Here is a 57671-nt window from a genome sequence, read left to right as displayed (position 1 = left end):
CTTCGCCTTCGGTCACCTCTGCCAGCTCACCGCTATCCACCACGCCTTTCACTCGCGTCACGCCTTCACCGAACCACTGCATCAGGTCGAGCGTATGGATTGCCTGGTTGATCAGCAGACTCCCGCCTTCTGTTGCCAGCCGACCGCGCCAGGGGCTTTGCGTGTAGTAAGCGCCCGCGCGTGACCATGTGAGTACTGCCCTGATACTGAGCATTTTCCCCAGCTGTCCATGGCCTAACTCCTGCCGAATACGCTGGCTGGTGGGGTTGAGCCGGTTCTGATAGCACACGCCGAGCAGGCTCTGAGCCAAATCGGCAGCACGGGTGATATCAATGAGTTCACGGGTGTTCATGCCCACCGGTTTTTCGCAAAAAACATGCTTCCCGGCGGCGAGTGCCGCCAGAATCATCTCTTTATGTTCGAAGTGGGGCGTACAGATGTGTACCACGTCGATGGCATCATCCAGCAGCATTTCCCGGTAATCCTGATAAAAACGGCATTGATAGTCTTTCGCCAGCGCCAGTCCTTTAACGCTGTCGATGTCGACCAGCGCTCGCAGCGCGACGTTGGGTATCTGGCGCAGGGCATTGACATGGCAGCCATGAATCGCCCCGCCGCCGATGATAGCGGTATTCAGGATAGTCATCTCCGGCGCCCCTTAACCCGCCGCGTTGGCGAGCATTTGAGCCTTCACGCAGAGCTCTGCAGCCTTGAAGGCGTGCGCCTGCGTCATGGCATTTTCAGTCCGATGGAGACAGTCGAGGATCAGTTCGCCAAAGAACGGGAATCCGACCTGGCCTGCTACCGGATAACGGAACTCCCCCTCTTTATTGACGAGATAAACCACATCCTGCTCGCCGCGGGTTAAATCGACGTATTTGCGGATTTCGATGTAGCCCTCGGTGCCGAGCAGCGTCAGTCGCCCGTCACCCCATGTGGACAGCCCGTCCGGGGTAAACCAGTCGCAGCGGAAGTAGCCGCTGGCGCCGTTTTCGCCTTTGAGCATTGCGTCGCCAAAATCTTCAAAGGCGGGGTACTGCGGGTGTTTAACGTTCCGGACCTGGCTTGCCATCACGGTTGCATCGCGGTTGCCGGTGTAAAAAAGGAACTGCTCAATCTGATGGCTGCCGATGTCACACAGGATGCCGCCGAAGTATCGCCGATCGTAAAACCAATCCGGCCTTCCTTCGCCTTCACGGTGTGGGCCTGTCCCCAGCGTTTGTACCACGTCGCCGATGGCACCTTGCTTTACCAGTTGACCGGCAAAGACAGCACTCTCAACATGCAGACGTTCGCTGTAGTAAACTGCGTATTTCTTACCGGTTTTTTCAACCATCGCTTTGGCATCTGCCAGCTGTTCAAGGGTGGTGAGCGGCGCTTTGTCGGTAAAGTAATCCTTCCCCGCCGCCATCGATTTCAGCCCCAGCGCACAGCGCTCAGAGGGGATGGCGGCGCCTGCCACCAGACGCACCTCGTTATCGGCGAGGATCGCCTCCAGCGAATCCGCCACTCTGGCCTGCGGATACTGCTGGATAAATTTATCCACTCTGGACGGATCGGGATCGTAAACCCATTTCAGCGTGGCGCCGGCCTCAATCAGCCCGTTACACATTCCATAAATATGCCCGTGGTCGAGCGCGGCAGCGGCAAAGACAAACTCACCTTCCCGGACAACGGGCTGAGGTTTGCCGACTGGCGCGTAGTTCATTCCGTCATGTTTATTCATCTTCAGATTCCTCGATCCAGATCTTTACCCAGGGGGATAGCGCCCACTTCGCTGAAGTTGGCCACGCTTGCGGATTTCTCATGAAAACGGGGGGCGAGGGTGTTAATCCCGCCGGTACGGTAAAACGGATCGTCACGTGGAATGGGGAGCGAGACCACGGTGCGGGTGATGGCAGATTTATAAATTGCGGTAATCAACTCCAGCGAGCGTTTTCCCTGTAATCCATCCACCAGCGGAGCCGTGCCGCGTTCAATACTCAGCAGCAGGTCGTTAATCTGCCCGGTATGCAGCGTCCACGCGAGTGCCGCTGTCTGCGCAAAAACAGCGTTGAGCTGTGCTTCCCGCTGCTGGTCGTGAGTTTCCTGAGGAAAACCGTTATCGGCACTCACGCTGGCACAGGCTTGCCAGGGGGCAGAGATGCGTGCGCGCTCGCCCTGGATGACGATCTTCTGATCTTCGCCGTGATGCACCACCGAGGCGGTAAGCTGCGTGAGTGCGCCGCTGGGATATTTGAATATTGCGGCGCTGAGGTCTTCCACTTCGGCATTGTCATGCGCCACGTTGGTCATCATCGCCACTACCTCGGATGGAACCCCGAGCATCCACTGAATAGCGTCGATATGGTGAACCGCATGATTGAGCGTGCAGCCGCCCCCCTCTTTTTCCCAGGTGCCACGCCACCACAGATCGTAATAGCAGTGGCCGCGCCACCAGAACGAATCCACCTGCGCATGGCAGATTTTGCCCGCGAGGCCGGAATCCAGCGCTGCTTTTAAGCGCCAGAAGGCATCGGTAAAGCGATTTTGCGCAATGATGGAGAGCGTTTTGCCGCTGGCCTGCTGAGCCGTAATCATCGCGTCGCACTCCTCAAGCGAGGCGGCCATCGGCTTTTCACACAGCACATGGCACCCGGCCTCCAGTGCATCAATGCTTATCTGTGCGTGGACATACGGTGGGGTGCAGACATCGACGATATCGACGTCTGGCTCGGATGCCAGCATCTGCTGATGGCTCTCATACACGCGGGCCTGCGTCAGGCCGTAGCGCGTTTTTTTCTCGTGCGCTTTTTCCGGGTAGATATCCACCAGCGCGACAATCCGGCAGCGCTGACCAAACTGCAAATAACCCTGAATATGGTTATGTGAGATATTGCCTGTACCTACAATGGCGATATTTAGCATCTGTCGTCTCCGGAGTTACCAGGTGCCTGAGGCATCAAGCGTCACGTTTATGGCCTCTTTAGCAACAGAGGTGCTGATGCGTTGCTGGAGCAGGCGCAAGTAGTGTTTCTCGTTGATCGGCAGTTCGACCCAGTCGTCAGTCCAGGTGGAAAGATGCATGGCATTGGAGAGCGTCAGGCCGTGGATCCCGTCCAGGCCCGGCGCAATCAGCGGTTCACCGCGCAGGATGGCGGCGCAGAAGTTTGCGGTAATGACATGATGTTCGCTGCATTCGGCGGCGACAGGAATGTCGACCTCCCAGCATTCAGGCTCCCCAAAACCGTTTTGCCAGCGGGCGTTAAACGCGGTTTCGGACTCACGTAGCCGCCAGTAGCGAAGCCGCCCCTCTTCGACGACCACTTTGCCGCGATCCCCGACGATCTCCAGGCGATTTGTCCCCGGCGTTTCTGCCACGGTAGTGATAAATACACCGGTAGCCCCATTGGCATACTCGGCATAGGCGGTGACCTCGTCTTCCACTTCAATGTCACGATGTTTGCCGAACTGGCAAAACGCGCGCAGGCGGACCGGCATGCCCACCAGCCACTGCCAGAGATCGAGCTGATGCGGATCCTGGTTGAGCAACACGCCGCCGCCTTCTCCTTTCCAGGTCGCGCGCCAGCCGCCGGAGTTGTAGTAGCTCTGCGAGCGGTACCAGTTGGTGATTATCCAGTTAGAGCGGCGGATCTCGCCCAGCTCGCCGCTGTCGATAAGGTCCTTAACCTTCCGGTAGAGCGGGTTTGGTCGCTGGTTGTACATGATGCCAAACACCACGTCGCACTCGCGCGCGCAGGCGTTCATCTCCTGCACCTGCGCCGTATAAACGCCTGCCGGTTTTTCACACAGGGTATGAATGCCGTTACGCATCGCCAGCATCGACAGGCGCGGATGTTCGTAATGGGGCGTGGCGACAATCACCGCGTCGATAAGCCCGCTCTGGATCATCTCCTGGGCATCACTGAACAGGGGAATGGCCCCTACCAGCTGGCGAATGGCCGGGTGTTTTTCCGGTGCATTGTCACAAACCGCCGTCAGGCAGGCGTCATTGACCGTACCCGCGAGTAAATAACGTGCGTGGACCGTACCGATATTACCTATACCAATAATGCCAAAACGTACCTTCTCCATGTCACACCTTAATTTCAGTTGAAAAGAAGTGATGACCGGAAAATAGGAAAGGCGAGGCGTAGCGACAATGTGTTTTTGTGAGAATACTCGCAAGGTGAATAAGTAATCTCCAGGCTTTCTGAAATTTGGTTTTAAAATCAAAAGGCTGTTTCTGCAAATATTTGCAAAAACTGATTGAGAGCGAGGTCACACTATGCCGGGCAGGTTAAAAATGGAGGAGATCGCGGCCCTCACGGGATATTCCGTTAGCACGGTGTCGAGGGTATTAAGCGGCAAGTCATATACCAGCGATAAAGCCCGGGATGCGATCGTTCGCACCGCACGAGAGCTGGGCGTGCTGGAGTCCATGGCCAGTGGACGGCTGTTGATTAACGGTATTGCCGTTTTTGCTCCGGAAAGAACCTTTCAGGGGCGCGGCGATATTTTTTATCTTGAGGTGACCAAAGGGATTGCTGAGGCCTGCTCGCCACACAATGTGTGGGTCAGCTGTTGCGGATTAGAAGAACAGCACGCCGATGTAAAATTATTTATGGAAAAGGCCAGCCAGAAGAACATCAACGCGATAATTATTATTGGTACTGATGATGCCACCATATTTAAACTGGCCAGCACGCTCAATAAACCCTGCGTCTTAATTAATTCCGTGGACCGGGAGCGGGTACTGGATTCGGTATCACCCGATCACCGGGCGATTGGCTTCACCGCCATGCAGTATCTCTTTGAACAGGGGCACCGGCGGGTCCTGACGCTGACCTGCCTTCGGCGAGATACGCTTTACGCTCGTCTGGATGGCATTAAAGAGGCGTATCGCCATTTTCACGTCGCCTTTGAGCCGCAGCGTGATTTACTCGTGACGGAGTGGTTTACCGCAGACGAAGCCGAGCGGGCGCTGGATGAGTGGCTGCTGAGTCATGACAGAGCGCAGTGGCCAGAGGTGATTTTCCCGAACAGCACCAGCATGACCGAAGGTGTGGTGAGGGCATTAACCCGCCACGGGCTGCGCGTCCCGGAAGACATCTCTCTGATTACCACCGATTTTGCCTGGAATTTAGCGCACCGGCTGGAAAAACCGGTCACGGGGGTCACGGTGCCCTGCCGCGAACTGGGGATTGAGGCCGTGCACCTGCTGCAGACCCGCCTTAACAGGCCGCAGGCACCGGTTTTTAACCTGCTGTTGCAGGGAAAAGTCATGAATTATGGGTCGGTCAGTAATGCCACGCGCCACGCGGCTCGCGTGGCGCTAGACCAGTAATCAGGCCAGCTGTGGCGGCAGGCAGACGCCGATACCCCCGATACCGCAGTAGCCGTACGGGTTTTTATGCAGGTACTGCTGGTGGTCGTCTTCCGCATAGTAGAACGGTTTGGCAGAGGCGATTTCCGTGGTGACCTCGCGGTTGTCACCGGCATCGTGCATCGCTTTCTGGAAGCGCTCAAGGCTTGCGCGGGCGGCCGTCTCCTGCTCAGGAGTGAGAGGGTAGATAGCCGAGCGGTACTGGGTGCCGTGGTCGTTACCCTGACGCATGCCCTGGGCCGGGTCGTGGTTTTCCCAGAACACCTGCAGAAGTTGCTCATAGCTAATGACGGCAGGGTCATACACCACGCGTACGGCTTCGGCATGACCGGTCTCGCCAGAGCACACTTCGCGATAGGTTGGGTTTGGCGTATACCCCCCCGTGTAACCCGCCGCGGTGCTGTAAACGCCGGGGAGTTGCCAGAAGAGACGTTCTACGCCCCAGAAGCAGCCCATGGCGAACAGGGCGATTTCCATTCCATCAGGAACGTTTGTCATTGAATGGCCATTCACGGCGTGTAAGGTCGCCACAGGCATAGGGGTGTTGCGTCCCGGTAATGCATCAGCTTGTGAAACAAGATGCTTTTTGTCGAATAAACTCACGATGGGGGCCTCCCGGGCTGCGATGTTTCGGTTAAGGTTGTCACGAAGCGTTTAATTGAACACAATAAATGCGCTGAATGAGTCTAGATTTAATCATAAGAAATATTTGGGTGTTACACCCGTTTTCAACCCGTGATGTGGGTTTTTGGCTAACAGGCCGTATTTTGCCGCGGAGCGGCACTTCATTTGCTTCCAGGGTGGAAAAAGGGATATTCAGGAGAAAACGTGACAAAAATCCGCCAGTTATGTTTGGTCAGTTTATTGCTGACAAGCGGGGTTGCCAGCGCGGCGAATGTCCGTTTGCAGGTTGAGGGGTTATCCGGGGCGCTGGAAAAAAACGTGCGTGCGCAGCTGTCGACCATCGAGAGCGACGAAGTGACGCCGGACCGGCGTTTTCGCGCGCGCGTGGATGATGCGATCCGCGAAGGGCTGAAAGCGCTGGGTTATTACGAACCCACCATTGATTTCGATCTCCGTCCGCCGCCAAAGAAGGGGCGACAGGTGCTTATTGCCCGCGTTTCACCGGGTGAGCCGGTGTTGATCGGCGGCACTAACGTCATTCTGCGCGGCGGCGCGCGTACGGACCGGGATTACCTGGATCTGCTCAGCACGCGGCCGAAAAACGGTACCGTGCTGAACCACGGTGACTACGACCATTTCAAAAAAGAGCTGACGAGCGTCTCCCTGCGTAAGGGTTATTTTGACAGCCAGTTCGACAAAAGCCAGCTGGGCATTGCGCTCGACAGGCACCAGGCCTTCTGGGATATCGATTATGACAGCGGCGAACGTTATCGTTTCGGCGATGTGACCTTCGAAGGCTCACAAATTCGTGAAGAGTATCTGCAAAACCTCGTGCCTTTCAAAAAGGGCGATTACTACCAGTCGCGTGATCTGGCGGAGCTGAACCGCCGCCTCTCCGCCACCGGGTGGTTTAACTCGGTGGTTGTCGCGCCGGAGTTTGATAAATCGCGCAAAACCAAGGTGTTGCCGCTGCATGGCGTTGTTTCGCCGCGCACCGAGAACACCATTGAGACCGGTGTTGGTTATTCGACCGACGTCGGTCCGCGCGTGAAAGCCACGTGGAAAAAGCCGTGGATGAACTCATACGGTCACAGCCTGACCACCAGCGCCAGTATCTCAGCGCCGGAACAGCAGCTCGATTTCAGCTACAAAATGCCGCTGCTGAAAAACCCGCTTGAACAGTATTACCTTGTTCAGGGCGGTTTTAAGCGTACCGACCTGAACGATACCGAGGCAGATTCCACCACGCTTGCGGTATCGCGATACTGGGACCTCTCCAGCGGCTGGCAGCGCGCCATTAACCTGCGCTGGAGTTTGGACCACTTTACCCAGGCCAACGTCACCAACACCACCATGCTGCTCTACCCGGGGGTGATGATCAGCCGTACCCGCTCGCGTGGCGGCCTGATGCCAACCTGGGGCGATTCCCAGCGTTACTCCATCGATTACTCCAACACCATGTGGGGTTCCGATGTGGATTTCTCGGTGATTCAGGCGCAAAACGTCTGGATCCGCACGCTGTATGACAAACACCGCTTCGTGATGCGCGGCAACCTCGGCTGGATTGAAACCGGCGACTTCGACAAAGTTCCGCCGGATCTGCGCTTCTTCGCCGGTGGCGACCGCAGTATTCGCGGTTACAAATACAAATCCATCGCGCCGAAAGATGATGACGGCAAGCTGATTGGTGCCTCCAAGCTGGCTACCGGCTCGCTGGAGTACCAGTACAACGTCAGCGGAAAATGGTGGGGCGCGATGTTTGTCGACGGCGGCGAAGCGGTAAGCGATATCCGCCGCAGCGACTTTAAAACCGGCGCGGGCGTGGGCGTACGCTGGCAGTCTCCCGTCGGGCCAATCAAGCTCGATTTCGCCGTGCCGGTGGGTGATAAAGAAGAACACGGTTTACAGTTTTACATCGGTCTGGGGCCTGAATTATGAGTTTATGGAAGAAGATAAGCCTCGGGGTGCTGATTTTTATCGTACTGCTGCTCGGTACGGTGGCGTTTCTGGTCGGAACGACGTCTGGCCTGCATCTGCTGTTTAACGCGGCTAACCGCTGGGTTCCCGGGCTGGAAATTGGCCAGGTGACAGGCGGCTGGCGCGATCTGCGTCTGAAAAACATCCGCTATGAGCAGCCTGGCGTGGCGGTAAACGCGGGGGAATTTCACCTCGCGGTGAAGCTGGGCTGCCTGCGGGACAGCAAGCTGTGCGTTAACGATCTATCGCTGAAAGACGTGAACGTGGCGATAGATTCGAAGAAAATGCCGAAATCGGCACCCGTTGAGGAAGAGGATAGCGGCCCGCTGAATCTCTCCACACCGTATCCGATTGCCCTCTATCGGGTGGCGCTGGATAACGTCAATGTCAAAATCGACGACACCACCGTCTCCGTCATGGATTTCACCTCCGGCCTGCGCTGGCAGGAGAAAAACCTCGCTCTGACGCCAACCTCCCTTCAGGGGCTGCTGATTGCGCTGCCGAAAGTGGCGGACGTGGCGCAGGAAGAAATTGTCGAGCCGAAGATCCAGAACCCGCAGCCGGAAGAGAAACCGCTGGGCGAAACGCTGAAAGATCTCTTCTCTAAACCTGTGCTGCCGGAGATGACGGACGTTCATCTGCCGCTGAACCTGAATATCGAAGAGTTTAAAGGCGAGCAGCTGCGTCTCACCGGCGATACCGATCTGACGGTCTTCAACATGCTGCTTAAAGTCAGCAGCATCGACGGCAACATGAAACTCGACGCGCTGGATATCGACACCAACCAGGGCTCGGTTAACGCGTCAGGGAATGCCCTGCTGCGCGACAACTGGCCGGTGGATATCACCCTGAACAGTTCGCTCAACATCGACCCGCTGAAAGGCGAAAAAGTGAAGGTCAAAGTGGGCGGGGCGCTGCGCGATAAACTGGATGTCGGCGTTAACCTCTCCGGCCCGGTGGATATGGATCTGCGCGCGCAAACGCAGCTGGCGGAAGCGGGGCTGCCGCTCAACCTTGAGGTTGTCAGTAAGCAGCTCTACTGGCCGTTCACCGGCGAAAAACAGTTCCAGGCCGATGACCTGAAGCTCAAGCTGAGCGGCAAAATGACGGATTACACCCTGTCGTTCCGCACGGCGGTGAAGGGGCAAGGTGTTCCGCCAGCGACGATTACGCTGGATGCTAAAGGCAACGAGCAGCAGGTGAATCTCGACAAACTGACCGTCGCGGCGCTGGAAGGCAAAACTGAACTCACCGCGCTGCTCGACTGGCAGCAGGCGATCAGCTGGCGCGGCGAGCTGAAGCTGACGGGGATCAACACGGCCAAAGAGGTGCCAGACTGGCCATCAAAACTGGACGGCCTGATCAAAACCCGCGGCAGCCTGTATGGCGGTACGTGGCAGATGGACGTGCCGGAAATCAAGCTTACCGGTAACGTGAAGCAGAATAAGGTCAACGTTGAAGGCTCGCTGAAGGGCAACAGCTATCTGCAGTGGGTGATCCCGGGTCTGCACGTGGCGCTGGGCCGTAACACGGCGGATATCAAAGGCGAGCTGGGGGTGAAAGATCTTAATCTCGATGCCACCATTGATGCGCCAAATCTGGATAACGCCCTGCCAGGGTTGGGCGGTACGGCGAAAGGGTTAGTGAAGGTGCGCGGCACGGTAGAGGCTCCGCAGCTGCTGGCCGATATCACCGCCAGCAACCTGCGCTGGCAGGCGCTGACCGTTGCGCGGGTTCGCGTCGAAGGGGATGTGAAATCCACCGATCAGATTGGCGGTAACCTGAACCTGCGCGTGGAGCGCATTTCTCAGCCCGACGTGAACATTAATCTGGTCACTCTGGATGCCAAAGGTAACGAAAAACAGCACGATCTCCAGCTTAAGGTGCAGGGCGAGCCGGTATCCGGTCAGCTTCATCTGACCGGAAGCTTTGATCGCAAACAGGCGCGCTGGAAAGGGACGCTGGACAATACCCGCTTCAACACCCCGGTAGGGCCGCTGGCGCTGTCCCGCTCTATCGCGCTGGACTACCGCAACGCCGAACAAAAGATCAGTATCGGACCGCACTGCTGGACCAACCCGAATGCGGAACTGTGCGTGCCGCAGACCATTGATGCGGGGGCTGAAGGGCGTGCGCAGATCAACCTTAATCGCTTCGACCTGGCGATGCTAAAACCGTTTATGCCGGACACGACTCAGGCCAGCGGCGTCTTTAGCGGGAAAGCCGATGTCGCGTGGGACACGACCAAAGAGGGGCTGCCGCAGGGTAGCGTGACGCTCTCTGGTCGTAACGTGAAGGTGATACAGGAGGTGAACGACGCACCGCTGCCGGTGGCGTTTGATACCCTCAACCTGAGTGCCGATCTGCATAACAACCGCGCGGAGCTGGGGTGGCTTATCCGTCTGACCAACAACGGTCAGTTTGACGGGCAGGTGCAGATTACCGATCCGCAAGGACGCCGTAATCTCGCCGGTAACGTTAATATCCGCAACTTCAACCTGGCGATGGCCAACCCGATTTTCTCACGTGGAGAAAAAGCAGAGGGGATGCTCAGCGCGAACCTGCGCCTGGCGGGCAATGCGCAAAGCCCGCAGCTGTTTGGCCAGATGCAGCTTAACGGCGTGGATATCGACGGCAACTTTATGCCGTTTGATATGCAGCCAAGCCAGATTGCGATGAACTTCAACGGCATGAGCTCGACCCTCGCCGGGGTGGTGCGTACCCAGCAGGGGCAAATCAACCTCAGCGGCGACGCCGACTGGAGCCAGCTTGATAACTGGCGGGCCCGTGTTGCGGCCAAAGGCAGCAAGGTGCGGATCACCGTACCGCCGATGGTACGTCTGGACGTATCCCCGGATATTGTCTTTGAAGCCACCCCAAGCCTCTTCACGCTGGACGGCAACGTGGACGTACCGTGGGCACGCATCGTGGTGCACGAGGTGCCTGAGAGCGCGGTGGGCGTCTCCAGTGACGAAGTCATGCTCAATGAAAATCTCAAACCCGTTGAGCAGAAGAGCGCCGGTATTCCGATCAACAGTAACCTCACCGTTCACGTCGGCAATAACGTGCGTCTGGATGCGTTTGGGCTGAAGGCGAGACTGACGGGGGATCTGAAAGTCGCGCAGGACAAGCAGGGTCTGGGTCTGAACGGCCAGATCAATATTCCTGAAGGGCGCTTCCATGCCTATGGTCAGGATCTGATTGTGCGTAAAGGTGAGCTGCTGTTCTCCGGCCCACCGGATCAGCCACTGCTCAATATCGAAGCGATTCGTAACCCGGAAGCCACCGAAAACGACGTTATTGCGGGTGTTCGCGTTACCGGCTCTGCTGATGAGCCGAAGGCGGAGATCTTCTCCGACCCGGCAATGTCGCAACAGGAAGCCCTGTCTTACCTGCTGCGTGGGCAAGGACTGGAGAGCGGCCAGAGCGACAGTGCAGCGATGACCTCGATGTTAGTAGGTCTGGGGGTTGCACAAAGTGGGCAGGTTGTGGGTAAAATCGGCGAGACGTTCGGCGTAAGCAATCTGGCACTGGACACCCAGGGCGTGGGTGACTCCTCGCAAGTGGTGGTCAGTGGCTATGTACTGCCGGGTCTGCAGGTAAAATATGGCGTGGGGATCTTTGACTCACTGGCAACACTCACGTTACGCTATCGCCTTATGCCTAAGCTATATCTGGAAGCAGTGTCCGGCGTAGACCAGGCACTTGATCTGCTCTATCAGTTTGAGTTTTAGCAATGCGAATATTTGTCTACGGCAGTTTACGAACCAAGCAAGGCAACAGTCACTGGATGACCAATGCCCTGCTGCTGGGGAATTACAATATCGAGAACTACCAGTTGTATAGCCTGGGCCACTATCCAGGCGCGGTTCCTGGGGAAGGAACAGTACAGGGTGAAGTTTATCGTATTGATAATGCTACTCTTGCCGAACTTGATGCCTTGCGCACCAGGGGCGGTGAATACGCTCGCCAGTTGATCCAGACGCCGTATGGAAGTGCGTGGATGTACGTCTACCAGCGTCCGGTCGAGGGGTTAAAGCGGATTGTAAGCGGTAACTGGTTAGACAGAGACCAGTACTGAAAAAAACAACGCCACCGTCAGGTGGCGTTGTTTTTTATGGGCTTAGCTCTCTTCTGTGCTTCGGCGTCGGGTCAAAAACAGCGGAACAAAAAGCATGATGTACGGAGCAACCAGCCATATCAGACACAGGGCGCGTGAAAAGCCGTAGTAGTTGATGCACCGCGTATTGCTTGAAATGACGGGAATAAAAAACAGTAAAAACAGCAAAATGGCATAATCGCTACGGTAGGGGATCCATAAATAAAACAAAAACCAGGCGAGCTGGAATGTCATGATGCAGAGATACTGCCATTTGCTGTCTTTACCGTAACAGTCAAACGCCTTTATGTAGCCCATCTTTATGCTGTGAAGAAAGAAACGTAGCATGTAAAACGCCCACAATCGCGACGGTCAGGAGTGTGCTGACCAGCAACTTAATTAAAAAATAGCTATGGGTGATATTAGTAGCACCTGAGCTCAGGGTATGCCGTTTACTCTACCCGCTGTACATTGCAACAAAAAGGGTAGACACACCTGTCTTCATACAGCCCTGAAGCAGACACGAAACGGGCATATTCGTCGGTAATTGTTTTAACGCAGCGTGTAGGGCAAATGCAGGCTATTAATAGCGTTAGATGATATCAAAGACCTATCTCGGTAAATATCAGGTCATCACTCTCATAATACCCTGCAAGCTCTTCAAACAGGTCGGCTCTGCCGGGGACAAAACCTGGGGTCACAAGCTCATATATTCTGCTGGTTCCTTGAGATGTTACCCGCTATACCGTATTTAGCGTGCCAGTATCGCGTCAGACGCAAGGTACAAAAAAGCCCCGACTCGCGGGGCCTTATTATTCAGCGGTAAGAATTACTTCTTCGCAGCGCGTTCGAAAGAGGAGATGATTTCCGCTTTCGCTGCTTCTGCGTTTTCCCAGCCGTCAACTTTAACCCACTTGCCTTTTTCGAGGTCTTTGTAGTGCTCGAAGAAGTGAGTGATCTGCGCTTTCAGCAGTTCTGGCAGGTCGTTCACATCTTTGATGTGATCGTACTCTTTGCTCAGTTTGGTGTGCGGAACAGCAACCAGTTTCGCATCTTCACCAGATTCGTCGGTCATTTTCAGCACGCCAACAGGACGGCAGCGAATGACTGCGCCTGGCTGCAGTGGGTATGGCGTTGGAACCAGTACGTCAACCGGGTCACCGTCCAGAGACAGGGTGTGGTTGATGTAACCATAGTTGCATGGATAGAACATGGCGGTAGACATGAAACGGTCTACAAACAGCGCACCGCTCTCTTTGTCCACTTCGTATTTGATAGGATCTGCGTTAGCCGGGATTTCGATAACTACGTAGATGTCTTCTGGCAGTTCTTTACCCGCAGGGACGTTGAGTAAGCTCATGTCTGTGTCCTTTAAAATGGATGGTAAACAAGTGGCAGGTATTATAGCCAACTGGCGCTGAAAGTCTCCGCCTGTTTTCGTCTTCTCTCCACGTTCTCCCCACTTTTCAGACCGATTCCATGACAGGAAAATCCATAAACTCAGCCGCTTTTTTAATGGTGAAATGAAAGCGATTACAAACTTGTGATTAACGTTTTATTCACTTTTCTGAAGTGTGATGTAACGCAATTCGTTACATATTTCATTGGCTATAGTCATTTCGCAGAACATCTTTTAACCAACAATAAACACCCCTACGAGGACGTTCATATGTGGAAGCGCTTACTTCTTGTCACAGCAGTTTCGGCAGCCATGTCGTCTATGGCGATGGCCGCCCCTTTAACCGTAGGTTTTTCCCAGGTCGGCTCTGAATCCGGCTGGCGAGCGGCAGAAACCAACGTTGCGAAAAGCGAGGCCCAGAAACGCGGTATCACCCTGAAAATCGCCGATGCGCAGCAAAAACAGGAAAACCAGATCAAAGCCGTGCGGTCATTTATCGCCCAGGGCGTTGATGCCATCTTTATTGCGCCGGTCGTGGCCACTGGCTGGGAGCCGGTCCTGAAGGAAGCGAAAGACGCTGAGATCCCGGTTGTTTTGCTCGATCGTTCCATTGATGTAAAAGACAAATCTCTCTATATGACCACCGTCACCGCCAACAACGTTCTCGAGGGCCAATTAATTGGTGACTGGCTGGTGAAACAGGTGGATGGCAAGCCGTGTAACGTCGTTGAGTTGCAGGGGACCGTCGGGGCGAGCGTGGCCATCGATCGTAAGAAAGGCTTCGCGGAAGCCATCGCCAAAGCGCCAAACATTAAGATTATCCGTTCTCAGTCCGGCGACTTTACCCGCAGTAAAGGTAAAGAGGTCATGGAGAGCTTTATCAAGGCTGAAAACAACGGCAAGAACATCTGCATGGTTTACGCCCACAACGATGACATGGTGATTGGGGCTATTCAGGCCATCAAAGAAGCGGGGCTGAAGCCGGGCAAAGATATCCTCACTGGCTCTATCGATGGCGTGCCGGATATCTATAAAGCGATGATGGACGGCGAAGCGAACGCCAGCGTGGAGCTGACGCCAAACATGGCTGGCCCGGCATTCGATGCGCTGGAGAAATTCAAGAAAGACGGCACCCTGCCTGAAAAAGTGACGATCACCAAATCGACGCTCTACCTGCCTGACACCGCGAAAGAAGAGTTAGAGAAGAAGAAAAATATGGGCTACTAAGGCCTTTTCCCTCGCCCCTATCCCACTCCTCTCCCCTGAGGGGAGAGGGTGTACAAGGGCGGGTAGAATGGCATGAACATTTCCCTCTCCCCAACCGGGAGAGGGCGAGGGTGAGGGGGAAACATGACCGACACACAACACCAGGAAATCCTCCGCACAGAGGGCTTAAGCAAGTTTTTCCCCGGTGTGAAAGCGCTGGATAACGTTGATTTTAGCCTGCGGCGCGGTGAGATTATGGCGCTGCTGGGAGAGAACGGTGCGGGAAAATCGACGCTGATTAAGGCACTTACCGGCGTTTACCATGCCGATCGCGGCACGATCTGGCTAGAAGGCAACGCCATTTCGCCAAAAAACACCGCCCATGCACAACAGCTGGGGATTGGGACGGTTTACCAGGAAGTGAACCTGCTGCCGAATATGTCGGTGGCGGATAACCTGTTTATCGGCCGTGAGCCAAGACGCTTCGGCCTGCTGCGACGCAAAGAGATGGAAGCACGGGCCACCAGGCTGATGGAATCCTATGGCTTCTCCCTGGACGTTCGCGAACCGCTGAACCGTTTTTCCGTCGCGATGCAGCAAATTGTCGCGATTTGCCGGGCGATCGATCTCTCCGCGAAAGTGCTGATCCTTGATGAGCCTACCGCGAGCCTTGATACCCAGGAAGTCGAAATGCTCTTTACCCTGATGCGCCAGCTGCGCGATCAGGGGGTAAGCCTGATCTTCGTCACCCACTTCCTCGATCAGGTGTATGAGGTCAGCGATCGCATCACGGTGCTGCGCAACGGCAGCTTTGTCGGCTGCCGCGAAACTCGCGAGCTGCCGCAGATAGAACTGGTCAAAATGATGCTGGGCCGCGAGCTGGAAACCAACGCGCTTCAGCGTGCAGGCCGCACGCTGCTCAGCGAGAAACCGGTCGCGGCCTTCAGCGATTTTGGCAAAAAAGGGGTGATCTCGCCCTTTAATCTGGACGTGCGGCCCGGTGAAATTGTCGGGCTGGCGGGCCTGCTGGGTTCCGGGCGCACCGAAACCGCCGAGGTGATCTTCGGGATCAAACCTGCAGACAGCGGCAGCGCGCTGATCAAAGGTAAACCGCAGACCCTGCGATCGCCGCATCAGGCCTCCTGCCTGGGCGTGGGCTTCTGCCCGGAAGACAGGAAAACCGATGGCATAATTGCCGCCGCCTCGGTGCGGGAAAATATCATTCTGGCTCTGCAGGCGCAGCGCGGATGGCTACGCCCCATCCCGCGGAAAGAACAAAACGCCATTGCCGAGCGATTTATCCGTCAGCTCGGTATACGTACGCCGAGCGCTGAACAGCCCATTGAATTTCTCTCCGGTGGCAACCAGCAGAAGGTATTGCTGTCACGCTGGCTGCTGACTAAACCCCAGTTCCTGATCCTCGATGAACCGACGCGCGGTATCGACGTCGGGGCGCATGCCGAAATTATCCGGCTTATCGAAACGCTGTGTGCAGACGGTCTGGCGCTGCTGGTTATCTCATCCGAGCTGGAAGAGCTTGTGGGGTATGCCGATCGCGTCATCATCATGCGCGATCGTAAGCAGGTGGCAGAGATCCCGCTGGATAAACTGTCCGTTCCGGCAATCATGAATGCCATCGCGGCGTAAGGAGTTAATCGTGATGCCCCGTTCGCTTCCGCAAACCGGTGCAACCAGGCGCCGCTTCACCTGGCCTACCGGCACGCCGCAAATTATCGCGTTGCTGCTGGTGCTGCTGATCGATAGCCTGGTCGCCCCGCATTTCTTTCAGATTATCGTGCAGGATGGCCGGCTGTTTGGCAGTCCGATAGACATTTTAAACCGTGCCGCCCCGGTGGCGCTTCTGGCCATTGGTATGACGCTGGTGATCGCCACCGGCGGGATTGACCTCTCCGTCGGTGCGGTGATGGCCATCGCAGGCGCCACGGCAGCGTCCATGACCGTCGCCGGGCACAGCCTGCCGGTGGTGCTGCTGGCTGCATTAGGTACTGGGGTGCTGGCCGGACTGTGGAACGGCATTCTGGTGGCGGTCCTGAAAATTCAGCCGTTTGTCGCCACTCTCATCCTGATGGTGGCCGGACGCGGTGTGGCACAGCTTATCACCTCGGGTCAGATTGTGACCTTCAACTCCCCCGGCCTGGCATGGCTTGGCAGCGGTAAGCTGTTCTTCTTCCCGACGCCGATCGTTATTGCGCTGGTCACATTAGTCGTGTTCTGGCTCTTTACCCGTAAAACGGCGCTGGGCATGTTCATTGAAGCGGTCGGAATTAACATCCGTGCGGCGCGAAACGCCGGGGTTAATACGCGGCTGATGGTCATGCTGACCTACGTGCTGAGCGGCATTTGCGCCGCCATTGCCGGGGTGATCGTCGCGGCGGACATCCGTGGTGCGGATGCCAACAACGCCGGGTTATGGCTGGAGCTGGATGCGATCCTGGCGGTGGTTATCGGTGGCGGATCGCTGATGGGCGGGCGGTTTAATCTGCTGCTCTCGGTGATCGGCGCGCTGATTATTCAGGGTATGAATACCGGGATCCTGCTCTCCGGTTTTCAGCCGGAACTCAACCAGGTGGTGAAAGCGGTGGTCGTGCTCTGCGTGCTGATCGTCCAGTCGCCGCGCTTTGTCAGCATCATTAAAGGGATCCGTGGCCATGATAAAACGTAATTTACCGTTAATGATCACCCTGGGCGTGTTTGTGCTGGGTTATCTCTACTGCCTGACGCAATTCCCGGGCTTTGCCTCTACCCGGGTGATTTGCAACATTCTGACGGATAACGCCTTTTTAGGCATTATCGCCGTTGGCATGACCTTTGTGATCCTCTCCGGTGGGATCGATCTCTCGGTTGGGTCGGTGATCGCTTTCACGGGCGTATTCCTCGCAAAAGCGATCGGTTTCTGGGGGATCTCGCCGCTGCTGGCCTTCCCGCTGGTGCTGGTGATGGGCTGCGCGTTTGGCGCCTTTATGGGGCTTTTGATCGACGCGCTGAAAATTCCGGCCTTTATTATCACCCTCGCCGGCATGTTCTTCCTGCGCGGCGTGAGCTACCTGGTCTCGGAAGAATCGATTCCGATTAACCATCCTGTCTACGACACGCTCTCCAGCCTGGCGTGGAAAATCCCCGGCGGCGGTCGTCTGAGCGCGATGGGGTTGCTGATGCTGGGCGTGGTGGTGGTGGGGATCTTCCTTGCCCACCGTACCCGGTTTGGTAATCAGGTCTATGCCATTGGCGGCAGCGCCACCTCGGCAAACCTGATGGGGATCTCCACCCGCAGCACCACAATCCGCATCTATATGCTCTCGACCGGACTGGCGACGCTGGCGGGGATCGTCTTCTCGATTTATACCCAGGCGGGTTATGCCCTGGCAGGTGTCGGGGTGGAACTTGATGCCATCGCCTCGGTGGTGATTGGCGGCACGTTGCTCAGCGGCGGCGTTGGCACGGTGCTGGGGACGCTGTTCGGCGTGGCGATCCAGGGACTGATCCAGACCTATATCAACTTTGACGGCACGCTCAGTTCATGGTGGACCAAGATCGCCATTGGCATTCTGTTGTTTATTTTTATCGCCCTGCAGCGCGGCCTGACGGTGCTCTGGGAGAACCGACAAAGCTCGCCTGTTACCCGTGTAAACACTTCAGTAACAGAGACATAACACGCTGAATTTGCTTAAAGTCTAAACATTTTCCGGTAGCGGCCGATACTCTTTTTTTATGCCCAGAAATATCTCGCTACCGGAAATAATATCATGCTTAAAACGCTATCGATTCGTACCGGCTTGCTCTCTTTACTGGCCGTTATGACCCTTCTGCTGCTGATTGTCAGCGGCATTGGCATTTATGCCCTCACACAGAGTTCTTCTTCACTCCAGCGCATCAACCACCTTCAGGGTGAGCAGATGGTGCAGCTTAATTCTGGCTATACCCTGATCCTGCGCGCGCGTAATGAAGCGGGTCAGGCGGTCCGGATGATGGAAATCGGCATGCTGGATGACGCGGCCAAATCGGTGAAAAACATCAACCAGGAGATTGCCCAGGCCCGTAAAACGCTGAAAGGCGTGATCGACGGCGGGGTGGCGGATGAGCAGGGACAAAAACTGCTGGATAAGGTGGCCGCGAGCCTGGCGACCTATAACCAGCAGGGGATCGATCCGATGCTGAAAGCCCTGAACGATCAGAGCGCAGACAGCTATTACGATCTGCTGGAGAACACGCTGATCCCGGTGGCGGCGCAGTTTGATAATGATATGCAGGTCTTTCAGAATTGGAGCGAAGCGCGCGGGAAAGCGGAAGTGAAGGCCGTGCAGTCCAGCAAAAACCGGGTACTGATCCTGATCGTGGTGGCCGCGCTGCTGACGGCTGGCATTATTGTGCTGGCGTGGCTGGTACTGCGTCACATGCTGCTCAAACCGCTTTCGGCGTCCATTGCTCAGCTGGAGAACGTGGCGGCGGGCGATTTAACCCATACGCTGAATGACCCGGCGAGCCAGGAGTTTAACCGCCTGAACGCAGCCATTGAGGGGATGCGGCAGTCTTTGATGAACTCGGTTTTACGGGTACGTGATGCCAGCTCGCAAATTGATACCGGCAGCCGCGAACTGACGGCGGGGAACATGGATCTTGCCCAGCGCACGGAATCCACCGCGACATCGCTTGAGCAGACGGCCGCCAGCATGGAAGAGATCACCGCCACGGTGAAACTCAATGCAGACAACGCCGAGCAGGCGCACCAGCTGGCGAAATCCGTGTCTGACACCGCCGATCACGGCAGCGAAATGGTCTGCTACGTCATTGAAAAAATGCGTGATATCGCCGGCAGTTCGGCACGCATCGCCGATATTCTGAGCGTCATTGACGGCATTGCCTTCCAGACCAATATTCTGGCGCTGAACGCCTCGGTGGAAGCGGCGCGCGCGGGTGAGCAGGGGCGCGGGTTTGCCGTTGTCGCCGGTGAAGTGCGAAACCTCGCCAGCCGCAGCGCTGACGCAGCAAAAGAGATCCGTTCGCTTATCAGTGATTCTCAGACCCATGTAAACGAAGGCAGCGAGCTGGCGCAGCAGGCTGGCGAAACGATGGATGAGATCGCAACAGAAGTACTGCGCATGACCAAACTGATGCGCGAGATTGCGACCGCGTCCCAGGAGCAGAGTCGCGGCATTGAGCAGGTGAATATTGCCGTGAATCAGATGGACGAAACCGCGCAGCAGAATGCGGCGCTGGTCCAGCAATCTTCTGCCGCGACGCGCTCGCTGGAAGAGCAATCGCGTCAGCTGATGGACGCCATGGCATCATTTAAACTGACGGCTCAGACAGCGGCATAATATTTTCCCGCCCCGGCGCATTCTGTGTCGGGGTTTTATGTGTCGCTGAATTTAATGCGCCAATATTATCGTGAATATCGCCCATTAATATTTCCAGAGACTGGGTTAATGCTAATGCATTTTCAGTCGGCTCAAGATATAACCCTTTGCGGAAAAATAGCGGCTCGTCAAACAGCTGATTAAAGCGTTTTAATGCCAGACTCACCGCGGGGCGCGACATCTCCAGACGTACAGAGGCTTTTGCCATACTGCCGCAGCGGACCACTTCAATAAAAACAGGGATAAGATTTAAATCAATGCCGGTATTAGCACGGGAATAATTTTTCATGACGATTAGGCTCCAGGAAATATTTGTCAAACTGTTATGGAAATAATGCAGGAGCAAAACCGAATATTAAAGCGTGTTTTTTATAAACACTTATACGGTAAAATATATAAATGAAGCGGGGAGCCTGAAGGGCTCCCCGTGTTATGGGTTATGCGTCCGGATACTCACGGATAAAACGTTCAACGTCATCAACCATATGGGTGTTGCCGACAAAGAACGAACGACGCTGGTGCAGGCTTTCCGGCACGATGTCCAGAATACGCTCTTTACCGTCGCTCGCCTTGCCGCCAGCCTGTTCGGCCAGGAACGCCATTGGGTTGCATTCATACAGCAGACGCAGCTTGCCGTCAGGGTGGCTTGCCGTGCTTGGGTAGAGGTAGATACCGCCTTTCAGCAGGTTGCGGTGGAAGTCAGCAACCAGCGAGCCGATATAGCGGGACGTGTACGGGCGCTGAGTGGCTTTATCTTCTTCCTGGCAGAACTTGATGTATTTCTTCACGCCGTTCGGGAATCGGATGTAGTTGCCTTCGTTGATGGAGTAGGTGTTGCCCTTCTCCGGGAAGCGCATACGTTCCTGGCTCAGGCAGAAAACGCCCAGCGAGGGATCGTAAGTAAAGGCGTGAACGCCGCAGCCCGTGGTGTACACCAGCATGGTGGAGGAGCCATAAACGACGTAACCGGCCGCCACCTGGTTACTGCCCGGCTGCAGGAAATCTTCCTCTGTCACCGGCGTGCCAACAGGCGTGACGCGGCGGTAGATGGAGAAAATGGTACCGACAGAAACGTTAACGTCGATGTTAGAGGAACCGTCCAGCGGATCCATCAGCACAACGTATTTAGCGTGTTCACACCCTTCGAAAACGACAATTTCATCTTCTTCTTCGGAGGCGATACCCGCCACGATGTCGCGCGCGCGCAGTGCAGCTTTCAGTTTTTCATTTGCGAACAGATCGAGTTTCTGTTGAACCTCGCCCTGAACGTTCTCGGCACCGCTGGCACCCAGGATATCGACCAGACCGGCCTTGTTGATATCACGGTGGATGATCTTAGCGCCCAGCTTTATTGCCGACAGCAAAGCAGTGAGTTCACCCGTAGCATGAGAAAACTCGTGCTGCTTTTCGACAATAAATTCACCTAACGTTTTCATAACACTTTCCCTGCATCTTTGTGAGTAGAGCGATTGTATGTTCACTAAAACGACTAAAGCCCAACAATCTTAACAAACATTCAAATATTAGCGCAGAGGTGAATCGCGCCAGCAAAATACGGATTTACCTGAAATGCGTTTCGCTGTCGCTGACATGTGAGTAAAATGTGCGCCACATTGAAGAAGGATAGTGACGTATGCGCATTCATATATTGGGGATTTGTGGCACTTTCATGGGCGGACTGGCAATGCTGGCGCGCTCTCTGGGCCATGAAGTGACAGGTTCGGACGCCAATGTGTATCCGCCGATGAGCACGCTTCTGGAGAAACAGGGCATCTCTCTGATTCAGGGATACGATGCCAGCCAGCTGGATCCTGAGCCGGATCTGGTGATCATTGGCAACGCCATGACCCGCGGTAATCCGTGCGTTGAGGCGGTTCTGGAACGCAACATTCCGTTCATGTCTGGCCCGCAGTGGCTGCATGATTTCGTGCTGCGCGACCGTTGGGTCGTTGCCGTAGCCGGAACGCATGGCAAAACCACGACAGCCGGAATGGCGACCTGGATCCTCGAAGCCTGTGGTTATAAGCCAGGTTTTGTAATCGGGGGTGTACCGGGTAATTTCGATGTTTCTGCGCGTCTGGGTGACAGCCCGTTCTTCGTGATCGAAGCCGACGAGTATGACTGCGCGTTCTTCGACAAGCGCTCCAAGTTTGTGCACTACTGCCCGCGGACGCTGATCCTCAATAACCTTGAGTTCGATCACGCGGATATTTTTGACGACCTGAAAGCGATTCAGAAACAGTTCCACCATCTGGTGCGCATCGTTCCGGGTCAGGGCCGCATCATCCTGCCGGAAAACGACATCAACCTGAAGCAAACCCTGGCGATGGGATGCTGGAGCGAGCAGGAGCTGGTGGGCGAGCAGGGACACTGGCAGGCGAAAAAACTCAACGCGGATGCCTCCGAGTGGGAAGTGCTGCTCGACGGTGAGAAAGTGGGTGAGGTGAAGTGGGGCCTGGTGGGCGAGCACAACATGCACAACGGCCTGATGGCGATTGCCGCGGCACGTCATGTGGGCGTTCAGCCTGCGGATGCGGCGGATGCGTTAGGCTCGTTCATTAACGCCCGCCGTCGTCTGGAGCTGCGCGGTGAAGCCCACGGCGTCACGGTGTATGACGATTTTGCGCATCACCCGACCGCCATTCTGGCGACGCTTGCGGCCTTACGCGGCAAAGTCGGCGGGACCGCTCGCATTCTGGCCGTGCTGGAACCGCGTTCGAACACCATGAAAATGGGCATCTGCAAAGACGATCTTGCGCCATCCTTAGGGCGTGCCGATGAAGTCTTCCTGCTGCAGCCGCAGCATATTCCGTGGCAGGTGGCCGAAGTGGCCGATGCCTGCATTCAGCCTGCGCACTGGAGTGCGGATGTGGATGCGCTGGCGGATATGGTGGTGAAATCCGCACAGCCTGGCGATCACATTCTGGTGATGAGCAACGGCGGTTTTGGTGGGATCCATCAGAAGCTGCTGGACGGTCTGGCGAAGAAAGCGCAGGCGGTCGCCGAGTAAAAAAAAAGCCCGGTAGCGCTCACGCTTACCGGGCTTTTTCTCCCTCGCCCACAGGGAGAGGGGCGGGGTTGAGGACACTCAACGATGCTGTGCTTACTCTTCGTTTTCAGACAGCTCACGCAGATACTGGAAAATCAGGCGTGCAGACTTCGGCGGCTTGTTCGCCTCTTTCTCTTTCTGGGCATTGCGGATCAACGAACGCAGCTGCTGGCGATCGGCATCCGGCCACAGGTTCAGTACTTCCGGTACCGCATCATCACCTTGTTCAATCAGACGATCGCGGATCTGCTCAAGCTTATGGAACAGCGCAACCTGCTGGTTGTGGCGGTTTTTCAGTTTGTCCAGCGCCTGGCGGATCGGTTCAACGTCACGCTGACGCAGCATTTTACCGATAAGCTGAAGCTGACGGCGACGGCCTTCTTTCTTGATTTTCTGTGCCAGTTCAATGGCATCGCGCAGATCCTGGTCGAGCGGGAGTTTATCCAGCGCGTTTTTACCCAGTTCTACCATTTCCGCGCCAAGCTGTTTTAACTCTTCGGCGTCACGTTTAATTTCACTTTTACTGACCCAGATGATCTCATCATCTTCGTCTTCGATGTCATCACCGGGAACGTCGTCGAGCCAGTCTTCGGGCTGCTTAGTCATGTCAGGCTCCTTAAAAAAAGAGGCTAATGTTACCAGTTAAGACGCGCACTGAAAAACGGTTCTCTGTTAGACTTCAATTAACTCTCTCTTACAGTATGGCATTTGCGATGAAAGTAACCTCACAAGTTGAAGCGCAGCGTAAGATTCTGGAAGAAGCCGTCTCCACCGCGCTGACGCTCGCTTCAGGTAAATCAGATGGCGCCGAAGTGGCGGTAAGCAAAACCACCGGCATCAGCGTCAGCACCCGCTACGGCGAAGTGGAAAATGTAGAATTCAACAGCGATGGCGCCCTGGGGATCACGGTTTATCACCAGAATCGCAAAGGCAGCGCGTCATCGACCGATCTCAGCCCGGATGCCATTGCCCGTACGGTGCAGGCTGCGCTGGATATTGCGCGTTACACCTCGCCCGATCCTTACGCCGGCGTTGCCGACAAAGAGCTGCTGGCATTCGATGCCCCGGATCTCGATCTTTTCCACCCGGCGGAAGTGACGCCGGACGAAGCAATCGAACTGGCTGCCCGTGCCGAGCAGGCGTCTCTGAAGGCCGATAAACGCATCACCAATACCGAAGGTGGAAGTTTTAACAGCCACTACGGTATCAAAGTGTTTGGTAACAGCCACGGGATGCTGCAGGGCTACTGCTCAACGCGCCATTCGCTCTCCAGCTGCGTTATCGCTGAAGAGAATGGGGATATGGAGCGTGATTACGCCTACACCATCGGTCGCGCGCTGGGCGATTTGCAGTCTCCTGAGTGGGTTGGCGCAGAATGCGCGCAGCGCACGCTGTCCCGTCTGTCGCCACGTAAACTCTCCACCATGAAAGCCCCGGTCATTTTTGCCAATGAAGTGGCGACCGGCCTGTTTGGCCACCTGGTGGGGGCGATTGCCGGGGGCTCCGTTTACCGTAAATCGACGTTCCTGCTCGACTCGCTGGGCAAGCAGATCCTGCCGGAATGGTTGACCATTGAAGAGCATCCGCACCTGCTGAAAGGGCTGGCCTCGACGCCGTTCGACAGCGAAGGTGTGCGCACCGAGCGCCGCGATATCATCAAAGACGGCATTCTGACGCAGTGGCTGCTGACCAACTACTCTGCGCGCAAGCTGGGGCTGAAAAGCACCGGTCACGCGGGCGGCATTCACAACTGGCGAATCGCGGGTCAGGGCCTGAGCTTTGAGCAGATGCTTAAAGAGATGGGCACCGGTCTGGTCGTCACAGAGTTAATGGGCCAGGGCGTAAGCGGCATTACCGGCGATTATTCGCGTGGCGCAGCGGGCTTCTGGGTTGAGAACGGTGAAATTCAGTATCCGGTAAGCGAAATTACCATCGCCGGCAACCTGAAAGACATGTGGCGCAATATTGTTACTGTCGGTAACGATATTGAAACACGTAGCAATATACAGTGTGGTTCAGTCCTCTTACCGGAGATGAAAATCGCCGGGCAGTAATACCCGTAAAGGCGTTTTAATAATAAAAAAGGAAGTGAGCAATGCGTAAACACCTGTTAGCGATCGTCGCAGCGTCAACGCTGGTTCTTGGTTCTTCTGCGTTTGCTGCCGATCTTGAAGACGACATGGGCATCCTCAGTGAAAACCTGAAGGTGGTGCAGAAAACGGACAATGCGGCGGAAATGAAAGGCGCATTGACCAAAATGCGTGAAGCGGCACTGGACGCGCAGAAATCCACGCCGCCAAAGCTGGAAAATAAAGCGGCAGACAGCGCTGAGATGAAAGACTACCGCCACGGCTTTGACGTGCTGGTCGGTCAGATTGACGGTGCACTGAAGCTTGCCAACGAAGGCAAAGTGAAGGAAGCCCAGGCGGCAGCCGACCAGTTTGTGACCACGCGTAATACCTATCACAAAAAGTATCGTTAATTCTCGGTACGCGCTTTCCCCGTGCGGGGGCGGTTAACCGCCCCCGCATGTTTGCTTTCCGGGCATAAGAAAACCTTATCCACCTCACATATTTGCACGCCTGCCCATAATCTTTTTCGCTCCCACGCCCCCTTAATTGCCGTCAGATAGCGTGATATTCATCACGTAAATACAGTGATTTATCTATATTCAGCATATTTATGTGGCACAGATCACTGCCGGTGCTCGCCTTTCCACTTCGAAGTGGAAAACAACTCGCTACAAACAATTCCCCCCCAACGTTAGTTTTATTCCAGAGCCATTAACGGGGTAAGACGAGTGATTAACGGAGCGGTAATGAACGACGTTGGAGATCAGGCGGTGCAAACAGAGCAGCTCGCTAACACCATGCTGGCGCAGGTGTATGCCCTGCTGGCCCGGCACAACATCATCCCCAACGCAGTACAGGAACAGATGCTCACCTCCCACGTTCGCGCGATGGCGCACCGGTCCGTGACCGGCGAGCCGCTGCCGGAGGTTGAAGCCGAGCTGTTCGACGAAATTTCTCCCGATTCAATGCGGCTTGCCCGTGAAGTGGTCGCGCAGTTTGGCAACCTTCCAGATGAAGAGGCCTGGCTGCTCTCCGTTCACTTCGAAGTCGCGAAAGACAACCTTTAAGGAGCAACACATGGAACAGATTACAGTCGTGATTGGCGATCGCCTGGGTAAAGGTCAGAAAGTGGCGGCAGGCGTTGAAAAAGCCGGTGGACGCGCGGTTGTCGTGCCGGGTGTGGCGGCAGACATGAAGCTCGGTGACGTGATGAAAGCGGAAAATGCCACCTTCGGCATCTCCTTCTGCGGCAGCGGCGGCGCGGGTGCCATCACCGCACAAACCAAATATGGCTACAAAGCCAAATACGGCATGCGTTCAGTGGATGAAGGCGTCACCGCCATCAATGAAGGCTGCAATGTGCTGGGCTTTGGCTTTATGGATAAAGAAGAGCTGGGCGAGCGTCTGGTTCAGGCGTGGCAGAAGAAACACGGCGCATAAGCATGAAAGAACAGTTCACAACCACGGTGAGAGTGAAGGGCAAAGGCGACGCTAAAGCGCGCGCCTTCGCTGATGCGCTCAACCACGTTCAGGCCGCGGTGATGAAAGCCTCACCGCATATCTTACTGCGTATTGAGCCACAGGATGTGCAGGTCGTTCAGGCGCAAGAAGCGGTGCGTAAAGAAGCTTTTCTGTTCTTCTTTTTGCGCCGGGAAAGACGCACCTACAGCGTGGAGCTGGATGTGACCGTCAACGTGACTGCCATCAATCTCGACCAGGTGGATTTCGTCACGCAACGCTGATTATTCATAAAAGGGCAGACTGATGTTCTTAATTATATTAATAAAATCGCTCATCATTGGCGGCCTGGTTGGCGTCGGTGTGGGGGCCGGGGCTGCACGCATGTTTCATGCGCCTACCACTCAGGGTATGGGCGCGTTTCGTACGTTGGGGGAACTGAACTCCTGTGAAGGGGATCCGGCTTCTCACTTCTCCTTTGGGTTAGGCTTCTTCTTTAACGCCTGGGCCTCTTCCGTGGCCGCAGGGGCATTCACACAGGACGTTGACCACCGCATCATCCCGAACTGGGGTGCTGCAGCACTGATGATTAAAAACCGTAACGTCGGCGAAACGCTGCACGATCCGCGCAAAATGGCGATTGCCTGCGGCGTGATCGGCATGATTGTCGTCACCTTCCTGAACCTCACCGCCTCTTCTGTTCCGGCTGCGCTTCAGGTAACCGCCGTGAAGGTGCTGGTGCCTGCAGCAAACCTGCTGGTCAACACCGTGATGCCGGTGATCTTCTGGCTGGCCGCCATCGATGCGGGTAAAAAATCGGGCTTCTGGGCCACCATTTTTGGCGGCGCGGCGCAGCTGATCATGGGTAACGCCGTACCGGGTCTGGTGCTGGGTATCCTGATTGGTAAGGGCGTTGAAGAGAGCGGATGGAACCACGTCACCAAAGTGATGATGGCGGCCATCGTGGCGCTGTTCGTGCTGAGCGGTTTCTTCCGTGGCTTCGACATGAAGATGATCGAATCCTTCCATCTGACCGTGCCGAACTGGCTCGACATGATCCACAACGCGCTCAGCGGTAAATAACAGGAGCCTCGACATGGAACAGAATAAAGGTTTTTGGTATGCCGACTGGTCGTTCCCGATCTTCGTTGGCCTGCTCTCTTCCGGTGTTTTCGCCGGGACGCATATGTACTACCTCTACGGCATCGGCGCGTTCAACGAAGTGGCCTTCGTGGCGATGCTGAAAGCGGGGATGGATACCGGCGTTTACGGCGCGGTGGCGGCGTTCGGTGCCAGCTTCCTGTTCGCCCGTATTATCGAAGGGTCGCTGGTCGGTATCCTTGATATCGGCGGGGCGATCCAGACCGGGGTGGGTCTCGGGGTTCCTGCGCTGCTGCTGGGCGCGGGCATCATGTTCCCGGTGACCAACTTTATCGCCGCGCTGATCACCGGCCTGGTGATTGGCCTGGCAATTGGCTACGTCATCATCCTGGCGCGTAAGTTCACCATCAACCAGAGCAACTCCACCTACGGGGCGGACGTGATGATGGGCGCCGGTAACGCCTCCGGTCGTTTCCTCGGGCCGTTGATTATCCTCAGCGCCATGACCGCCTCCATTCCTATTGGTGTCGGCTCTCTGGTGGGTGCGCTGCTGTTCTATATCTGGCAGAAGCCGATTACCGGTGGCGCCATTCTCGGTGCAATGATTCTGGGCTGGCTGTTCCCGGTCGCCCTTTAATGCCCGCGGGCGCCCTGGCGCCCGCCTTATCAGGAGATCCTCATGTTTGATTTACTCCTGCGCCGTGCGCGCCTCACCGACGATACCCTGACCGATATCGCCATTCAGGACGGAAAAATCGCGGCGGTGGGCGACATTACCGCGCCCGCCCGTAAAACGGTTGAGTTGAACAGTGAAGTGTTCGTCAGCGCAGGCTGGATTGACTCCCACGTTCACTGCTACCCGAACTCCCCTATTTATCACGACGAACCGGACAGCGTGGGCATCGCCACCGGCGTGACCTCGGTGGTGGATGCCGGCAGTACCGGCGCGGATGACGTGGACGATTTTTATGAAATCACCCGTAAAGCCTCAACCGACGTTTATGCCTTACTGAACATCTCCCGCGTGGGGCTGATTGCCCAGAACGAACTGGCCAATATGGCCAACATTGATGCGAAGGCCGTGAAGCAGGCCGTTACGCGCTACCCGGATTTTATCGTTGGCCTGAAAGCGCGCATGAGCAGCAGCGTGGTTGGCGAAAACGGCATAACGCCGCTTGAGCACGCGAAAGCCATCCAGAAAGAGAACGGCGACCTGCCGCTGATGGTGCACATCGGCAACAACCCGCCTAACCTCGATGAAATTGCCGACCTGCTCAGCTCAGGCGACATCATCACCCACTGCTACAACGGCAAGCCGAACCGCATTCTGACGCCATCCGGTGAACTGCGTGCGTCCATCACCTCCGCCCTGAAACGCGGTGTGCGCCTGGACGTCGGACACGGTACGGCGAGCTTTAGCTTTGAGGTGGCGAGACGCGCCATTGCGATGGGCATTTTGCCACACACCATCAGCTCGGATATTTACTGCCGCAACCGCATTAACGGCCCGGTAGGGTCGCTGGCAAGCGTGATGTCGAAGTTTCTCGCCATCGGCATGTCGCTGCCGCAGGTGATTGAGTGCGTCACCGCGAACGCCGCCGACGGGCTGCGTCTGACGCACAAAGGCCGTATTCAGCCAGGTCTTGATGCTGACCTGACGCTGTTCACGATAAAACGCCAGCCAACGCTGCTGGTGGATGCTGAAAATGACAGCCTGCAGGCTGAACACATTCTGGTGCCGCTTGCCGCCATCCGCGCAGGCAAGGGCTACATGACCGAACAAGGGAGCACGGAACATGCCTTCGATTTATGAGAAGTATCACTTAAAGCAAGTCATCAACACCTCAGGCCGTATGACGGCGCTGGGTGTTTCCACGCCGCGCCCGGACGTAGTGCAGGCGGCGATGGATGGCATGAATCACTATTTCGAGATGAAGGATCTGGTCAACAAAACCGGCGAATACATCGCGAAGCTGCTGGATGTGGAAGGGGCGACGGTGGTCTCCTGCGCGTCAGCGGGCATCGCCCAGTCCGTGGCGGCGGTGCTGGTCAAAGACAGCGACTGGCTGCTGGAGAACCTGCACGTCACTCCGATTGAGAACAACGAAATCGTGCTGCCGAAAGGCCATAACGTTAACTTTGGCGCACCGGTAGGCACCATGGTGGCGCTGGGCGGCGGCAAGCTGGTGGAAGCGGGCTACGCGAACGAATGCTCCGCCGATCAACTGGCGGCGGCCATCACGCCGCGTACCGCGGCCATTCTTTACATCAAGTCTCACCACTGCGTGCAGAAAAGCATGCTCAGCGTAGAGCAGGCGGCGGTGGTGGCGCGTAAGCACGATCTGCCGCTGATCGTGGATGCGGCCGCGGAAGAAGATCTTCACGTTTACTACCGCTCCGGTGCCGATCTGGTTATCTACAGCGGTGCGAAAGCGATTGAAGGGCCAACCAGCGGGCTGGTGATCGGCAAAACGCAGTATGTTGAGTGGGTGAAACGCCAGACGGCGGGGATTGGCCGCGCAATGAAAGTGGGTAAAGAGGGGATCCTCGGCCTCACCTGTGCCATCGAACACTACCTGACGGCGACCAAAGAGAGCGGCGAAGAGATGGTGGCGAAGATGACGCCCTTTATTGACGCGCTTAATACCCTTAACGGCGTGACGGCACGCGTGGTCTGGGACAGTGCCGGTCGCGATATCGCCCGTACCGAGATTAAGTTTGATGAAGCTACCACCGGTGTTGGCACCGGCGACCTGGTGACCGCGCTGAAGCAGGGCGAGTATGCCATTTATTTCCGTGGCTACAAGGCCAACGAAGGGATTATCGAAGCGGACGTGCGCAGCGTGAATGCCGATCAGCTGAACATTGTTTATCGCCGCATGAGTGAAGTGTTAGGACAGGAGAAAAAGGCATGAAACTGACCCCCAACTTTTACCGTGACCGCGTCTGCCTGAACGTGCTGGCAGGATCGAAAGCCAACGCCAGCGCCATTTACGAGGCGGCGGAAGGCCACGTGCTGGTGGGCGTGCTCTCCAAAAATTACCCGGATGTCGCCAGTGCGGTTGCCGATATGCGCGACTACGCTCAGCTTATCGATAATGCGCTCTCTGTGGGCCTCGGCGCGGGCGATCCGAACCAGTCCGCGATGGTCAGTGAGATCGCCCGTCAGGTGCAGCCGCAGCACGTTAACCAGGTGTTCACCGGCGTGGCAACCAGCCGTGCGCTGCTGGGGCAGAGTGAATCCGTGGTCAACGGCCTGGTCTCTCCGACCGGCACCGTTGGCAAGGTGAAAATCTCCACCGGTCCGCTGAGCAGCGCGGCCCCGGACGGCATTGTGCCGGTTGAAACCGCGATTGCCCTGCTGAAAGATTTTGGCGGCAGCTCCATCAAATACTTCCCGATGGGAGGCCTGGCGTGTCGGGACGAATACCAGGCAGTGGCGGAAGCCTGCGCCCGTCACGATTTCTGGCTGGAGCCGACCGGTGGGATCGATCTGGAGAACTATGAAGCGATCCTGCAGATCGCCCTTGATGCGGGCGTGAGTAAAATCATTCCGCATATCTACAGCTCGATTATCGACAAAGCCAGCGGCGACACGCGTCCGGAAGATGTGCGTACGCTGCTGGAGATGACGAAGAAGCTGGCTAAGTAGTCTTTACCCCTCACCCCGGCCCTCTCCCCTTTGGGGAGAGGGTGTAATCGTCCCCTCTCCCCAAAGGGGAGAGGGTTAGGGTGAGGGGCACAAACCGCACAAAACCAAAGGAGCCACCATGCACACCCGCAATCTGCTCGTCGCTTCACTCTCGTTACTCGCTACCACCGCCATCGCCCAGACGCAGTACGCCTGGGTCGGGACGTACAACCCCAACGGCGAGGGGCTGTACCGCTTTACCCTCGACCCGCAAACCGGTGCGCTCGCGAATAAAACGCTGGTCAGCACGCTGCCAAACGCCGCGCAGCTCACCGTCTCGCAGGATGGTAAGACGCTCTATCTGGCGAGCGAAGTGGAGCAGGGCGTGGTGCAGGCGCTGCGCGTGGGCGATAACGGCGAACTGAGCGAGCTTAATCAGGTGGCGTCCGGCGGAGCGGGGCCGGTCTATCTCTCCCTGACGCCAAAGGGTCACCACCTGCTGGTGGCGAACTACGTCAGCGGCTCGATTGCTGTTCTGCCCGTTAATGCAGACGGCAGTCTGGGGGAGGCCACGGACACGCATCAGGATCGGGGAGAGCCGGGCGCGGCGAAACCGGTGGCGGCGGTGGAAGGCAGTTTTGCCATTAGCGATCACAATGGCCCCCATGCGCACATGATCGCCGCCGATCCGCGCGGGAAATACGTTTTTTCTACCGATCTGGGTCTGGATCGTATCTACCAGTACCGTTTTGACGATCAAACAGGCAAGCTGACCCCGAACGATCCGCCGTTTATCAGTGCCTCCTCGAAAGGGGCCGGTCCGCGGCATTTCGTCTTTACGCCGAAAGGCGATGCGTTATGGCTGATTAACGAAGAGGCATCCACGCTCACGCACTATACGCTGGATGCCCGGGGCAGGCTGCAGGAGGGGAAAACCCTCTCCGCCCTGCCACACGGCTATAAAGGCACCAGTTTTGCCGCCGGGCTGGCGCTCAGTGCCGATGGCAAACAGCTGTATGTGGCTAACCGTTTGCATAACAGCATCGGGCACTTTACCGTAACAGCGGATGGTACGCTGACGCATCAGGATGATGTGTGGACGCGTGGTGATTACCCGCGCACCCTGACGCTCGACAAACAGGGGCGCTGGCTGTACGTCATGAATCAGCGCAGCGACAACATTACCCGTTTTCGCGTGGCGCAGGACGGCAAACTCAGCGCCGAGCCGGACTATACCCCGGTCGGCAGCCCATCCCAGATGGTCATTTCACCCTAAGCCGTAAGAGGACAACCCCGTGCGATTTCCGAACCAACGTTTAGCGCAACTTTTCGATCTGTTGCAAAACGAGACGCTGCCGCAGGACGAACTGGCGCAGCGGCTGTCGGTCTCCACGCGAACCGTCCGCGCTGATATCACTGCCCTGAACGCGCTGCTGGCGAGCCACGGCGCGCAGTTTATTCTCAGCCGCGGCAATGGCTATCAGCTCAAAATTGACGATGCAGAACGCTATCAGCAGCTTCAGTCCTCCCACCCGCGCGCGCTGCGCATTCCCCGCACCGGGCCGGAGCGCGTGCACTATCTGGTGGTCCGTTTTCTTACCTCCGCGTTTTCGCTCAAGCTGGAGGATCTGGCGGATGAGTGGTTTGTCAGCCGTGCGACGCTGCAAAGTGACATGGTGGAAGTGCGCGAGTGGTTCCACCGTTACAACCTGACGCTGGAAACCCGACCGCGCCACGGCATGAAGCTGTTTGGCAGCGAGATGGCGACCCGCGCCTGTCTCACCGATCTGCTCTGGGAGCTGGCACAGCAGGATAGCCAGAACCCGCTGGTGACCGACGTTGCGCTCAATGCGGGGGTCGCGGAGCAGATGGTTCCCGTGCTGCACGATGCGCTGACGCGGCATCACATTCGTCTGACTGACGAGGGCGAGCTGTTCCTGCGCCTGTACTGTGCGGTGTCGGTGCGTCGCATCAGCGAGGGCTATCCGCTGCCGGAATTTCACGCAGAAGATGTGGCCGAGAATGTTCGTGAGGCGGCGAAAGACATCGCTGTGACCATTCAACAGCTGGCGGATAAAGCGCTTTCGCCTTCAGAAGAGAGCTGGCTCTGCGTTCACATCGCGGCACGTCAGATCCAGGAGATTGCCCCCAGTGCCATCAATGCCGATGACGACGAAGCGCTGGTCAATTACATCCTGCGCTACATCAATACCCACTATAACTACAACCTGCTCAGCGACGAGCAACTGCATGCGGATCTGCTCACCCACATCAAAACCATGATCACCCGCGTGCGCTATCAAATCATGATCCCTAATCCGCTTCTGGATAACATCAAGCAGCACTACCCGATGGCGTGGGATATGACCCTCGCGGCAGTGTCGAGCTGGGGGAAATACACGCCGTATGTGATCAGCGAAAACGAGATCGGTTTCCTGGTGCTGCATATCGGTGTCGGACTGGAGCGCCACTACAACATCGGCTACCAGCGTCAGCCGCGCGTGCTGTTAGTTTGCGATGCCGGGAATGCGATGGTCCGGATGATTGAAGCGGTGCTGCAGCGCAAATATCCGCAAATTGAGGTGACCCGCACGCTCACGCTGCGCGAGTATGAGCTGGCGGAACCGATCGGCGAAGACTTTGTTATCTCGACCGCCCGCGTGAGCGAAAAGTCTAAACCGGTGGTGATGATCGCCCCGTTCCCGACGGACTACCAGCTTGAGCAGATAGGTAAGCTGGTGCTGGTGGACCGAACCCGCCCGTGGATGCTGGATAAATACTTCGATGCCGCCCATTTCCGTATTATCGACAGGCCGATTGACCAGCAAACGCTGTTCCGGGAGCTGTGCGAGCAGCTCGAAGAAGAGGGGTTTGTTGGCGCGGAGTTTCTGGATTCGGTCGTTGAGCGAGAGGCCATCGTCAGCACCATGCTGGGCGACGGCATTGCGCTGCCGCACTCCCTCGGGCTACTGGCACAAAAAACGGTGGTTTACACCGTGCTGGCACCGCAGGGTATTGCCTGGGGGGATGAAACTGCCCACGTGATTTTCCTGCTCGCCATCAGCAAGCGTGAGTACGAAGAGGCGATGGCGATTTACGATATTTTCGTGACTTTCCTGCGCGAGCGCGCCATGTCACGGCTGTGCAGTTGCAATGATTTCGCCGGGTTTAAAGCGGTGGCGATGGAGAGTGTGAGCCGGTTTTGAGAGACGTTATCCAGAATTCGATGTAATACAAATGTAATGCTAAGATGCATTACACATTCGATTTCACTGGAGACATAATGGCCACGCTGAACGTCCGTCTGGATGACAAACTCAAAAACGAGGCTTATGCCGTGCTTGAAAAACTCAATATCACGCCAACGGAAGCCGTTCGGTTACTGTTTCAGTACGTTGCGGAGACGGGGCGTATGCCGGTGAAAACGGTCACTGTTAGCGACAGTGAAGATGAACTCATACACACAGTCCGGGAGCGGCTGGCTAATCCGCAAAAAGGAATTAAGGTTAGGCTGGATGACTTATGAACTCGTATTTGATCCGAGGGCGTTCAAGGAGTGGACCAGGCTGGGTGATACCGTAAAAAATCAGTTTAAGAAGAAGCTTGCGAACGTGTTGGTGAACCCCAGGGTTGAATCGGCTCGCCTGCATGGCCTGCCTGATTGCGACAAGATAAAACTCAGATCCCAGGGTTATCGTTTGGTCTATCAGGTTCAGGACAACGTTGTGACGGTATGTGTTATTGCTATCGGTAAGAGAGAGAATTCAGCCGTTTATCATGACGTAAACAAACGGCTTTAGCGATCACCGCAAATGATGCACAACCTGGTTGCTGCTGCCGCGCCAGATCAGCGCAGGGTCTTTTAAATCCTGCACAAACTTGCCGTCAACCAGCACGTTAATCAAATCCACCACTTCCCTCTGTTCAGCATTCAGTTCTTCGAGCTTATAACCCGTCCAGACCCAGATATCCTTGCCTGCACATTCGCGGCGAATGCGTTTTATCAGCTTCAGAATGTCCGGCACGTTTTGCGGGTGAAGCGGGTCGCCACCGGAGAGTGAAATCCCCTGGCGATGAATGCGCGTGTCGTTGAGATCGTGGATGATCCGCTCTTCCATTTCCGCGGTGAACGGCAGGCCTGAATTTACGCGCCAGGTGCTTTTGTTGTAACAGCCGGGGCATTCATGGACGCAGCCTGAGACAAACAGAGTGCAGCGGGTGCCGGGGCCGTTGACGATGTCGACGGGATAGTATTGATGATATCGCATAAGAAGATGTCCAGAGTGTGTGTGCGCGGGTGCCCTCACCCCAGCCCTCTCCCACAGGGAGAAGGGGAAAACGTAGGTGCGCGTTCGGTTCCCTCTCCCGGAGGGAGAGGGGTAGGGTGAGGGGAAACCCCCGACGCCTTAACCGATCTGCCCATTCCCCAGATGTTTCACGCGTCGCTTAACCTCTTCCTGCTTACCGGCGTTAAACGGACGCGCATCGGGACTCCCGAGATAGCCACACACGCGGCGGGTCACCGAGACGCGAGCCGCATCGTGGTTACCGCATTTCGGGCAGGTGAAGCCTTTGCTGGTGCACTCAAACTCACCGGTAAAGCCACACTCGTAGCACTCGTCAATCGGGGTGTTGGTCCCGTAATACGGTACGTGCTGATAGCTGTAATCCCAGACATCTTCCAGCGCCTTCAGGTTGTGCTGAATGTTCGGATACTCGCCGTAGCAGATGAAGCCACCGTTCGCGACGGGCGGATACGCGGCTTCAAAGTCGATCTTGTCGTAAGGGTTCACCTTCTTCTCCACGTCGAGGTGGAAGCTGTTGGTGTAGTACCCTTTGTCGGTTACCCCTTCGACAATGCCAAATTCAGCGGTATCCAGGCGGCAGAAACGGTCACACAGGTTTTCACTCGGGGTGCTGTACAGGCTGAAGCCGTAGCCGGTTTCGTCTTTCCACTGGTCAACCGCATCGCGCAGGCGCTGAACAATGGCGACACCTTTTTCACGCAGGGCGTCGCTGTCATACATGTGCTGGTTGCCGAACAGCGCGTTGATCGTTTCGTGAATACCGATGTAGCCCAGAGAAATTGACGCGCGACCATTTTTGAAGATCTCCGACACGTCATCGTCCGCCTTCAGGCGCACGCCGCAGGCCCCTTCCATATACAGGATGGGCGCAACGCGGGCTTTCACCCCTTCCAGACGCGCGATACGGGTCATGAGGGCCTTACGTGCGAGCTGCAGACGTTCGTCCAGCAGCGCCCAGAAGGCCGCTTCGTCGCCTTTGGCTTCGAGGGCGATACGCGGCAGGTTGAGGCTGATCACACCCAGGTTGTTACGGCCGTCGTGAACCTGTTCGCCGTTTTCGTCTTCATACACGCCGAGGAAGCTGCGGCAGCCCATTGGCGTTTTAAACGAGCCGGTCACTTTGACCACCTGGTCGTAGTTCAGGATGTCCGGGTACATGCGCTTGCTCGCACACTCCAGCGCCAGCTGTTTGATGTCGTAGTTAGGATCGCCAAACTTGTGGTTCAGGCCGTCGCGGATAGCGAACACCAGTTTCGGGAACACCGCTGTCTTACGGTTTTTACCAAGCCCGGAGATACGGTTTCGCAGGATCGATTGCTGAATCAGGCGTGATTCCCAGCTGGTACCCAGACCAAAACCGAAGGTCACAAACGGCGTCTGACCGTTGGCGGTATGCAGGGTGTTCACCTCGTATTCCAGCGACTGGAACGCGTCGTAGCACTCTTTTTCGGTACGGGAGTGCGCGTAGCCCTCGGCGTCCGGGATTTGCCACTCTTCAGCAGTTTGACGGTGTTTATTGAAGCTTGCCGTGACGAACGGTGCCAGTACTTCATCAATGCGGTTAATGGTGGTGCCGCCGTAAATATGGCTGGCGACCTGAGCGATAATCTGCGCCGTGACCGCAGTGGCCGTGGAGATCGATTTTGGCGGCTCAATCTCGGCATTCCCCATTTTAAAACCGTGGGTCAGCATGCCTTTCAGGTCGATGAGCATGCAGTTGAACATCGGGAAGAAGGGCGAGTAATCGAGATCGTGGTAGTGGATCTCACCGCGCTCATGCGCCGAGACCACGTCGCGCGGCAGCAGGTGCTGACGGGCATAGTGTTTGGCAACAATACCGGCCAGCAGGTCGCGCTGGGTGGGGATCACTTTGCTGTCTTTGTTGGCATTTTCATTCAGCAGGGCGGAGTTGGTCTGCTCCACCAGGCCACGAATCTCCTGATTAAGACGACCGCGTTTCTCACGCTGAACGTCCCGATCGTGGCGGTATTCGATATAGGCGCGGGCTAACTGCTTGTAGGGGCCCGCCATCAGCTGGTTTTCAACCGCGGTCTGGATCTCATTGATATCGACCTGGCTGCGTTCGTTCATCTGGCTGCTAACGACTTCTGCGACGGTGGCGCAGTAATCTGCGTCATCGACACCCGCTGCTTTAGCTGCACGCAGAATGGCTTCCTGGATGCGCTCTGATTTAAACGGCACTTTACAGCCATCACGTTTCATCACATGCGGTGTCATGATCACTCCATTTTTAAAAACAGGTTATCCACAAAGGTGGAGAAGTGTTCACCGGGCGTATTGTCAGCCAGGCCAGAGACTTCCCACGTTCCCAACGCGTGTTATCCACAATTCCGGAGAGCTGAGTCGCCGTCTTGTTGTTGGAATAGTAGACGATAAATACAATATGTTGGGTCGGCGTGCATTTTAAGTGCTACATATAGTGATTTGCATCAAACATGTTTGCGATTTATTTGATTCAGAACAAAGTAAAAAGACGAGAGTACAAACGACGGGCACTCCAGCGTTTGTAAAGACGAGAGGGAAAATTCTGATTAATTATTCAACAAAAACAAGCGCTCAGCAGCATGTGCCGAGCGCCAGTCGGTTAACTCACCCCGCATGCCCAGTTCAGTCCGGCCTGGAGAAAGGCTGCCGCCGCAATACCCCCCAGTATCAGCGGGATAACAAGTGAGCGCCCGGGTTCGGCGTCCGCGTTTTGTGGCATTTCTCTGCGCAACGCGGACAGCGCTTCTTCGCCGGTGCGCGCCGCCAGAAGCGCGTTACGCACGCGCTCTTCCGCCAGCGAACTGGTCAGCGTCGTCAGCAGCTGCATATGCGTACTGCCGGCCTCGGCGTGCGGGATGGCGAGCAGAAAAACCATCCTGACCGCTTCATCGCCTTCCAGCCCCGGCCAGATAACAGGCTCATCAAAAAGCGCCAGGCAAAACGCCGCCTGCTGCACCGCGTCTGATTTACCGTGCGGAACGGCCAGCGCTTCGCCCAGCGCGGTGGGACCTTCACTTTCGCGGTGTAAGACGCTCTGGATAAAGGCGTCTTTATCGGTGATGACGTTTCGCCCGACAAGCGGTTCGGAGAGCCAGCGGATCAGCGCTTCAGGCGTGCGGCAGGGTGGGTTAATAAACACCAGTTCGGGGTGCGTGAGTTCAAGCAAGTTCATGTTAAGCCTCAATCAAAAAATCACAGGTCGCAGAAGGGGGGATCATCGTCACCGATGGCACGTGTTCTTCCAGATAATTGAGCTGGGGACGCTCTGCCAGGCCAGCCGGAACAGGGACAGGCTGCGTCCCGGCGTTGAACACGCGGGCGATCGTGCCAGGCGATCGTTGCGCATGAGGCAGGGCAGAAAGAACGAGCGGTTCCGGTAAGGCGAATAACGAAAATTCTGCCGGCAGCGTGCGTTCGGGCAGGCGCAGCGAAAAACGCTCAAGCCGGTTATCGAGGGTATGCAGCGTTTGCCGTTGATAGGTGAAGGGGTGACCCGTCGCCTGATTCTCCAGCTGGCGCAGCGTCAGATGGTCTGCGTTATCGGCCAGCGCCACGGTGAAGGAAAAGTGCAGCGGTTTGAGCAGCTGCGCATCGGGCGTGTCGACCACCGTATTGTTAATGCCAGACGCCCGGCCGGGTCGCCAGTCAAGATCGCTGCGCCCCAGTACGCCGGTTGATTTGAATAAGGTCAGGGCAATGACTGCCGGATCGCGTCCAATAACCTGAAACTCTTTCATGCCGCGGCTATTCACGACCAGCGCTTTGCCCGCTTGCGCGATAGCGATAATGCCCTCGCTGGTTTCAATATCCACGGGCTTCTCGCGATAGCGCTCCTGCCAGTGAGTCTCGTCGTACCCCGTTTCGCGCTCGATTATCGAGAACGGCTGCGAGGCGAGGGAGTGACGGGTGCAAATATCGCTGTTGATCAGTAAACGCAGCCGGTGATCGCAGTGGCTGTTTATCAGCGAGCTATCAACATGCAGGTTCGGATCGTCGTGACGTAATTCGCACACTATGCGCATCGATAACGGGGTGCGGGTATTTTCCCGGCGTCCAGCGAGATCCGGCGGCAGCGACATGACCGCCTCAAGCACTATCGTTTGGCAAAGAGGGGTTTTGCTGCAGTCGATCAGCGTGAAATGCGCGCAACGCGTCGGTTCATCGCCCGGGAGCGGCGAGAAATCATAGCTGTCTCCGGCATCCGCGCAGTCTTCAAGACTGAATAACGACGTGATGCGCCTGGCGCTGCGCTTGTCTTCAAGCACCAGCGTACCGGCCTCCAGCGTCAGTCGATAAACCGTATTCTCTATCGCCTCTCCTTTCGCGGCGCAGGTCATGGCAAACGGAGCCGGCGTGTCTTTTAGGTTGACGGTGATATAGCCCACCGGCGGCAGGAGAGGCGTCTGCAGAACAACATGCCAGCGGAAATAAGGCGGAAGGTGTGTTTCGCGTTCGCCCTCACAGGTGAGGGAGATGGCCGTTCCTCCAGGTAACGTCTCGCGTTCCAGAACGTCGAAGGGCAGCGGCTGGCCCTGATACGTCAGGGTGATATTGTCGGCCTGACTGTACAGGGTGGTGTGGATCACGCAGCGGGTCGGGGTGGCCAGCGGGTTGAAAATGAGCAGGTCACCCTCCTGACAGCATGCGGCGGCCAGTGACTTCACCACCAGATTCCACAGGCTGTGACAAAGCTGCTCTGTCTGCTCGAGCCGATGAAGAATGTCGCGGTTAGTGGCATCGCTGTTGCAGCCGCCCATGGAGTCGTGGGCATGGCTTCGCAGAAGCTTCTTCCAGAGGGTGTCCACAATCGGGAGCGTGACCGGAATGCCCTGATGACGCGCCATGGCGATGGTGGGCTCCAGCTGTCGCAGGATGAACTGCTCGATGTCGGCATTTTTCTTTTTGATATCGTAACGCACAGACCCGATCGTTTTGTGAATGCGGGTGTAGCGCGGCGATTTCAGCTCACCTTCCCATAACGCCAGTTGTTCCCGTTTTGTGCGCAGCAGAGCGACGTACTGCTCCAGCGAGCTGAGGACGTAACGGTCCTGCGTGGGAGAGTGCGCGCTGGCAGCCTGCAGGATACGCGGCAGCGCCGGGTCGATGCTGACCTGATCGCCGCCGCAAGGAAGGAGGAGGTCGTCAATCTGCGACCGTGAACGCAGCAGATCCACCATCGGGTAGATCTTGCCGTGCAGATGGCTGGCCTCCGCGCGCATGTTCTTGGCCGCCCCATACCCCAGCGCCATTGCACAGGCGATGATGGTTGCACCTGACGGCGCGCGCCAGAGAAACTGGCTGTTTTTGGCCTGAGTGTCGTGGTCGATACCGCGCCAGAAAACGATGTTATCGATATTGCAGCCCTGCAAAATCGTGGGCATCTGCGCGTTATGCCCAAAGGTATCCGGCAGATAACCGACCTGCATGGCATGCCCCAGCGCCCGAGCGGCGAAGATGCCGTATTTGAGATTGCGGATAATCGATTCGCCGTGAACGTTGTAGGTATCCGTCTGGGTGAACCACGGCCCGACAAACACGCTTTTCTCCCTGACCAGTTTTTCCAGCCGGGGCCGGTAATCGGGATTGATGGCGAGAAAGTCATCCACCACCGCCATCTGCCCGTCAAGGTGATAGCACTGCCAGGCCGGATCCTGCTCCAGCGTCTCGATGACCTCCGCAAAGTTGTATGACGCCAGCACCATGCTGTCCTGGCGGGTGAAATACCACTCCTGATCCCAGTGGGTATGGGCTATAACGTGGATCTGGCTCATTGCGCTCTCCTTATCTGGCGTTCTTTGGGCTGAGATAAAGCACGCCCAGGGCGCAAATCAGTGCGCCAATAAAGACGCTTGCCAGGTACCCGACCACATTGGTCGCCAGCGGCCAGCCCCAGATAGCCGGCAGGGGCAACGTCTGCTTCACGCCGAGGGCAATCGCCACCAGCGCACCTGCGACGGCTCCTGTCATGAACACGGGGATCAGGCGTGGGTTTTTCAGGATGAACGGGATAGCGCCTTCTGAAATACCGATAAAGCCCAGCAATAACGAAGTGCTGCCAACGGTTTTCTCTTCACGGCTGAACACATCCGGCAGGCCAAAACGCCCATTGAGGAACGCGGCGAGGCCTACCCCAATAGAAGGAATCACGATGGAGAGCTCGCGGGCGGTTAAATCAAATGTCTCGCTCATGCCGTTCAGGCCGAGCGCGACCGATCCTGCCGCCTTGTTGACCGGGCCGCCGAGATCGAACGCGGTACCCGCGGCGATCATGGCCGAATAGAAGCCGCGTCCGGTATCACCCGCCGAGGTAAAAAAGACCACCATCAGCTGGTTAAGCGAACCAAAAATCGGGTTGATCAGATATTCCATTACCATCACCAGCGTAATACCGGTGATCAGCGGAACGACCAGCATGGTTTTTAGGGTGGTAAGCTGCTGTCGGACGTGAATGGCATCATTCAGCCAGCGCACCAGATAGCCGACAAAAAAGCCAATGCCAATTGCGCCGAAAAAGCCGGAGGGCATAAAGCCTTCAATATCAAAGAAGCGTTTGTAGACCTCATCTGACATGATGCCGCCGATCAGTCCGGGGATCAGCGCCGGTTTACCGGCAATGGAAAAGGCCAGATACATCGCAAAGACCGGGTACATGAACTTGATGGTCATAAAGCCCATTTTATCCAGCACGCTGAACGGCGAATGCTCAATGTTTATAAACTGCCCGGTAATTTTGGCCGTCGCCATCATCAGGCCGCCCATTACCACGACCGGTAACATATAGCTGATGGCCGCCATGATATGGCCGATAAAAATCTGGTAAGCCGAACGCTGAATGGCGTCTTCGTCCGCCACAGTGGTGACGTTTTTCTGCATGGCCAGCGCCTGACGCAGGTAGCGGTCGGTATTTTTAATCAGCTCCTGCGTGCGGGTCTGAAGGTGAGGAACGTGTTCAAAACGTTCTGCATCCTGAATGGGAACGTCGGTTGCAAGAATAATGGCCGTGGCGGAGGCAATATCCTGTTTCGTTAATCTGTTTTTTACGCCGTCGCTGCCCTGCGTTTCGACCTTGACCTCAATATTATGCTCTTTTGCCCATGCAATAATTTTACTTGCCGCCATAAACGTGTGCGCGATCCCTGTAGGACAAGCCGTTACAGCGATAATTTTTTGATTCATCATTGTAATAATTCCCTGGGTGTGAAAATAGCGAAAGTATAAAGAGAACTTAAAACAGTGTTTAAGGTTTGCTAATACTAATTACGTATCGTCATACGCTATGTTGCAATATGTGAAGCGCCTTCCAGAGACTATTTCGCTATTCTGCTAATATCATGTTGGGTTTTAACAGGACGTAATAAATGAATTCATTTCAGGGAAGTGAACGGTTGATATTTGAATACATTCAGCACCACGCACGCAATATTTCTGATATATCGGCAAAAGAGATTGCGCGTGATACTTTTACGACAACCACCTCGGTGAATCGTGTCTGTAAGAAAATGGGCTATAAAAGTTATACCGAGCTTCGCTATCGGTTTTTACGCGACCATTTTACGTCTGTCCCTGCCGAGCCTGCGATGGGGCCGCAGGCAGACGATATCGTGGTGGACGTGTCCCGGTTACTGACCCATTCCAGCCATATCTATTTATATGCACGCGGGGCATCTCTCACCAGCCTCAACTACCTGTCGCGTTTTTTGTCACTGGCGAGTCTGCCGCACCTGATTCTGAATGATATGCACCAGTTGACCCGGGTATCGAAGGGCACGCTGGTGTTGATCAGTAAATCCGGGGAGACGCAGTCGCTGATAGAAATGGCGCGTAACGCGCTGCGTAAGGGGCTAAAGATTATTGCGATTACCCGTCAGGGTTCGACGCTGGCCGGGCTTTCTACGCTGTGCTGGCCATTGTCGATTGATATGAATGCCGTCTCGTTATACCAGCGAGAGGGACAGCTGGACCTGTTAAGCGCCGTCGATCGTATCGGCTGCAGGCTTCTGCAGCACGATACGGAGTAGGCAGGCTGTCAGAGCTGTTTCACGATACCCAGACGAATGGCGTAATCATTTTCATGATTGCCATCCTGAGTAAGGTAGGTTTTATCCAGCGACACCAGTTCGACGTAAGGCGTCCAGCCGTCGTCGAGCTTGTAGTTGAACGCTACGGTGTGCTCCCAGTAGGTATCATCCCCGGTTCCCTGATCGACATTATCCTGCCAGCGGAAGCGCGGGTTATAGGACATGCCGAATTTCCCGATGTTGTACGCGAACCACAGGTCGAACTGGTGTGACTCGCGGCGGGTGTAGCCGCTACCGTCCAGGCGTTTGTCACTGTGCGCGTCGTTAACGGTGTTATAGCGGTAGCGGGCAGACAGGTTCAGGCCGTTATCGAACGTTTTCCAGCCCTGGATGAAGGGGCGGTAATGCGTATTGCTGGCGGTAAAGACGGTCACCATCCCTGGCGCGATGGCGAACCCATTTCCCAGATCAAAACGCCAGCGCGTTTCGATTTCCTGTGCTGCCTCCGTTAACCCTTTTTCGTCCGGATTATATCGGTCGGTATCACCAAAGAACGTATCGTTATGGTTTTGCGCCGCTTCGACGGAGAAGTAAAAACCGTTATCAGCCTGATGCATCACTTTAATACGTGAATCATTTACGTCTGAGCGCGTATTATGACCAAAGCGAAGATCGACGGAGGTATTTCCGCACCATCCCTGGGTACTTAATAATAATGCGCTAATACATGTTGCTTTAATAATTGTCTTTTTCATAATGTCCTGCCGAGGTTATTTAAATGGCAGGGCTATTCTTATTTTGGCACACCGTGAAGTAAAAGTTATCGTCGTACATTTAGCGTATCGCTAAACATAAAAAAGAGATACAGCTGGCTGTATCTCTTGAGGGTTATTCCTGTATCCACCAGATGGCTTCAAACGGGCGCAACAGCAGGTTGTCGGGCTGAGGGGGAGCATCCGCATAGTTGCTCAGTGCGACCCGCCAGGCTCCCTGTACTGACGCGGGAACCCATTGCTGGCGCTCACGGCTCAGGTTTGCCACCACCATCAGCGTCTGGCCCTGCGACCGCCGGCGATAGCACCACAGGGAAGGGTGGTCAGGCAGCAGGTCTTCATAATCTCCCCACGTCAGCACCGGCAGGGTTTTGCGCAGGCGAATCAGCGTCTGGTAGGTGTAAAACACCGAATCAGTATCGTCCAGCGCCGCACGGGCATTGACCGTCTCGTAGTTGTCGCAAACGCCAATCCACGGCTCACCCTCGGTAAAGCCCGCACTGTGTGTGGCATCCCACTGCATTGGCGTGCGGCCATTATCGCGGGATTTACTCGCCAGAATAGCCAGCAATTCTTCAGGGGCGCGACCGTTGGCCCGCAGTTCAGCGAACATATTAAGGCTTTCAACGTCACGGTAATCGGTAATACGGCTAAAGTGCGGGTTGGTCATACCCAGCTCTTCGCCCTGGTAAATATACGGGGTGCCCTGCATTCCATGCAGCACCATGCCGAGCATTTTCGCGGCGTGGGGACGGTACTCCCCTTCATCGCCAAAGCGCGACACAATGCGCGGCTGATCGTGGTTACACCAGAACAGCGCGTTCCAGGCCTTGTTGTGCATGCCCTGCTGCCAGTGGCGGAAGAGGGTTTTCAGCGCCACGAAGTCCGGCCTGGCCAGGGTCCACTTTTCGCCGCCGGGGTAATCCACTTTCAGGTGGTGGAAGTTGAAGGTCATCGACAGCTCGCGCCCATCGAGAGAGGCGTATTGCTGACAGTTTTCCAGCGAGGTCGACGACATCTCGCCTACCGTCATCAGGTTTCGCGGGGTAAAGACGTCGCGGCTCATCTCCTGAAGATACTCATGAATGCGCGGTCCGTCGGTATAGAAGCGACGGCCATCGCCCACGGCGTCATCCGGGAAATCCTGGTCTTTGGAAATCAGGTTAATCACATCGAGGCGTAAACCGTCCACGCCACGGTCGGCCCAGAACTCGCATACCTTTTTCAGCTCGGCGCGCACCTGCGGGTTTTCCCAGTTGAGGTCCGCCTGCTCGGGGGCGAACAGGTGCAGATAGTACTGCTCGCTCTCGGCGTGCCAGCGCCAGGCGTTGCCGCCAAATTTGGAGCGCCAGTTATTGGGCAGTTGTTCCGGCGTACCGTCGCGCCAGATGTAGAACTGGCGATACGGGCTCTCTTTATTCAGCGATTCCCGGAACCAGGCGTGCTGCGTTGAGGTGTGATTGAACACCATATCCAGCACGATACGAATGCCGCGTTGATGGGCCTGCGCGACCAGCTCGTCAAAATCATCCAGCGTGCCGTAGGCCGGGTCGATGGCGGTGTAATTCGCTACGTCGTACCCGTTATCTACCTGCGGGGAAATATAAAACGGCGTCAGCCAGATGGCGTCGATGCCGAGGGTTTGCAGGTAGTCCAGCCGCTGCGTGACGCCGCGTAAATCACCGGTACCGCTGCCCGTCGTGTCCTGAAAACTCTTTGGATAGATCTGGTAGATAACGCCGTTCTGCCACCAGTGAGGAAGGGTATTCATAATGCGTTCCTGCAAATGCGAAGGGGCGCAACTGCGCCCCGAAAGATGAAGTTAAACAATCTGCAGCGCGCCCTGACGGTACTTACGCTGGTAAACCACGGTGGTGAGAGCCATTGGAACGACAATCGCGATGACCATCGCCAGGGAAAACACCTGCCAGAAAGCGGGCTGGATGGAGAGAATACCAGGCAGACCGCCGACACCGATCCCGTTCGCCATCACACCGTACAGACCGCATACCAGGCCTGCCAGACCGGAGCCGATCATCGCGCACAGCATCGGGAAGCGGTATTTCAGGTTGATACCGTACATCGCCGGTTCGGTGACGCCGAGGTAGGCGGAGATGGCGGCCGGAACAGAAATCTCACGCTCGTTATGCTTGCGGCTGACCAGGATAATGCCCGTGACCGCCGAGGCCTGCGCAATGTTAGACAGCGCGATGATAGGCCAGACCGGCGTACCGCCCAGGCTCTGAATCATCTGCATATCAATCGCCAGCGTGGTCTGGTGCACGCCGGTGATCACCAGCGGGGCGTACAGGAAGCCAAACAGCATGGCACCAATCGGCGCGAAGCTGCCGGTCATCAGGTGACGTACCGCGAAGGCAACGCCGTCGCCAATCATGCGGCCAAACGGACCGATAAACGCATGGGCGAGGAAGACGGCCAGAATAAGGGAGCAGACCGGCACCACCACCAGATAGAGGTAATCCGGTACGATGCGTTTCAGGCGCGTTTCAATAAAGCCCAGCGTCAGACCGGCCAGCAAGGCTGGGATCACCTGCGCCTGATAGCCCACTTTCGCGATGGTGAACAGACCGAAGTTCCACACCTCAGGCACCTGCTGACCAAGTAAGTAAGCGTTCATTAACTGCGGAGAGACCAGCGTGACGCCCAGCACGATACCCAGAATCGGCGTACCGCCCATTTTGCGCACCGCTGACCAGCAAATCCCGACCGGCAGATAGAAGAAGATCGCTTCGCCAATCAGCCACAGGAAGTCGTAAACGGTTTTCAGCGCCGGGTACATCTGCGCCAGGGTTTTGCCGTCGCTCATCGGCACATCACCGATAACGTTGCGGAAGCCCAGAATCAGACCCCCGCTGATCAGCGCCGGGAGCAGCGGGAAGAAAATCTCCGCGAAGTGGGAAATTAACTGCTCGTGCCATTTCATATTCTGGCGTGCAGCTTTCTTGGCTTGCTCTTTGTCGGCTGAACTGTGCCCGGTTGTCGCCAGCAGAGCCTGATAGTAATCGCCCACTTCGGTACCAATGACGACCTGGAACTGACCGGCGTTGGTGAAGCAGCCTTTAACCATGGAAAGCGCTTCAATGGCTTTCGGATCGGCTTTGGCCGGATCGTTCAGCACGAAGCGCAGGCGGGTAATGCAATGGCTGACGGTCGCGATGTTTTCACGGCCGCCTACCAGGACAATCAACTGGTCGATATCTTCTTGTTTGACTTTACTCATCATGAAACCTCATGACCGATGGTGAGGGGGGTAATGACCTGAGCGCAAGCCTACTCCTTCAGCGTGACGGCGGAAATGGGAACGTTCCCGAAATTGGGCGAAGATCACAATAAACGGATAAACGAGGGTTATGAAAGGTGGGCAGGAATTACGATCTGACGCGGCTCAGCACGTCCGTTAATTTGCTCGATCAGCTGTGCAGCGGCCTGCCTGCCTGACTCGGCGTAGCCCGGATCGACGGTGATAATCTCCGGGTGCAGAAACTTCATCAGCGGCGTACTGCCTACGCTCGCGATCTGCAGTCCCTCTATGCGTTGCTCCTGAAGATATTTACTCGCGCCCAGCGCCAGGGTATCGGTGGCGCACACCAGCGCCGTGGTCTGCGGGGTCAGCACGCTGGCGACCTGCTCGTAGCCCTGTTTCATTCCCAGACCCGGCAGAGACGCGACGGCGGAAAGATTGTGCTGTTTACAGAAGGTCAGGTAGGCCTCGTGACGCCGCTTGCCGGTGGTAACGTCCGCATGCGGTACGCCGAGGTAGCTGATATGGCGATGGCCTTTATCGTACAGACGCTGCATCAGGGTAATAATCGCCCCCTCATCGTCGTAACAGACGGAGGCAAAACCGTGGGCATCGCGCGCCAGCATCACCATCGACGCCTGCCAGGGCTTCAGCATCTCCTCTTTGATGCCGGTAAATCCGAACAACACCACGCCGTCAATGTTGCGCCGCTGGAGCATACCCAGATGCTCTTCAACCAGCTGCGTGGAGAACTGGCTCTCCATCATGATTGGGTCGTAGCCCTGCTCATAAAAGGCGGGCAGCATGGTCTGAACGGCGAGGTTTTCGGACAGGGAATCCAGACGCGAGACGATAATGGCAACCACTTTGTCACTTTGCCCGCGCATGGCGCGCGCAGAGCGGGAAGGGGAAAAACCGTGCTGATTCATTACCGCCTCGACGCGCTCGCGGGTGCGTTCGCTGACACCGCTCTCATTGTTGAGCACGCGCGATACGGTGGATTTCCCCACGCCGCTTAAACGCGCGATGTCTTTTATCGTAAGGCGGTTCTGCATGCTGTATTCCCTGTAACAATGACAACGTGGTCAGTAGAGCCTAATGCTATAGCGTGTTTTCGCTATGGGCAAAGTCTGGTTTACGTTCGGTTTATTTGCGGGGGAGTATAATACCGCCCGAATCGCCGCAAACGGTACGGTTAAATCCTTATACTGCGCGGCGGCACCCTACTTTTTTACTTACCGGAGGTGACATGGATCCCGATCCCACGCTTCTCCTGAACGGGAGCGTTCTTTCTTTCCGGTAAGCCAGCCTTTGTGCTGTCTCACCGGTATGTGAGGCAGCAACGTCCTGCACGTTCCTGCTTAAAACATTAAGTGCCTGTCAGGTACGGCCTTGCCACGCCTGCAGGAAATACTGTGTCCGCGTTTGCGGGCGCGGGGGAATGACTATGTTTAAAAATATCACCCGGCAGCTGCAGGCGATGCTGAGCCGCCACCTGCCACATCGTCTTGTTCAGCGCGACCCGCTGCCAAATGCCAAAAATATGGCCTCTGCAGCGATCCCTGCTTCCCTGAGCCAACGCTGCCTGAACGTGGCGGCGATGGATGAAAACGAAGTCTGGCGTGCCTTTGGCGGGCATCCGGAGGGGCTGAACGCGGCGGAAGTGGAAAAAATCCGTGCCGTGCATGGCGATAACCAAATTCCGGCGCAAAAACCGGCGCCGTGGTGGGTGCATCTGTGGACCTGCTACCGTAACCCGTTCAACCTGCTGCTGACCGTGCTTGGCATTATCTCCTATGCCACTGAAGATCTGTTTGCCGCCGGGGTTATCGCCCTGATGGTGGGGATCTCCACGCTGCTGAACTTTATTCAGGAGGCCCGCTCTACCCGCGCGGCAGACGCCCTGAAAGCGATGGTAAGCAACACCGCAACCGTCTCGCGCGTCATTAACGATCTCGGGGAGAACGCCTGGGTTGAGCTGCCCATCGACCAGCTGGTGCCGGGCGATCTGGTGAAGCTGGCGGCCGGCGACATGATCCCCGCGGATTTACGTATTCTTCAGGCGCGGGATCTGTTCGTGGCGCAGGCCTCGCTGACCGGTGAATCTCTGCCGGTAGAAAAAGTGGCGCGCACCCGCGACCCGCAGCAGATGAACCCGCTCGAGTGTGACACCCTCTGCTTTATGGGCACTACGGTGGTCAGCGGCACGGCGCAGGCAATGGTCATCGCTACCGGCGGCAACACCTGGTTTGGACAGCTGGCCGGGCGCGTGAGCGAGCAGGAGAGCGAACCGAATGCCTTCCAGAAGGGGATTGGCCGCGTCAGCATGCTGCTGATCCGCTTTATGATGGTGATGACGCCGATTGTGCTGCTGATCAACGGCTATACCAAGGGCGACTGGTGGGAAGCGGCGCTGTTTGCGCTCTCCGTCGCCGTAGGGTTAACGCCTGAAATGCTGCCGATGATTGTCACCTCCACGCTGGCGCGCGGAGCGGTCAAACTGTCAAAACAGAAAGTGATCGTCAAACACCTGGATGCCATTCAAAACTTTGGCGCGATGGACATTCTCTGCACCGATAAAACCGGCACGCTGACCCAGGACAAAATTGTGCTGGAGAACCACACCGATATCGCCGGTAAAACCAGCGATCGCGTGCTGCACAGCGCCTGGTTGAACAGCCACTACCAGACCGGGCTGAAAAACCTGCTCGACGTCGCCGTGCTCGAAGGCGTGGATGAAGAATCTGCCCGCACGCTCTCCGGGCGCTGGCAGAAAGTGGATGAGATCCCGTTTGACTTCGAGCGCCGCCGCATGTCGGTGGTGGTGAGCGAGCATCCGGACGTGCATCAGTTGATCTGCAAAGGCGCATTGCAGGAGATCCTCAATGTCTCAACCCAGGTGCGCTATAACGGCGACATTGTGCCGCTGGATGAAACCATGCTGCGCCGTATCAAGCGCGTCACCGATAACCTGAACCGTCAGGGGCTGCGCGTGGTGGCGGTGGCGAGCAAATTCCTGCCTGCACGCGAAGGGGACTATCAGCGTATCGACGAATCCGATCTGATCCTCGAGGGTTATATCGCATTCCTCGATCCGCCGAAAGAGACCACCGCGCCTGCGCTGAAAGCGTTAAAGGCCAGCGGCATCACCGTGAAAATCCTTACCGGCGACAGCGAGCTGGTGGCCGCCAAAGTGTGTCATGAAGTGGGGCTGGATGCGGGTGACGTCGTTGTGGGAAGTGATATTGAGCCCCTCTCCGATGATGCGCTGGCAACGCTTGCGCAGCGCACCACGCTGTTCGCCCGGCTGACACCCATGCACAAGGAGCGCATTGTCACCCTGCTGCGTCGCGAAGGGCATGTGGTGGGCTTTATGGGCGACGGCATTAACGATGCGCCCGCCCTGCGTGCGGCGGATATTGGTATCTCCGTAGACGGTGCGGTGGACATTGCCCGTGAAGCGGCGGATATCATTCTGCTGGAAAAGAGCCTGATGGTGCTGGAGGAGGGCGTTATCGAGGGACGTCGTACCTTCGCCAACATGCTGAAGTACATCAAGATGACCGCCAGTTCCAACTTCGGTAACGTTTTCAGCGTGCTGGTGGCGAGTGCGTTTCTGCCGTTCCTGCCGATGCTGCCGCTGCACCTGCTGATCCAGAACCTGATGTACGATGTCTCTCAGGTCGCCATCCCGTTTGATAACGTGGACGACGAGCAGATCCAGAAGCCGCAGCGCTGGAACCCGTCCGATCTGGGGCGCTTTATGCTGTTCTTTGGCCCGATCAGCTCCATCTTCGACATTCTGACCTTCTGCCTGATGTGGTTTGTATTCCATGCCAACACGCCGGAACACCAGACGCTGTTCCAGTCCGGCTGGTTCGTGGTAGGGCTGCTGTCGCAAACGCTGATTGTGCATATGATCCGTACGCGTCGCATCCCGTTCATCCAGAGCCGGGCCGCGTGGCCGCTGATTGTCATGACCGGCATCGTAATGGCGCTCGGCATTGCACTGCCGTTCTCGCCGCTGGCCAGCTACCTCCAGCTGCAGGCGCTGCCGCTGAGCTACTTCCCGTGGCTGGTGGCGATCCTCGCGGGCTACATGGTGCTGACGCAGATGGTCAAAGGCTTCTATAGCCGTCGGTATGGGTGGCAGTGATTTCTCCCCTCTCCCGGCACGGGAGAGGGGGTACGTTTCCTCCCAAATTCAACAACCTGTGATCTCCGTCAGCGCATTCGCTTGACGACAAAATGAGCGCATGTTAACTGAATGTTTTGCCTTTATTTGGCCCGTCAGATAAGGAACATTCATGTTACGGTACAGTCTCTTAACCGCCGGGCTGATGCTCGGCGCGTCAGCGTTTGCCGCTCCGGCAGGCGACCTTCCCTTGATGCCCTGGCCTGCGAAGGTTGAACGTCCCGCGACGCAGGGCGCACTGGTACTCAGCAACACCCTTTCCGTCAGCGTTACCGGAGACGACCTCGGCGACGCGGTCAACCGTCTGCGCCAGCGCATCGCCCTGCAAACCGGCTGGACGCTACAGCCGCAGGCCGTTAAACCGGACAAGCCCACTATCCGCATTGCCATTACCAAAAAAGTGAAGCCGCAGCCGCTGCCGGACAGCGATGAGCGCTATACGCTCACGGTCGATGCCAGTGGCGTGGATATCACCGCCAACACCCGTTTTGGCGCGCTGCGCGCCATGGAAACCCTGCTCCAGCTGATACAAAACGGGGCGGAAAACACCTCCCTGCCGTGGGTCACTATTGAGGATTCCCCCCGTTTCCCGTGGCGTGGGCTGCTGCTTGACTCGGCACGACACTTTATCCCGCTGCCGGATATCAAGCGGCAGATTGACGGTATGGCGGCGGCAAAACTCAACGTGCTGCACTGGCATTTGACCGACGATCAGGGCTGGCGCTTCAGCTCGACACGCTATCCAAAGCTCACGCAGCTCGCCAGCGACGGGCTGTTTTACACGCCGGAACAGATGCGCGACGTTGTGCGCTATGCCACCGATCGCGGCATCCGCGTGGTGCCGGAGATCGACATGCCGGGCCACGCCTCGGCGATTGCCGTGGCCTACCCGGAACTGATGAGCGCCCCGGGACCGTATGTGATGGAACGCCACTGGGGCGTGCTGAAACCGGTCCTGGATCCGACAAAAGCGGCGACCTATCAGTTTGCGGAGGCGATGGTCAGTGAACTGGCGGCGATCTTCCCCGATCCGTATCTGCATATCGGCGGCGATGAAGTGGATGACACCCAGTGGAAAGCGAACGCCGCCATTCAGCAGTTTATGCGCGACAACACACTGGCAGACAGCCATGCCCTGCAGGCCTATTTCAATCGCAAGCTGGAAAATATCCTCGAAAAACACCACCGGCAGATGGTGGGCTGGGATGAAATTGCTCATCCTGATCTGCCAAAAAGCATCTTGATCCAGTCCTGGCAGGGCCAGGACGCGCTGGGGCAGGTGGCGCAGAATGGCTATAAAGGCATTCTCTCGACCGGCTTTTACCTCGATCAGCCCCAGTCCACCGCCTATCACTACCGCAATGAAATTGTGCCGCAGGGGTTAAACGGCGAGGATGTGATTGGCGACACCGACAGCGCTCAAAGCTGGTCATTCACCATGCCGCGTCTGAAAGGCAAGCCGGTGGAGGGGAGTTTCACCCTGGTGAAAGGGGATTCCGGCTGGCGTGGATTTATTGATTTCGCCGGGAAATCCCGTCGTGCGGTACAGGATATTGCGTGGCGCGACGACAATCAGGTGACGTTTACCGTCGATACCTGGATGGGCGAAACGCGCCCGGTGGTGTCGGTGGACAACGATAAGCTGAGCGGCTATTTCCTGGTGGGCAATGCCCGCTATCCCATTAGCGGCAAGCGCCTGGACGATATCCCCAAAGGCATCCCGCCGGTGGTACCGGACGCCGCTCATCAGGTGAACCTGCTCGGCGGGGAAGCCGCGCTGTGGGCGGAAAACGTGGTCGCACCGGTGCTGGATATCCGCCTGTGGCCGCGCACCTTTGCGGTGGCGGAGCGGTTATGGTCCGCGCAGGACGTTAACGATGTCGACAATATGTACACCCGCCTGCAGGCGATGGACAGCTGGTCGACGGTCTCGGTCGGGCTGCAGCAGCATACTCAGCAGCAGGTGCAGTTCACGCGTCTGGCGAATAACGCCGATACCCTTCCGCTGCAAATCCTCGCGCAGGCAATTGAGCCGGCGCAGTATTACACCCGTCAGCACCTTAAGTTCCAGGCCGGAAATTACCATCAGTTCGAACCGCTTAACCGGTTTGCTGATGCGCTCAACGCCGAAAGTGCCACGGTGCGCCAGATGAACAAATGGGCTGACCGCCTGGTCAGCGACGCGGAAGACACGGAAAGCGCCGACGCGCTGCGCCACGTCTTCAACCGCTGGCAAAGTAACACCAGCGATGCGCTGGCATTAAGTGAAAACAGCTACGCACTGAAGGCGATTAAACCGGTTATTCAGGAGGTGGATAAGCTGGCCTCGATTGGCCTGCGGCTGACGGATCTGGTGGCGCGTCAGGGGACGCTGGATGACAACGAGATTGCCTCTATTCAGGGCGAGCTGGATAACGCGGCGAAAATACAGGATGAAGTGGTGATTGCGGCGGTGTATCCGCTGGAAACGCTGCTACGGGCGACACGGAATCAGTAGCAAAACGCCCGGTAGCGCGTTACCTGCCGGGCGCAAAGGCAGCCTCGGCTGCCCCTGGCTGAAACTTAGCGACGTACGGCGATCGCTTCGATTTCAATTTTCACGTCTTTAGGCAGACGCGCAACTTCCACACAGGAGCGTGCAGGGAAAGTGGCGTTGTGCTCAGTGAAGAACGCTTCGTACGTGGCGTTAACGGTCGCGAAATCGTTCAGATCTTTCACGAACACGGTGGTTTTCACGATGTCGCCCACTTTCAGACCCGCAGACTCCACGATAGCCTGTACGTTTTCCAGCGACTGACGCGCCTGCGCCGCCACGTCTTCTGGTACTTCACCCGTTTTTGGGTTCACCGGGATCTGGCCAGAGGTAATAATCATGCTACCCAGATCAACGCCCTGAACGTATGGGCCGATAGCCGCTGGTGCATTTTCCGTCGCGAGTACTTTGGTCATGATTTCTCCAGAATAACAGCTGATTAAATGTTCCCGGCCATTATAGGGAGGCCGGGATCCTTTACCAACCTCAATTAGTTGGCCAGCACCACATAATGAGAAAACTCTTTTTCGCAGTATTTGCATTTGAGTGCGATGTCATCGGCACGTTTTTTCACTGCAAAACTGGACGAAACCGGCTCAGCATGACTGATGCAGTTGCTGTTCGGGCAGACCAGCACATTTTCAATGCGATCCGGCAGATTAGGACGGGATTTACCGACCACTTCGTACTCGTCGATGCGGTTCACGGTGGCATCCGGCGCGTACAGAGAGAGCTGGTTAACCTGCTCGTCGGTCAGGAAAGTGTTTTCAATCTTGATCAGGTCTTTGCGGCCCATTTCACCCGACGGCAGGTTCAGGCCGATGGTGATGCGCTGATCGGTTTCGGTCAGCTTGAACAGCGTCAGCAGCTTAAAGCCGATCTGGGCAGGGATGTGGTCAATCACGGTGCCACGTTTGATGGCTTCAACCTGGAGTTTGTTATCGTGTGTCATTGTCATTTCCCCTTACAGAGCCAATTCGCGATTCAGAACCAGTGCCAGTAACGCCTGGCGGGCGAAGATGCCGTTTCCGGCCTGCTGGAAGTACCAGGCGTGCGGCGTTTTATCCACGTCGGTGGTGATCTCATCGATACGCGGCAGCGGGTGCAGCACCTTCATATTCTCGCGTGCGCCGTCGAGGTCGCTGGCGCGCAGCACAAACTGTGCCTTCACGTTGGCGTATTCAGACGGATCCAGACGCTCTTTTTGCACGCGGGTCATATACAGAATATCAACGTTGCCCATCACCTCTTCGATGCTGGCATGCAGACTCCACGGGATCCCTTTTTCGTCCAGCATGTCGAGGATGTACTGCGGCATCGCCAGCGCGTCCGGCGCGATGAAGAAGAAGTGGTTGCCGTTAAATTTCGCCAGCGCCTGGGTCAGCGAGTGAACGGTGCGGCCATATTTCAGGTCACCCACCATGGCGATGTTCAGGTTTTCCAGACGGCCCTGCGTTTCCTGAATGGTGAACAGATCCAGCAGGGTCTGTGTCGGATGCTGGTTGGCCCCGTCTCCGGCGTTCAGCACCGGAATACCGCCGGAAAATTCGGTCGCCAGACGCGCCGCGCCTTCCTGCGGGTGGCGCATCACAATCGCGTCAACGTAGGTACTGATAACTGAAATGGTATCCGCCAGCGTTTCGCCTTTTTTACCCAGCGAGGTGTTGCTGCTGTCTGAAAAACCCACCACGCTCGCGCCGAGGCGGTGCATGGAGGTTTCGAAGGAGAGGCGGGTGCGGGTCGACGCTTCGAAGAAGCAGCTCGCAATCACCTTGTGCTTCAGCAGTTCCGGTTGCGGATTTGCCTTCAGTTTTGCCGCGGTTTCCAGAACCAGTTCCAGCTCTTCGCGGCTGAGGTCGTTTATGGAAATGATGTGTTTTTGATAAAGCGGATTCATGTTTATCTCCTGACGCCGGGCAAAAAAAAGCCCCTCAAATGAGGGGCTCTGGGAATAGATTGTGCAACGGGAAGAAAAACGGCAGGCCAGCGTCTGATTTCAGACGCGGTAAGACGTTATGTCGTACACGCTTGACCATGCTTCCTCCCGGCAAATTGTCGGGCATTATACGCAGCTCGATTTTCGGATCAAGGGGTTTAATGCACACTTTACTCAATGCAAACGGTTCTTTATGAATATTAATTCGTTCTGAGTAAATAATTAATTTGTTTATGCACCAGCGCAGTACGCTTCACCACCCGGGGAGCGACCCAGACGATACTGCTTCCGGCAACCACACCTAAAATTTCCGGTAACTGGTGATAATCCAGAATTCGCGCCACCGCACGGCCATATCCGGCCACGGTATGAACAAGGATAAATTCGCTATTATGCTCCACGCTCACCACCATTTCGGAAACGGTACGCGCGGCATCGGGGGCAGGGCGCAACTGAGGATTCAACGAATAAATCTTTAGCCCTTTGGCATTTCGAATTTTTATGACACCGAGCAATTTCAGCAGACGCGAAACGGTCGACTGGCTGATGCTGTCAAACCCTCTCTCCTGCAAATCGCGGCGGATTTCTTCCTGGGAGAGATAACTCTTTTCGGCGATCAGCTGCTGGCACACCGTTAGCTGCAGTTGTTCTCTGGGAGAGCAGTCTTCGTAATCCATCATATTTCCCATATCAGTTCCCGACATAACCGGTGGCACCGCACCGGTCCGTAGGCCGGACAGGCGCAGTGCCAGCCGGCAAATTACAACAAGGCACCCAGGCTTAACGCCACCATAATCACCACCGTCAGGATCGCCAGCAGCGGCGCAACCCATTTCAGGTAACGCACGTAAGGCACACGGGCAATCGCCAGACCGCCCATCACAACCGCTGAGGTCGGCGTGACCAGGTTAACGATGCCGGAGGCCGACTGGTAAGCCGTAACCACCAGGTCGCGGTTGACGTTAGCGAAATCAGCAAGGGGTGCCATGATCGGCATCGTCAGAACGGCCAGGCCGGACGAAGAAGGCACAAGAAACGACAGCACGACCTCAAGCCAGTACATCACGTTGATAAACGCCACCGTGGACAACCCGCTGACCAGCCCTTCCGCGCTGTGCAAAATGGTGTGGGTAATCATGCCCTTATCCATAATGACTACGATACCGCGCGCAATGCCGATAATCAGCGCGACGCCCAGCAAATCTCGCGCGCCGTTGATAAACGTCGAGGTCAGCTCCTCTTCGCTCATGCGGGCAATCAGCCCGACGATAATGGCGCTGGCCAA

Annotated in this window: 52 protein-coding genes and 1 pseudogene (2 of these 53 running past the window's edge); 28 read left to right on the top strand and 25 right to left on the bottom strand. The window is 56.4% G+C overall.

All coding sequences use genetic code 11. From position 1 onward, the window contains the following. The 4 genes in view from L466_RS00960 to L466_RS00975 are tightly spaced (at most 15 nt apart) and all read right to left on the bottom strand, a layout consistent with a single transcriptional unit that may run on beyond the window. Window positions 1-646: the 5' portion of a Gfo/Idh/MocA family protein gene (locus L466_RS00960; RefSeq protein WP_032681861.1), read on the bottom strand. Its footprint begins 389 nt before the window's first position; only the first 646 of its 1035 coding nucleotides appear in the window; the start codon lies at window positions 644-646; its stop codon lies beyond the left edge, outside the window. A gap of 12 nt (window positions 647-658) precedes the next feature. Beyond that, entirely contained in the window at window positions 659-1726 is a 1068-nt protein-coding gene (locus L466_RS00965; protein ID WP_032681859.1) for a Gfo/Idh/MocA family protein, read from the bottom strand. Between the two features lie 2 nt (window positions 1727-1728). Beyond that, on the bottom strand, window positions 1729-2907 hold the full coding sequence (locus L466_RS00970; RefSeq protein WP_032681858.1) for a Gfo/Idh/MocA family protein: 1179 nt from the start codon (window positions 2905-2907) through the stop codon (window positions 1729-1731). A 15-nt stretch (window positions 2908-2922) separates the two neighbouring features. After that, window positions 2923-4074: a Gfo/Idh/MocA family protein gene (locus L466_RS00975; protein ID WP_032681857.1), complete on the bottom strand. Its 1152-nt coding sequence runs from the start codon at window positions 4072-4074 to the stop codon at window positions 2923-2925. Between the two features lie 193 nt (window positions 4075-4267). Here L466_RS00975 and L466_RS00980 point away from each other — a divergent pair, with 193 nt between their 5' ends. After that, the gene (locus L466_RS00980) at window positions 4268-5326 is read left to right on the top strand and encodes a LacI family DNA-binding transcriptional regulator (protein ID WP_014168356.1); all 1059 of its coding nucleotides are present in this window, start codon (window positions 4268-4270) and stop codon (window positions 5324-5326) included. Here L466_RS00980 and msrA read toward each other — a convergent pair whose 3' ends face one another. After that, entirely contained in the window at window positions 5327-5968 is a 642-nt protein-coding gene (msrA, locus tag L466_RS00985) for a peptide-methionine (S)-S-oxide reductase MsrA (RefSeq protein WP_020882919.1), read from the bottom strand. It lies immediately after the preceding gene. 225 nt (window positions 5969-6193) lie between these two features. On the opposite strand from msrA, the gene tamA reads away from it, so the two are divergent. Genes tamA through L466_RS01000 form a run of 3 tightly spaced genes read left to right on the top strand, consistent with a single transcriptional unit; the run spans window position 6194 to window position 12047 of the window. Then, the gene (gene tamA, locus L466_RS00990) at window positions 6194-7927 is read left to right on the top strand and encodes an autotransporter assembly complex protein TamA (protein WP_020882918.1); all 1734 of its coding nucleotides are present in this window, start codon (window positions 6194-6196) and stop codon (window positions 7925-7927) included. Continuing rightward, complete coding sequence (gene tamB / locus L466_RS00995) at window positions 7924-11700, top strand: autotransporter assembly complex protein TamB (protein ID WP_032681855.1); 3777 nt, start codon at window positions 7924-7926, stop codon at window positions 11698-11700. Before tamA ends, tamB begins: the two co-directional genes overlap by 4 nt. A gap of 2 nt (window positions 11701-11702) precedes the next feature. Further along, complete coding sequence (locus tag L466_RS01000; RefSeq protein ID WP_014168360.1) at window positions 11703-12047, top strand: gamma-glutamylcyclotransferase family protein; 345 nt, start codon at window positions 11703-11705, stop codon at window positions 12045-12047. A 42-nt stretch (window positions 12048-12089) separates the two neighbouring features. Here the strand turns inward: L466_RS01000 and L466_RS01005 are convergent, their stop codons facing one another. Together L466_RS01005 and ppa are read right to left on the bottom strand one after the other, a co-directional pair. Further along, window positions 12090-12383, bottom strand: coding sequence for a hypothetical protein (locus L466_RS01005; RefSeq protein ID WP_032669643.1), 294 nt, complete (start codon window positions 12381-12383; stop codon window positions 12090-12092). Window positions 12384-12894: 511 nt separating this feature from the next. Beyond that, the gene (ppa, locus tag L466_RS01010; RefSeq protein ID WP_020882913.1) at window positions 12895-13425 is read right to left on the bottom strand and encodes an inorganic diphosphatase; all 531 of its coding nucleotides are present in this window, start codon (window positions 13423-13425) and stop codon (window positions 12895-12897) included. A 309-nt stretch (window positions 13426-13734) separates the two neighbouring features. On the opposite strand from ppa, the gene ytfQ reads away from it, so the two are divergent. From ytfQ to L466_RS01035, 5 genes are all read left to right on the top strand, one after another. Next, entirely contained in the window at window positions 13735-14691 is a 957-nt protein-coding gene (gene ytfQ / locus L466_RS01015; RefSeq protein ID WP_020882912.1) for a galactofuranose ABC transporter substrate-binding protein YtfQ, read from the top strand. A 123-nt stretch (window positions 14692-14814) separates the two neighbouring features. Beyond that, a complete protein-coding gene (gene ytfR, locus L466_RS01020) occupies window positions 14815-16317 on the top strand; it encodes a galactofuranose ABC transporter, ATP-binding protein YtfR (protein ID WP_032681853.1) in 1503 nt (500 codons plus the stop codon). Window positions 16318-16327: 10 nt separating this feature from the next. Next, complete coding sequence (ytfT, locus tag L466_RS01025) at window positions 16328-17353, top strand: galactofuranose ABC transporter, ATP-binding protein YtfT (RefSeq protein ID WP_025205793.1); 1026 nt, start codon at window positions 16328-16330, stop codon at window positions 17351-17353. Next, a complete protein-coding gene (gene yjfF / locus L466_RS01030; RefSeq protein WP_025205792.1) occupies window positions 17340-18341 on the top strand; it encodes a galactofuranose ABC transporter, permease protein YjfF in 1002 nt (333 codons plus the stop codon). Before ytfT ends, yjfF begins: the two co-directional genes overlap by 14 nt. Window positions 18342-18434: 93 nt before the next feature. Then, window positions 18435-20006: a methyl-accepting chemotaxis protein gene (locus L466_RS01035; protein ID WP_032681851.1), complete on the top strand. Its 1572-nt coding sequence runs from the start codon at window positions 18435-18437 to the stop codon at window positions 20004-20006. On the opposite strand, the gene L466_RS01040 is transcribed toward L466_RS01035, so the two are convergent. Beyond that, window positions 19978-20334, bottom strand: coding sequence for a helix-turn-helix domain-containing protein (locus L466_RS01040; protein WP_025205788.1), 357 nt, complete (start codon window positions 20332-20334; stop codon window positions 19978-19980). The genes L466_RS01035 and L466_RS01040 overlap by 29 nt on opposite strands. Window positions 20335-20482: 148 nt before the next feature. Further along, window positions 20483-21481, bottom strand: coding sequence for a class 1 fructose-bisphosphatase (gene fbp / locus L466_RS01045; protein ID WP_020882906.1), 999 nt, complete (start codon window positions 21479-21481; stop codon window positions 20483-20485). 197 nt (window positions 21482-21678) lie between these two features. On the opposite strand from fbp, the gene mpl reads away from it, so the two are divergent. Continuing rightward, a complete protein-coding gene (mpl, locus tag L466_RS01050; protein WP_032681850.1) occupies window positions 21679-23055 on the top strand; it encodes a UDP-N-acetylmuramate:L-alanyl-gamma-D-glutamyl-meso-diaminopimelate ligase in 1377 nt (458 codons plus the stop codon). A gap of 93 nt (window positions 23056-23148) precedes the next feature. On the opposite strand, the gene yjgA is transcribed toward mpl, so the two are convergent. After that, window positions 23149-23700 carry a ribosome biogenesis factor YjgA gene (gene yjgA, locus L466_RS01055; protein ID WP_014168373.1) on the bottom strand — a complete coding sequence of 184 codons (552 nt, stop codon included), beginning with the start codon at window positions 23698-23700 and terminating at the stop codon, window positions 23149-23151. A 95-nt stretch (window positions 23701-23795) separates the two neighbouring features. Between yjgA and pmbA the strand changes: the two genes are divergently transcribed. The 14 genes from pmbA (at window position 23796) to L466_RS01125 (ending at window position 35156) form a co-directional block, all read left to right on the top strand. Continuing rightward, complete coding sequence (pmbA, locus tag L466_RS01060; protein ID WP_020882904.1) at window positions 23796-25148, top strand: metalloprotease PmbA; 1353 nt, start codon at window positions 23796-23798, stop codon at window positions 25146-25148. 41 nt (window positions 25149-25189) lie between these two features. Further along, a complete protein-coding gene (gene cybC / locus L466_RS01065) occupies window positions 25190-25576 on the top strand; it encodes a cytochrome b562 (RefSeq protein WP_014168375.1) in 387 nt (128 codons plus the stop codon). 318 nt (window positions 25577-25894) lie between these two features. After that, on the top strand, window positions 25895-26233 hold the full coding sequence (locus tag L466_RS01070) for a glycine dehydrogenase (protein WP_014168376.1): 339 nt from the start codon (window positions 25895-25897) through the stop codon (window positions 26231-26233). 10 nt (window positions 26234-26243) lie between these two features. Continuing rightward, the gene (locus tag L466_RS01075; protein WP_003830384.1) at window positions 26244-26606 is read left to right on the top strand and encodes an SFCGS family glycine-rich protein; all 363 of its coding nucleotides are present in this window, start codon (window positions 26244-26246) and stop codon (window positions 26604-26606) included. 2 nt (window positions 26607-26608) lie between these two features. Beyond that, window positions 26609-26908, top strand: a complete 300-nt coding sequence (locus L466_RS01080) for a DUF4312 family protein (protein WP_006810338.1) — start codon at window positions 26609-26611, stop codon at window positions 26906-26908. Window positions 26909-26930: 22 nt separating this feature from the next. Next, window positions 26931-27707, top strand: a complete 777-nt coding sequence (locus tag L466_RS01085; RefSeq protein ID WP_014168378.1) for a DUF4311 domain-containing protein — start codon at window positions 26931-26933, stop codon at window positions 27705-27707. A gap of 13 nt (window positions 27708-27720) precedes the next feature. Beyond that, window positions 27721-28362 carry a DUF4310 family protein gene (locus L466_RS01090; RefSeq protein ID WP_014882285.1) on the top strand — a complete coding sequence of 214 codons (642 nt, stop codon included), beginning with the start codon at window positions 27721-27723 and terminating at the stop codon, window positions 28360-28362. A 42-nt stretch (window positions 28363-28404) separates the two neighbouring features. Then, window positions 28405-29538, top strand: coding sequence for an amidohydrolase/deacetylase family metallohydrolase (locus L466_RS01095; RefSeq protein ID WP_032681849.1), 1134 nt, complete (start codon window positions 28405-28407; stop codon window positions 29536-29538). Next, window positions 29522-30640: a DgaE family pyridoxal phosphate-dependent ammonia lyase gene (locus L466_RS01100; protein ID WP_014168381.1), complete on the top strand. Its 1119-nt coding sequence runs from the start codon at window positions 29522-29524 to the stop codon at window positions 30638-30640. The genes L466_RS01095 and L466_RS01100 overlap by 17 nt, the downstream gene beginning before the upstream one ends. Beyond that, a complete protein-coding gene (locus L466_RS01105; protein ID WP_020882900.1) occupies window positions 30637-31377 on the top strand; it encodes a 2-dehydro-3-deoxy-phosphogluconate aldolase in 741 nt (246 codons plus the stop codon). The genes L466_RS01100 and L466_RS01105 overlap by 4 nt, the downstream gene beginning before the upstream one ends. Before the next feature lie 118 nt (window positions 31378-31495). Beyond that, window positions 31496-32632 (top strand): lactonase family protein, encoded by a 1137-nt coding sequence (locus L466_RS01110; protein WP_032681848.1) that lies wholly within the window; start codon window positions 31496-31498, stop codon window positions 32630-32632. A gap of 19 nt (window positions 32633-32651) precedes the next feature. Beyond that, complete coding sequence (locus tag L466_RS01115) at window positions 32652-34562, top strand: BglG family transcription antiterminator (RefSeq protein WP_032681846.1); 1911 nt, start codon at window positions 32652-32654, stop codon at window positions 34560-34562. Window positions 34563-34639: 77 nt separating this feature from the next. Further along, complete coding sequence (locus L466_RS01120) at window positions 34640-34882, top strand: type II toxin-antitoxin system RelB/DinJ family antitoxin (protein ID WP_032679513.1); 243 nt, start codon at window positions 34640-34642, stop codon at window positions 34880-34882. Further along, window positions 34872-35156 (top strand): type II toxin-antitoxin system RelE family toxin, encoded by a 285-nt coding sequence (locus L466_RS01125; RefSeq protein WP_032681845.1) that lies wholly within the window; start codon window positions 34872-34874, stop codon window positions 35154-35156. Before L466_RS01120 ends, L466_RS01125 begins: the two co-directional genes overlap by 11 nt. Window positions 35157-35159: 3 nt before the next feature. Here L466_RS01125 and nrdG read toward each other — a convergent pair whose 3' ends face one another. From nrdG to L466_RS01150, 5 genes are all read right to left on the bottom strand, one after another. Continuing rightward, window positions 35160-35624, bottom strand: a complete 465-nt coding sequence (nrdG, locus tag L466_RS01130; RefSeq protein ID WP_032681844.1) for an anaerobic ribonucleoside-triphosphate reductase-activating protein — start codon at window positions 35622-35624, stop codon at window positions 35160-35162. A gap of 138 nt (window positions 35625-35762) precedes the next feature. Continuing rightward, the gene (gene nrdD, locus L466_RS01135; protein ID WP_020885401.1) at window positions 35763-37901 is read right to left on the bottom strand and encodes an anaerobic ribonucleoside-triphosphate reductase; all 2139 of its coding nucleotides are present in this window, start codon (window positions 37899-37901) and stop codon (window positions 35763-35765) included. 367 nt (window positions 37902-38268) lie between these two features. Next, the gene (locus L466_RS01140; RefSeq protein WP_032681842.1) at window positions 38269-38841 is read right to left on the bottom strand and encodes a PTS sugar transporter subunit IIA; all 573 of its coding nucleotides are present in this window, start codon (window positions 38839-38841) and stop codon (window positions 38269-38271) included. A gap of 1 nt (window position 38842) precedes the next feature. Continuing rightward, window positions 38843-41440, bottom strand: coding sequence for a glycoside hydrolase family 38 N-terminal domain-containing protein (locus L466_RS01145; protein WP_032681841.1), 2598 nt, complete (start codon window positions 41438-41440; stop codon window positions 38843-38845). Window positions 41441-41450: 10 nt separating this feature from the next. Then, window positions 41451-42848 (bottom strand): PTS fructose transporter subunit IIC, encoded by a 1398-nt coding sequence (locus L466_RS01150; protein ID WP_071993116.1) that lies wholly within the window; start codon window positions 42846-42848, stop codon window positions 41451-41453. Window positions 42849-43027: 179 nt separating this feature from the next. Between L466_RS01150 and L466_RS01155 the strand changes: the two genes are divergently transcribed. Then, window positions 43028-43687, top strand: coding sequence for a MurR/RpiR family transcriptional regulator (locus L466_RS01155; RefSeq protein WP_014168392.1), 660 nt, complete (start codon window positions 43028-43030; stop codon window positions 43685-43687). A gap of 8 nt (window positions 43688-43695) precedes the next feature. Here L466_RS01155 and L466_RS01160 read toward each other — a convergent pair whose 3' ends face one another. From L466_RS01160 to treR, 4 genes are all read right to left on the bottom strand, one after another. Then, window positions 43696-44442 carry an oligogalacturonate-specific porin KdgM family protein gene (locus L466_RS01160; protein ID WP_032679522.1) on the bottom strand — a complete coding sequence of 249 codons (747 nt, stop codon included), beginning with the start codon at window positions 44440-44442 and terminating at the stop codon, window positions 43696-43698. A gap of 133 nt (window positions 44443-44575) precedes the next feature. Then, window positions 44576-46231 (bottom strand): alpha,alpha-phosphotrehalase, encoded by a 1656-nt coding sequence (treC, locus tag L466_RS01165; protein WP_032679523.1) that lies wholly within the window; start codon window positions 46229-46231, stop codon window positions 44576-44578. Window positions 46232-46282: 51 nt separating this feature from the next. Continuing rightward, on the bottom strand, window positions 46283-47701 hold the full coding sequence (gene treB / locus L466_RS01170; protein WP_025205752.1) for a PTS trehalose transporter subunit IIBC: 1419 nt from the start codon (window positions 47699-47701) through the stop codon (window positions 46283-46285). A 128-nt stretch (window positions 47702-47829) separates the two neighbouring features. Continuing rightward, window positions 47830-48777: a trehalose operon repressor TreR gene (gene treR / locus L466_RS01175; RefSeq protein WP_014168396.1), complete on the bottom strand. Its 948-nt coding sequence runs from the start codon at window positions 48775-48777 to the stop codon at window positions 47830-47832. A gap of 392 nt (window positions 48778-49169) precedes the next feature. Here treR and mgtA point away from each other — a divergent pair, with 392 nt between their 5' ends. Both mgtA and L466_RS01185 read left to right on the top strand, forming a co-directional pair. After that, the gene (mgtA, locus tag L466_RS01180) at window positions 49170-51878 is read left to right on the top strand and encodes a magnesium-translocating P-type ATPase (protein WP_020885394.1); all 2709 of its coding nucleotides are present in this window, start codon (window positions 49170-49172) and stop codon (window positions 51876-51878) included. A 151-nt stretch (window positions 51879-52029) separates the two neighbouring features. Then, window positions 52030-54414: a beta-N-acetylhexosaminidase gene (locus L466_RS01185; RefSeq protein WP_032681840.1), complete on the top strand. Its 2385-nt coding sequence runs from the start codon at window positions 52030-52032 to the stop codon at window positions 54412-54414. 65 nt (window positions 54415-54479) lie between these two features. Here L466_RS01185 and ridA read toward each other — a convergent pair whose 3' ends face one another. The 4 genes from ridA to L466_RS23415 form a co-directional block, all read right to left on the bottom strand. Further along, window positions 54480-54866 (bottom strand): 2-iminobutanoate/2-iminopropanoate deaminase, encoded by a 387-nt coding sequence (ridA, locus tag L466_RS01190; protein ID WP_014168399.1) that lies wholly within the window; start codon window positions 54864-54866, stop codon window positions 54480-54482. A gap of 74 nt (window positions 54867-54940) precedes the next feature. Then, entirely contained in the window at window positions 54941-55402 is a 462-nt protein-coding gene (gene pyrI, locus L466_RS01195) for an aspartate carbamoyltransferase regulatory subunit (protein ID WP_025205744.1), read from the bottom strand. Window positions 55403-55414: 12 nt separating this feature from the next. Next, window positions 55415-56347 (bottom strand): aspartate carbamoyltransferase, encoded by a 933-nt coding sequence (gene pyrB, locus L466_RS01200; RefSeq protein WP_014168402.1) that lies wholly within the window; start codon window positions 56345-56347, stop codon window positions 55415-55417. Window positions 56348-56381: 34 nt separating this feature from the next. Beyond that, the gene (locus L466_RS23415; RefSeq protein ID WP_168769597.1) at window positions 56382-56486 is read right to left on the bottom strand and encodes a pyrBI operon leader peptide; all 105 of its coding nucleotides are present in this window, start codon (window positions 56484-56486) and stop codon (window positions 56382-56384) included. Here L466_RS23415 and L466_RS24180 point away from each other — a divergent pair. Beyond that, window positions 56466-56583 (top strand): annotated as a pseudogene (locus L466_RS24180) (hypothetical protein). The gene L466_RS23415 and the pseudogene L466_RS24180 sit on opposite strands and share 21 nt — an antisense overlap. Window positions 56584-56586: 3 nt before the next feature. On the opposite strand, the gene L466_RS01205 reads toward L466_RS24180, so the two are convergent. Next, the gene (locus L466_RS01205) at window positions 56587-57066 is read right to left on the bottom strand and encodes an arginine repressor (protein ID WP_025205741.1); all 480 of its coding nucleotides are present in this window, start codon (window positions 57064-57066) and stop codon (window positions 56587-56589) included. A gap of 80 nt (window positions 57067-57146) precedes the next feature. Next, window positions 57147-57671, bottom strand: the end of a protein-coding gene (locus tag L466_RS01210; RefSeq protein ID WP_032681838.1) for a YfcC family protein. It continues 879 nt past the right edge of the window; 525 of the gene's 1404 nt are visible here — the last part of the coding sequence; its start codon lies off the right edge, out of view — the gene reads right to left on this strand; the stop codon is at window positions 57147-57149.

The organism is Enterobacter sp. BIDMC 30, assembly GCF_000534355.1.
In the GTDB taxonomy this organism is placed as follows: domain Bacteria; phylum Pseudomonadota; class Gammaproteobacteria; order Enterobacterales; family Enterobacteriaceae; genus Enterobacter; species Enterobacter ludwigii.
Note: the sequence above shows the minus strand (reverse complement) of the source record. Positions and strands in the feature narration are given on the sequence as shown.

Coding starts and splice junctions, on each gene's coding strand:
- L466_RS00965 (WP_032681859.1), bottom strand. CDS start 1,726: ATGAATAAACATGACGGAATGAACTACGCGCCAGTCGGCAAACCTCAG.
- L466_RS00970 (WP_032681858.1), bottom strand. CDS start 2,907: ATGCTAAATATCGCCATTGTAGGTACAGGCAATATCTCACATAACCAT.
- L466_RS00975 (WP_032681857.1), bottom strand. CDS start 4,074: ATGGAGAAGGTACGTTTTGGCATTATTGGTATAGGTAATATCGGTACG.
- L466_RS00980 (WP_014168356.1), top strand. CDS start 4,268: ATGCCGGGCAGGTTAAAAATGGAGGAGATCGCGGCCCTCACGGGATAT.
- tamB (WP_032681855.1), top strand. CDS start 7,924: ATGAGTTTATGGAAGAAGATAAGCCTCGGGGTGCTGATTTTTATCGTA.
- L466_RS01000 (WP_014168360.1), top strand. CDS start 11,703: ATGCGAATATTTGTCTACGGCAGTTTACGAACCAAGCAAGGCAACAGT.
- L466_RS01005 (WP_032669643.1), bottom strand. CDS start 12,383: ATGGGCTACATAAAGGCGTTTGACTGTTACGGTAAAGACAGCAAATGG.
- ppa (WP_020882913.1), bottom strand. CDS start 13,425: ATGAGCTTACTCAACGTCCCTGCGGGTAAAGAACTGCCAGAAGACATC.
- ytfQ (WP_020882912.1), top strand. CDS start 13,735: ATGTGGAAGCGCTTACTTCTTGTCACAGCAGTTTCGGCAGCCATGTCG.
- ytfR (WP_032681853.1), top strand. CDS start 14,815: ATGACCGACACACAACACCAGGAAATCCTCCGCACAGAGGGCTTAAGC.
- yjfF (WP_025205792.1), top strand. CDS start 17,340: ATGATAAAACGTAATTTACCGTTAATGATCACCCTGGGCGTGTTTGTG.
- L466_RS01035 (WP_032681851.1), top strand. CDS start 18,435: ATGCTTAAAACGCTATCGATTCGTACCGGCTTGCTCTCTTTACTGGCC.
- L466_RS01040 (WP_025205788.1), bottom strand. CDS start 20,334: ATGAAAAATTATTCCCGTGCTAATACCGGCATTGATTTAAATCTTATC.
- fbp (WP_020882906.1), bottom strand. CDS start 21,481: ATGAAAACGTTAGGTGAATTTATTGTCGAAAAGCAGCACGAGTTTTCT.
- mpl (WP_032681850.1), top strand. CDS start 21,679: ATGCGCATTCATATATTGGGGATTTGTGGCACTTTCATGGGCGGACTG.
- yjgA (WP_014168373.1), bottom strand. CDS start 23,700: ATGACTAAGCAGCCCGAAGACTGGCTCGACGACGTTCCCGGTGATGAC.
- pmbA (WP_020882904.1), top strand. CDS start 23,796: ATGGCATTTGCGATGAAAGTAACCTCACAAGTTGAAGCGCAGCGTAAG.
- cybC (WP_014168375.1), top strand. CDS start 25,190: ATGCGTAAACACCTGTTAGCGATCGTCGCAGCGTCAACGCTGGTTCTT.
- L466_RS01075 (WP_003830384.1), top strand. CDS start 26,244: ATGGAACAGATTACAGTCGTGATTGGCGATCGCCTGGGTAAAGGTCAG.
- L466_RS01080 (WP_006810338.1), top strand. CDS start 26,609: ATGAAAGAACAGTTCACAACCACGGTGAGAGTGAAGGGCAAAGGCGAC.
- L466_RS01085 (WP_014168378.1), top strand. CDS start 26,931: ATGTTCTTAATTATATTAATAAAATCGCTCATCATTGGCGGCCTGGTT.
- L466_RS01090 (WP_014882285.1), top strand. CDS start 27,721: ATGGAACAGAATAAAGGTTTTTGGTATGCCGACTGGTCGTTCCCGATC.
- L466_RS01095 (WP_032681849.1), top strand. CDS start 28,405: ATGTTTGATTTACTCCTGCGCCGTGCGCGCCTCACCGACGATACCCTG.
- L466_RS01100 (WP_014168381.1), top strand. CDS start 29,522: ATGCCTTCGATTTATGAGAAGTATCACTTAAAGCAAGTCATCAACACC.
- L466_RS01105 (WP_020882900.1), top strand. CDS start 30,637: ATGAAACTGACCCCCAACTTTTACCGTGACCGCGTCTGCCTGAACGTG.
- L466_RS01110 (WP_032681848.1), top strand. CDS start 31,496: ATGCACACCCGCAATCTGCTCGTCGCTTCACTCTCGTTACTCGCTACC.
- L466_RS01120 (WP_032679513.1), top strand. CDS start 34,640: ATGGCCACGCTGAACGTCCGTCTGGATGACAAACTCAAAAACGAGGCT.
- L466_RS01125 (WP_032681845.1), top strand. CDS start 34,872: ATGACTTATGAACTCGTATTTGATCCGAGGGCGTTCAAGGAGTGGACC.
- nrdG (WP_032681844.1), bottom strand. CDS start 35,624: ATGCGATATCATCAATACTATCCCGTCGACATCGTCAACGGCCCCGGC.
- nrdD (WP_020885401.1), bottom strand. CDS start 37,901: ATGACACCGCATGTGATGAAACGTGATGGCTGTAAAGTGCCGTTTAAA.
- L466_RS01140 (WP_032681842.1), bottom strand. CDS start 38,841: ATGAACTTGCTTGAACTCACGCACCCCGAACTGGTGTTTATTAACCCA.
- L466_RS01145 (WP_032681841.1), bottom strand. CDS start 41,440: ATGAGCCAGATCCACGTTATAGCCCATACCCACTGGGATCAGGAGTGG.
- L466_RS01150 (WP_071993116.1), bottom strand. CDS start 42,848: ATGATGAATCAAAAAATTATCGCTGTAACGGCTTGTCCTACAGGGATC.
- L466_RS01155 (WP_014168392.1), top strand. CDS start 43,028: ATGAATTCATTTCAGGGAAGTGAACGGTTGATATTTGAATACATTCAG.
- L466_RS01160 (WP_032679522.1), bottom strand. CDS start 44,442: ATGAAAAAGACAATTATTAAAGCAACATGTATTAGCGCATTATTATTA.
- treC (WP_032679523.1), bottom strand. CDS start 46,231: ATGAATACCCTTCCTCACTGGTGGCAGAACGGCGTTATCTACCAGATC.
- treB (WP_025205752.1), bottom strand. CDS start 47,701: ATGAGTAAAGTCAAACAAGAAGATATCGACCAGTTGATTGTCCTGGTA.
- treR (WP_014168396.1), bottom strand. CDS start 48,777: ATGCAGAACCGCCTTACGATAAAAGACATCGCGCGTTTAAGCGGCGTG.
- mgtA (WP_020885394.1), top strand. CDS start 49,170: ATGTTTAAAAATATCACCCGGCAGCTGCAGGCGATGCTGAGCCGCCAC.
- L466_RS01185 (WP_032681840.1), top strand. CDS start 52,030: ATGTTACGGTACAGTCTCTTAACCGCCGGGCTGATGCTCGGCGCGTCA.
- ridA (WP_014168399.1), bottom strand. CDS start 54,866: ATGACCAAAGTACTCGCGACGGAAAATGCACCAGCGGCTATCGGCCCA.
- pyrI (WP_025205744.1), bottom strand. CDS start 55,402: ATGACACACGATAACAAACTCCAGGTTGAAGCCATCAAACGTGGCACC.
- pyrB (WP_014168402.1), bottom strand. CDS start 56,347: ATGAATCCGCTTTATCAAAAACACATCATTTCCATAAACGACCTCAGC.
- L466_RS23415 (WP_168769597.1), bottom strand. CDS start 56,486: ATGGTCAAGCGTGTACGACATAACGTCTTACCGCGTCTGAAATCAGAC.
- L466_RS01205 (WP_025205741.1), bottom strand. CDS start 57,066: ATGATGGATTACGAAGACTGCTCTCCCAGAGAACAACTGCAGCTAACG.